This is a genomic window from Ruegeria sp. AF8, assembly GCF_056541825.1.
On the sequence record NZ_JBQFYW010000015.1, the window covers coordinates 1 to 57,671 of the forward strand.

Annotated in this window: 47 protein-coding genes, 1 tRNA gene and 1 pseudogene (1 of these 49 running past the window's edge); 23 read left to right on the top strand and 26 right to left on the bottom strand. The window is 62.2% G+C overall.

Features of this window, described 5'->3' with window-relative positions; translation table 11 throughout:
* The 3 genes from ACR0AO_RS18950 to ACR0AO_RS18960 form a co-directional block, all read right to left on the bottom strand.
* A partial coding sequence (locus tag ACR0AO_RS18950) for a 3-hydroxyacyl-CoA dehydrogenase NAD-binding domain-containing protein (RefSeq protein ID WP_480607045.1) occupies positions 1-927 on the bottom strand: 927 nt, incomplete at its 3' end.
* Positions 924-1,853: a 3-dehydrocarnitine:acetyl-CoA trimethylamine transferase BcoG gene (gene bcoG, locus ACR0AO_RS18955; protein WP_480607047.1), complete on the bottom strand. Its 930-nt coding sequence runs from the start codon at positions 1,851-1,853 to the stop codon at positions 924-926. The genes bcoG and ACR0AO_RS18950, both read right to left, overlap by 4 nt.
* A 16-nt stretch (positions 1,854-1,869) precedes the next feature.
* Entirely contained in the window at positions 1,870-3,816 is a 1,947-nt protein-coding gene (locus tag ACR0AO_RS18960) for an acetoacetate--CoA ligase (RefSeq protein ID WP_480607050.1), read from the bottom strand.
* Between the two features lie 30 nt (positions 3,817-3,846).
* Here ACR0AO_RS18960 and ACR0AO_RS18965 point away from each other — a divergent pair, with 30 nt between their 5' ends.
* A complete protein-coding gene (locus tag ACR0AO_RS18965; protein WP_480607310.1) occupies positions 3,847-4,869 on the top strand; it encodes a GlxA family transcriptional regulator in 1,023 nt (340 codons plus the stop codon).
* A 239-nt stretch (positions 4,870-5,108) separates the two neighbouring features.
* Here ACR0AO_RS18965 and ACR0AO_RS18970 read toward each other — a convergent pair whose 3' ends face one another.
* A complete protein-coding gene (locus ACR0AO_RS18970; RefSeq protein ID WP_480607053.1) occupies positions 5,109-5,402 on the bottom strand; it encodes a hypothetical protein in 294 nt (97 codons plus the stop codon).
* A 199-nt stretch (positions 5,403-5,601) separates the two neighbouring features.
* On the opposite strand from ACR0AO_RS18970, the gene ACR0AO_RS18975 reads away from it, so the two are divergent.
* The 4 genes from ACR0AO_RS18975 to ACR0AO_RS18990 all read left to right on the top strand — a co-directional run bounded on the left by ACR0AO_RS18975 (position 5,602) and on the right by ACR0AO_RS18990 (position 10,750).
* A complete protein-coding gene (locus tag ACR0AO_RS18975; RefSeq protein ID WP_480607056.1) occupies positions 5,602-7,242 on the top strand; it encodes a thiamine pyrophosphate-dependent enzyme in 1,641 nt (546 codons plus the stop codon).
* Positions 7,242-8,432 carry a pyridoxal phosphate-dependent aminotransferase gene (locus ACR0AO_RS18980; RefSeq protein ID WP_480607059.1) on the top strand — a complete coding sequence of 397 codons (1,191 nt, stop codon included), beginning with the start codon at positions 7,242-7,244 and terminating at the stop codon, positions 8,430-8,432. Before ACR0AO_RS18975 ends, ACR0AO_RS18980 begins: the two co-directional genes overlap by 1 nt.
* Complete coding sequence (locus ACR0AO_RS18985; RefSeq protein WP_480607061.1) at positions 8,432-9,775, top strand: MmgE/PrpD family protein; 1,344 nt, start codon at positions 8,432-8,434, stop codon at positions 9,773-9,775. Before ACR0AO_RS18980 ends, ACR0AO_RS18985 begins: the two co-directional genes overlap by 1 nt.
* A 69-nt stretch (positions 9,776-9,844) precedes the next feature.
* Positions 9,845-10,750 (top strand): LysR substrate-binding domain-containing protein, encoded by a 906-nt coding sequence (locus ACR0AO_RS18990; protein WP_480607064.1) that lies wholly within the window; start codon positions 9,845-9,847, stop codon positions 10,748-10,750.
* A gap of 92 nt (positions 10,751-10,842) precedes the next feature.
* Here the strand turns inward: ACR0AO_RS18990 and ACR0AO_RS18995 are convergent.
* The 5 genes and pseudogenes from ACR0AO_RS18995 to ACR0AO_RS19015 form a co-directional block, all read right to left on the bottom strand.
* A pseudogene (locus ACR0AO_RS18995) lies at positions 10,843-11,057 on the bottom strand (IS110 family transposase); the annotation flags it as partial.
* A 619-nt stretch (positions 11,058-11,676) separates the two neighbouring features.
* Positions 11,677-12,339, bottom strand: coding sequence for a L,D-transpeptidase (locus ACR0AO_RS19000; protein WP_480607066.1), 663 nt, complete (start codon positions 12,337-12,339; stop codon positions 11,677-11,679).
* 271 nt (positions 12,340-12,610) lie between these two features.
* On the bottom strand, positions 12,611-13,246 hold the full coding sequence (parA, locus tag ACR0AO_RS19005) for a ParA family partition ATPase (protein WP_480607068.1): 636 nt from the start codon (positions 13,244-13,246) through the stop codon (positions 12,611-12,613).
* 242 nt (positions 13,247-13,488) lie between these two features.
* Positions 13,489-13,565: transfer RNA gene (locus ACR0AO_RS19010), tRNA-Met, on the bottom strand.
* 306 nt (positions 13,566-13,871) lie between these two features.
* Positions 13,872-14,762 (bottom strand): LysR family transcriptional regulator, encoded by an 891-nt coding sequence (locus ACR0AO_RS19015; RefSeq protein WP_480607070.1) that lies wholly within the window; start codon positions 14,760-14,762, stop codon positions 13,872-13,874.
* Between the two features lie 101 nt (positions 14,763-14,863).
* Between ACR0AO_RS19015 and leuB the strand changes: the two genes are divergently transcribed.
* The 8 genes from leuB (at position 14,864) to ACR0AO_RS19055 (ending at position 25,220) form a co-directional block, all read left to right on the top strand.
* A complete protein-coding gene (gene leuB / locus ACR0AO_RS19020; RefSeq protein WP_480607073.1) occupies positions 14,864-15,946 on the top strand; it encodes a 3-isopropylmalate dehydrogenase in 1,083 nt (360 codons plus the stop codon).
* The gene (locus tag ACR0AO_RS19025) at positions 15,943-17,625 is read left to right on the top strand and encodes a GMC family oxidoreductase (protein ID WP_480607076.1); all 1,683 of its coding nucleotides are present in this window, start codon (positions 15,943-15,945) and stop codon (positions 17,623-17,625) included. Before leuB ends, ACR0AO_RS19025 begins: the two co-directional genes overlap by 4 nt.
* The gene (locus ACR0AO_RS19030) at positions 17,622-19,235 is read left to right on the top strand and encodes a 5-guanidino-2-oxopentanoate decarboxylase (protein WP_480607078.1); all 1,614 of its coding nucleotides are present in this window, start codon (positions 17,622-17,624) and stop codon (positions 19,233-19,235) included. The genes ACR0AO_RS19025 and ACR0AO_RS19030 overlap by 4 nt, the downstream gene beginning before the upstream one ends.
* Positions 19,223-20,704, top strand: coding sequence for an aldehyde dehydrogenase (locus ACR0AO_RS19035; protein WP_480607080.1), 1,482 nt, complete (start codon positions 19,223-19,225; stop codon positions 20,702-20,704). Before ACR0AO_RS19030 ends, ACR0AO_RS19035 begins: the two co-directional genes overlap by 13 nt.
* A 13-nt stretch (positions 20,705-20,717) precedes the next feature.
* Complete coding sequence (locus ACR0AO_RS19040; RefSeq protein ID WP_480607083.1) at positions 20,718-21,761, top strand: Ldh family oxidoreductase; 1,044 nt, start codon at positions 20,718-20,720, stop codon at positions 21,759-21,761.
* 10 nt (positions 21,762-21,771) lie between these two features.
* On the top strand, positions 21,772-23,115 hold the full coding sequence (locus ACR0AO_RS19045) for an MmgE/PrpD family protein (protein ID WP_480607086.1): 1,344 nt from the start codon (positions 21,772-21,774) through the stop codon (positions 23,113-23,115).
* The gene (locus tag ACR0AO_RS19050) at positions 23,112-24,638 is read left to right on the top strand and encodes a trimethylamine methyltransferase family protein (RefSeq protein WP_480607089.1); all 1,527 of its coding nucleotides are present in this window, start codon (positions 23,112-23,114) and stop codon (positions 24,636-24,638) included. Before ACR0AO_RS19045 ends, ACR0AO_RS19050 begins: the two co-directional genes overlap by 4 nt.
* A gap of 156 nt (positions 24,639-24,794) precedes the next feature.
* The gene (locus ACR0AO_RS19055) at positions 24,795-25,220 is read left to right on the top strand and encodes a phasin family protein (protein ID WP_480607092.1); all 426 of its coding nucleotides are present in this window, start codon (positions 24,795-24,797) and stop codon (positions 25,218-25,220) included.
* Positions 25,221-25,347: 127 nt separating this feature from the next.
* Here ACR0AO_RS19055 and ACR0AO_RS19060 read toward each other — a convergent pair whose 3' ends face one another.
* The 5 genes from ACR0AO_RS19060 to ACR0AO_RS19080 all read right to left on the bottom strand — a co-directional run bounded on the left by ACR0AO_RS19060 (position 25,348) and on the right by ACR0AO_RS19080 (position 32,529).
* Positions 25,348-25,593: a MoaD/ThiS family protein gene (locus tag ACR0AO_RS19060; protein ID WP_480607095.1), complete on the bottom strand. Its 246-nt coding sequence runs from the start codon at positions 25,591-25,593 to the stop codon at positions 25,348-25,350.
* Positions 25,586-27,844 carry a xanthine dehydrogenase family protein molybdopterin-binding subunit gene (locus ACR0AO_RS19065; RefSeq protein ID WP_480607098.1) on the bottom strand — a complete coding sequence of 753 codons (2,259 nt, stop codon included), beginning with the start codon at positions 27,842-27,844 and terminating at the stop codon, positions 25,586-25,588. Before ACR0AO_RS19065 ends, ACR0AO_RS19060 begins: the two co-directional genes overlap by 8 nt.
* Positions 27,844-28,323, bottom strand: a complete 480-nt coding sequence (locus ACR0AO_RS19070; protein ID WP_480607100.1) for a (2Fe-2S)-binding protein — start codon at positions 28,321-28,323, stop codon at positions 27,844-27,846. The genes ACR0AO_RS19065 and ACR0AO_RS19070 overlap by 1 nt, the downstream gene beginning before the upstream one ends.
* Positions 28,324-28,326: 3 nt before the next feature.
* The gene (locus ACR0AO_RS19075) at positions 28,327-29,187 is read right to left on the bottom strand and encodes an FAD binding domain-containing protein (protein ID WP_480607103.1); all 861 of its coding nucleotides are present in this window, start codon (positions 29,185-29,187) and stop codon (positions 28,327-28,329) included.
* Between the two features lie 129 nt (positions 29,188-29,316).
* Positions 29,317-32,529, bottom strand: coding sequence for a reductive dehalogenase (locus ACR0AO_RS19080; RefSeq protein ID WP_480607106.1), 3,213 nt, complete (start codon positions 32,527-32,529; stop codon positions 29,317-29,319).
* 74 nt (positions 32,530-32,603) lie between these two features.
* Between ACR0AO_RS19080 and ACR0AO_RS19085 the strand changes: the two genes are divergently transcribed.
* Positions 32,604-33,506: a LysR family transcriptional regulator gene (locus ACR0AO_RS19085; protein ID WP_480607109.1), complete on the top strand. Its 903-nt coding sequence runs from the start codon at positions 32,604-32,606 to the stop codon at positions 33,504-33,506.
* 5 nt (positions 33,507-33,511) lie between these two features.
* Here ACR0AO_RS19085 and ACR0AO_RS19090 read toward each other — a convergent pair whose 3' ends face one another.
* Genes ACR0AO_RS19090 through ACR0AO_RS19105 form a run of 4 tightly spaced genes read right to left on the bottom strand, consistent with a single transcriptional unit; the run spans position 33,512 to position 39,270 of the window.
* Entirely contained in the window at positions 33,512-34,804 is a 1,293-nt protein-coding gene (locus tag ACR0AO_RS19090; RefSeq protein ID WP_480607112.1) for an NAD(P)/FAD-dependent oxidoreductase, read from the bottom strand.
* A 45-nt stretch (positions 34,805-34,849) separates the two neighbouring features.
* Positions 34,850-35,884 carry an ACP S-malonyltransferase gene (locus tag ACR0AO_RS19095; protein WP_480607115.1) on the bottom strand — a complete coding sequence of 345 codons (1,035 nt, stop codon included), beginning with the start codon at positions 35,882-35,884 and terminating at the stop codon, positions 34,850-34,852.
* On the bottom strand, positions 35,881-38,073 hold the full coding sequence (locus ACR0AO_RS19100; RefSeq protein ID WP_480607118.1) for a dehydrogenase E1 component subunit alpha/beta: 2,193 nt from the start codon (positions 38,071-38,073) through the stop codon (positions 35,881-35,883). The genes ACR0AO_RS19095 and ACR0AO_RS19100 overlap by 4 nt, the downstream gene beginning before the upstream one ends.
* A gap of 30 nt (positions 38,074-38,103) precedes the next feature.
* On the bottom strand, positions 38,104-39,270 hold the full coding sequence (locus ACR0AO_RS19105) for a pyridoxal phosphate-dependent aminotransferase (RefSeq protein WP_480607121.1): 1,167 nt from the start codon (positions 39,268-39,270) through the stop codon (positions 38,104-38,106).
* Positions 39,271-39,370: 100 nt separating this feature from the next.
* Between ACR0AO_RS19105 and ACR0AO_RS19110 the strand changes: the two genes are divergently transcribed.
* The gene (locus ACR0AO_RS19110) at positions 39,371-40,270 is read left to right on the top strand and encodes a LysR substrate-binding domain-containing protein (protein WP_480607313.1); all 900 of its coding nucleotides are present in this window, start codon (positions 39,371-39,373) and stop codon (positions 40,268-40,270) included.
* Positions 40,271-40,423: 153 nt separating this feature from the next.
* Here ACR0AO_RS19110 and ACR0AO_RS19115 read toward each other — a convergent pair whose 3' ends face one another.
* The 6 genes from ACR0AO_RS19115 to ACR0AO_RS19140 form a co-directional block, all read right to left on the bottom strand.
* The gene (locus ACR0AO_RS19115; RefSeq protein WP_480607123.1) at positions 40,424-41,089 is read right to left on the bottom strand and encodes a cyclic nucleotide-binding domain-containing protein; all 666 of its coding nucleotides are present in this window, start codon (positions 41,087-41,089) and stop codon (positions 40,424-40,426) included.
* A gap of 346 nt (positions 41,090-41,435) precedes the next feature.
* Positions 41,436-42,593, bottom strand: a complete 1,158-nt coding sequence (locus ACR0AO_RS19120; protein WP_480607125.1) for an acyl-CoA dehydrogenase family protein — start codon at positions 42,591-42,593, stop codon at positions 41,436-41,438.
* Between the two features lie 106 nt (positions 42,594-42,699).
* Positions 42,700-43,491 (bottom strand): TIGR03084 family metal-binding protein, encoded by a 792-nt coding sequence (locus tag ACR0AO_RS19125; protein WP_480607127.1) that lies wholly within the window; start codon positions 43,489-43,491, stop codon positions 42,700-42,702.
* Positions 43,491-45,461: an acetyl/propionyl/methylcrotonyl-CoA carboxylase subunit alpha gene (locus ACR0AO_RS19130; protein ID WP_480607130.1), complete on the bottom strand. Its 1,971-nt coding sequence runs from the start codon at positions 45,459-45,461 to the stop codon at positions 43,491-43,493. Before ACR0AO_RS19130 ends, ACR0AO_RS19125 begins: the two co-directional genes overlap by 1 nt.
* 2 nt (positions 45,462-45,463) lie before the next feature.
* Entirely contained in the window at positions 45,464-47,083 is a 1,620-nt protein-coding gene (locus ACR0AO_RS19135; protein ID WP_480607132.1) for an acyl-CoA carboxylase subunit beta, read from the bottom strand.
* 308 nt (positions 47,084-47,391) lie between these two features.
* Positions 47,392-47,958, bottom strand: a complete 567-nt coding sequence (locus tag ACR0AO_RS19140) for a TetR/AcrR family transcriptional regulator (RefSeq protein ID WP_480607134.1) — start codon at positions 47,956-47,958, stop codon at positions 47,392-47,394.
* Between the two features lie 305 nt (positions 47,959-48,263).
* On the opposite strand from ACR0AO_RS19140, the gene ACR0AO_RS19145 reads away from it, so the two are divergent.
* Together ACR0AO_RS19145 and ACR0AO_RS19150 are read left to right on the top strand one after the other, a co-directional pair.
* A complete protein-coding gene (locus tag ACR0AO_RS19145; RefSeq protein ID WP_480607137.1) occupies positions 48,264-48,728 on the top strand; it encodes a nuclear transport factor 2 family protein in 465 nt (154 codons plus the stop codon).
* 11 nt (positions 48,729-48,739) lie between these two features.
* Complete coding sequence (locus ACR0AO_RS19150) at positions 48,740-49,369, top strand: pyridoxamine 5'-phosphate oxidase family protein (RefSeq protein WP_480607140.1); 630 nt, start codon at positions 48,740-48,742, stop codon at positions 49,367-49,369.
* A 24-nt stretch (positions 49,370-49,393) separates the two neighbouring features.
* Here ACR0AO_RS19150 and ACR0AO_RS19155 read toward each other — a convergent pair whose 3' ends face one another.
* Positions 49,394-50,275, bottom strand: a complete 882-nt coding sequence (locus ACR0AO_RS19155) for a LysR family transcriptional regulator (RefSeq protein WP_480607142.1) — start codon at positions 50,273-50,275, stop codon at positions 49,394-49,396.
* A 144-nt stretch (positions 50,276-50,419) separates the two neighbouring features.
* Here ACR0AO_RS19155 and ACR0AO_RS19160 point away from each other — a divergent pair, with 144 nt between their 5' ends.
* Positions 50,420-50,842 carry a GFA family protein gene (locus ACR0AO_RS19160; protein WP_480607145.1) on the top strand — a complete coding sequence of 141 codons (423 nt, stop codon included), beginning with the start codon at positions 50,420-50,422 and terminating at the stop codon, positions 50,840-50,842.
* Between the two features lie 30 nt (positions 50,843-50,872).
* A complete protein-coding gene (locus ACR0AO_RS19165; protein ID WP_480607148.1) occupies positions 50,873-51,067 on the top strand; it encodes a DUF1059 domain-containing protein in 195 nt (64 codons plus the stop codon).
* Between the two features lie 70 nt (positions 51,068-51,137).
* On the opposite strand, the gene ACR0AO_RS19170 is transcribed toward ACR0AO_RS19165, so the two are convergent.
* Positions 51,138-52,829 carry a thiamine pyrophosphate-binding protein gene (locus ACR0AO_RS19170; RefSeq protein WP_480607151.1) on the bottom strand — a complete coding sequence of 564 codons (1,692 nt, stop codon included), beginning with the start codon at positions 52,827-52,829 and terminating at the stop codon, positions 51,138-51,140.
* A 102-nt stretch (positions 52,830-52,931) separates the two neighbouring features.
* On the opposite strand from ACR0AO_RS19170, the gene ACR0AO_RS19175 reads away from it, so the two are divergent.
* The 4 genes from ACR0AO_RS19175 to ACR0AO_RS19190 all read left to right on the top strand — a co-directional run.
* Positions 52,932-53,621 carry a GntR family transcriptional regulator gene (locus ACR0AO_RS19175; RefSeq protein ID WP_480607153.1) on the top strand — a complete coding sequence of 230 codons (690 nt, stop codon included), beginning with the start codon at positions 52,932-52,934 and terminating at the stop codon, positions 53,619-53,621.
* Positions 53,622-53,628: 7 nt separating this feature from the next.
* Positions 53,629-54,369: an aspartate/glutamate racemase family protein gene (locus tag ACR0AO_RS19180; protein ID WP_480607156.1), complete on the top strand. Its 741-nt coding sequence runs from the start codon at positions 53,629-53,631 to the stop codon at positions 54,367-54,369.
* A gap of 159 nt (positions 54,370-54,528) precedes the next feature.
* Entirely contained in the window at positions 54,529-55,401 is an 873-nt protein-coding gene (locus ACR0AO_RS19185) for an NAD(P)-dependent oxidoreductase (RefSeq protein WP_480607159.1), read from the top strand.
* Positions 55,402-55,437: 36 nt separating this feature from the next.
* Positions 55,438-57,671, top strand: partial view of an aminotransferase class III-fold pyridoxal phosphate-dependent enzyme gene (locus ACR0AO_RS19190; RefSeq protein ID WP_480607162.1) — the 5' portion only. It continues 832 nt past the right edge of the window; only the first 2,234 of its 3,066 coding nucleotides appear in the window; the start codon lies at positions 55,438-55,440; its stop codon lies off the right edge, out of view.

Below are 57,671 nucleotides of genomic sequence, written 5' to 3' on the forward strand. Positions count from 1 at the left end.
ATAATCTCTTCCGGCTTCGGTCTCTTGTTTGCCATTCTTGGTCCTCCGTTTCCTAAACATAACGGTGGACCAGTTCAGTTGGGGAGGCTCAATGTGCCCGGATTGCGCATCCGACTGACCGGCAATCAGATCGACCAGCTCATCGGTGAATTCGGGAACGTCCATCAGCTTGGTCCACGGCCACTGCAACGCGGGGCCGAACTGCGCCATGAAGTGCTTCATGCCTGCCTCGCCACCGGCAACACGGTAGGTCTCGAACAGGCCCATCTGCGCCCAACGCAGACCGAAGCCCATGCGGATCGCCTCATCCAGCTCTTCGGTGGTGCAGATGCCGTCCTTGATCAGCCAAAGGCCCTCGCGCCAAACCGCTTCCAGCAGGCGGTCCGCAATGTGGGCGTCGATCTCTTTGCGCACAGTCAGCGGGTACATCCCAATCGATCGCAGAATGTCAGACGCCTTGGAGCAGGTATCTGCGTCGCCCACCAGTTCGACCAGAGGCAACAGGTAAACCGGGTTGAAAGGATGGGCCACGACAACACGACCACCATGTTCGTTCAACTCGGAAGGTTTGAAGCCGGACGTAGAGGATCCGATCACCGCATTTGCCGGTGAAAGTTCACCAATCTGCGCGTGAATCTTGTGTTTCAGGTCCAGACGCTCGGGAACGCTTTCCTGCACCCACGCAGCGCCGGCCAGCGCTTCGCCGATGTCGTCATGAAACGCCAGAGTACCTTCTGCAGGCATGGCTTTGTCGTAAAGCGCGGGAAGGGCGCGGCGCGCATTGGCCAGCACTTCACCGATCTTACGTTCGGCTTCGGGGTCCGGGTCAAAGACAGAAACGTCCCAGCCGTTAAGCAGGAACCGGGCAACCCAGCCCCCGCCGATAACACCGCCGCCAACAATGGTTGCTTTCTTGGCGGCGCTCATGCTGCGACGCCTTTTGCGACGGGTGCGCGTTTGGTCAGGCCCAGCTTTTCTCGCACGGCATCGGGGCCGATGATCCTTGCGCCCATGCCTTCGATCACGCCAACGGCGCGTTCCACCAGCTGGGCGTTGGTCGCCAGCACACCTTTGTCCAGAAACAGGTTGTCTTCCAGACCAACACGAACGTTGCCGCCCGCCAGAACCGATTGCGCGGCAAAGGGCATCTGGTCACGGCCTAAACTGAACGCCGACCACGTCCAGTCCGAAGGCACGTTGTTGACCATCGCCATAAATGTGTTGATGTCGTTTGGCGCGCCCCAAGGAACGCCCATGCACAGCTGTACCAGCGCATTGGGTTCCAGAATGCCCTCTTTCACCAGTTGTTTGGCAAACCACAAATGGCCGGTATCGAAAGCCTCGATCTCGGGCTTCACACCCAGGTCGGTCATCATCTGACCCATCGCCCGCAGCATGCCGGGGGTGTTGGTCATGACATAATCGGCCTCGGCAAAATTCATGGTGCCGCAATCCAGCGTGCAGATTTCCGGAAGGCACTCGGCAATATGGGCCATCCGCTCAGACGCGCCGATCATGTCGGTTGCGGCTTCGTTGACTGGGAAGGGGTTTTTGGTCGAACCAAAAACGATGTCACCGCCCATGCCGGCGGTCAGGTTCAGCACTACATCCACCTCGGCGTCGCGGACACGGTCGGTCAGTTCACGATACAGACCCAGATCGCGCGAAGGTGCACCGGTTTCAGGGTCGCGCACGTGGCAGTGCACCACTGCGGCGCCGGCTTTGGCCGCGTCGATCGCCGAGTTCGCGATCTGTTCGGGCGAGCGTGGAACATGCGGCGACTTGTCCTGAGTGCCACCCGAACCCGTGACGGCACAGGTGATGAAAACTTCACGATTCATTGCGAGAGGCATGATTTGTGTCCTTTGATCAGCATTTGAGGTCTGGATGGTCTGTGAACTGTGCTATCGCGCTGGGATTGGCGAGGCCGGTCAGGTCGCGTATGGGTTGGTTGTTGACTGCGTCGCGCACAGCCAGTTCGGCGGTTTTGCCGGACTTCGTCCGCGGAATTTCCGCGACTTGGATGATCTTTGCCGGGACATGCCGTGGCGAAGCGTTGGTGCGAATCTCGGACTTGATCCGAGAGACCAGATTGCCATCAAGGGTAACGTCCTTGGGTGTGGTCACGAACAGGACAACGCGCACATCGTTTTTGATATTCTGCCCGACGACGACCGAGTCCTCGATCTGTTCGATCTTGTCCAGCTGCCGATAAATCTCAGCCGTGCCGATACGGATGCCACCTGGGTTCAGCGTAGCATCCGACCGTCCCAGAACGACATATCCGCCTTGTTCGGTCTGGATCGTAAAATCACCCTGGCGCCAGATGTTTTCATAGGTTTCAAAGTAACTTGCACGATAGCGCACCTGCCCCGGATCGTTGAGAAACCGCGTCGGCATCGAGGGATGTGCATTACGGCAAACCAACTCACCGGCCACTCCTTCAACCGGGTTTCCGTCACTGTCCAGCGTGGCGATATCCAGACCCAGCATCGGAGCCTGAATCTCGCCTTTATGAACCGGCAGCGTTGGGCAGCCACCAATGAAACACCCTAGAATATCTGTGCCCCCGCAGATCGATGCCAGCTGCACATCCGACTTCCAGTCCCGGTAGACATGGGCAAAACCGTCAGGGGACAGGGGAGAACCGGTCGACAATACCACACGAAGGGAGGAGAGGGAGTGACTGTCGACCGGTCGAATGCCGCGTTTCAGCGCAGCATCAATGAATTTCGCAGAGATTCCGAAGTGGGTAACCTGCTCGGACTCGACCAGATCGAACAGACGCGAGATGCCCGGATAGGCTGGGTTGCCATCGAACAGGATGATTGCGGCCTCAGAAGCCAGCGCTGCAACCTGCCAGTTCCACATCATCCAGTTACAGGTGGTGTAATAGAACATCCGGTCGCCGGGACGCAGATCGCAATGCAACTGTTGCTCCACCAACATGCGCTGCAATGTCCCGCCGCCCGAATGCTCGATGCATTTCGGTTTTCCGGTCGTGCCGGAGGAAAACATCACATAGAGCGGATCGCGAAAGCCCATCGGGCGGCATTCCAGCGGCGGCGCTTCAGCGGGTTTGAAACTGTCATACGAAGTCATGCCTTCGGGCAGATCGGACCCGTCCTGCGCATAGGGCCAGACAATGACCTGTTCGATCGTTGGCACCCGGGCGGCGACATTGGCGATGGTCTCACGGGTGTCAAAGACCTTGCCGTTGTAGAAATAACCATCCGCCGCGAACATCAGCTTGGGCGCGATCTGACCAAAACGGTCCACGACCACGTCCGCCCCGCTTTCCGGCGCACATGACGACCAAACCGCGCCAAGCGACGCTGTGGCCAGCATGGCCGCCACGGTCTGTGGCATATTCGGAACAAACCCTACGATGTGGTCGCCCGCGACAATTCCCGCACCCTTCAGGGCAGCCGCCAGTCGCTCGACCTCGTGCTTCAACTCGGCACGACTCCACTGCAGGCGGCGATTGTCTTCGCCATAGAAGATGATGGCGTCCCGGTCGTCGGGGTTCTTCAAAAAGGTTTCGACAACATTCAGACGCGCATTCGGAAAAAACCTGACGTTCAGGGGATCATCATCTGGGATTAGTGTAGTGTCTCCGGCGTCGCCGACCAGACCGCAGAACTCCCACGCCAGACGCCAGAATTTGTCCGGCTGATCCACGGACCAACGGTGCAGATCCGCATGGGTGTGAAACACCGTGCTTGCCTGACGGCTTGCGATGTTTTGAAACGAGGCAAGCCGTGTTTGCAGAACTTGCTCGACGTGGGGCTCCCAAAGAAGTTCGGCATCCGGCATGTGGCAACAGGCTTCCGTAAAGAAGGAACTATGAGTCGACGAGCGACGAGGTGGCGCGAAGCTACTTTCAAAAATTCAACCAGTTCGATACATTTCTCGTCAGGAGGAATACATTTGTCGTCAAACTTGCATGAAAGTTTCGAGTTTTTCTTGCTCGACGGGTTTTCAAACATGGTGCTTGCCAGCGCGATGGAGCCTTTGCGCGACGTCAAAATGCGCGCGATGTTTGCAAACCTTGATTGGGAAGTCACGACCCTGAACGGCTCGACCGTCACCAGCTCCAGCAATCTGAAATTGTCACCGGACAGACGGTTTGATCCGAAGCTGACCAGGGGCATGCTTGTGATGGTGGCCGGCTATAGCGTACGCGAGCAGATCAATAAGCAATTGGTTTCGATGATCCGGCAGGCCTCCCGCAATGCCCGGCGGGTACTGGCTCTGGACATGGCATCATGGCTTCTTGCCGAAGCAGGGGTCCTGGACGGCCACAGCGCAACCATTCACTGGCAGGAACTGGATGCATTCGAAGAGGCTTTTCCAAACGTGAATACTTCGAAAGCGCGATTTGTGAGTTCGGGGCCATTTATGACATGCGGTGGTGCAAGCACCGCGTTGGAAATGATCCTCGATCTCATACAGGGCACATTTGGCCCGGCTGCCGCTTTCGATGCTTCAAGCATGTTCCTTTTTGATGCCGCGCGCCAGAAAGATCGTCGCCGAGGTGCTGCCCGGTTGCGCGACCGTGGATCGCCCAAACTGTTGAATGCGCTCAACATCATCGCAGAGAATGTCGAACGCCCTCTGACCACCTTCGAGCTGGCCGAACGCGTTTCCTTGTCGGAACGGACCCTGAACCGGGCTTTTGCGCAGGAGTTGGGGATGACCACCGGAAAGTACTACAAGCTATATCGCCTTCAGCACGCGCGATATCTGGCACAGGAAACACGCCTGAGCACCGAGCAGATCGCCTTGCGGTGCGGATTTTCCTGCGGATCGGCGCTGGGTCGTTCATTCACCAAGGTCTTCGGTAAACCGATCAGCTCGTTTCGCTGATACCCCAGTTCCGCTTCGACGGAATGGACATCTCCTGATCTCTCCTCTGGCAGATCTTCGAGGTAGAAGCCATCGGGTCATGGCTTTGTTGCACAAACTGCCCGGGGGATTCACTTGGGGAATTCAGCGTGATGGCCGGTGATCATGTGCAGTCAGGGTTGTATCGCAAGCATTGGATTTGGATTGCCGGAAAACGGGTAACCTCAGAGCGGTGCAGCTTCTGCAGGAAAACACAAAGATCAACAGCGCTGACCATGGTGTGTGTCACGCAAGAGATGGGTATTGCCAAGGCGGTGGCCGCCCGGATGGTCTTTAGGGATCAAGGCCAGATCATTGTGGGAAATGATCCCGTGAGCTTTTCGAGAACCCGCAATGCGAGCGGACCAAACTGTCCCCGAGCCAAATCCTGCAACACTGAGCCAATGCCTGACTTCGTCAAGATGCAGGGGCTTGGCAATCACTTCGTGGCGGGACTTGGCAATATCGATTGCCACCAAAACAGGTTCTGCCTGTGCAAAACTGGGTTCGGTCATAGCCGGTCTCCTCTGCAGGGTGGTTTGTCGCAAAACCACTGTAGAGACCTGAGAACCGAGATGATCGGCCCGGTGGCGCACAGTTTAAGCGGACGATACCGGTTTCCGAGTGAATTCCCCTCAACCCTGATGTGAAAAATTCAGTTTCAGTCTTTTGATCCGGCTGAAACATAAGAACTCTGACAGAGGAGAAATCGCAATGCGGACAGGCGGGCAGGTTCTGATCGACATGCTGCGGGTCAACGGCGTCGAAGCCATTTTCGGCGTCCCCGGTGAAAGTTATTTGGCGGCGCTCGATGCGATGCACGATTGCCCGAACACCATGAAATACTACACCACCCGGCAGGAAGGGGGCGCGGCGTTCATGGCGGCAGCGTACTCGGACGCCACAGGCAAGCCGGGCGTGTGTTTCGTGACACGTGGACCCGGCGTAACAAACGCCTCGATCGGGGTGCATACGGCGCAGCAGGGTTCGACCCCGCTGATCCTGCTGATCGGTCAGATTCCACGCGCCCATCGCGACAAGGAAGCCTTTCAGGAGGTCGATTACCGCCGCTTTCTGGGCCATATGGTGAAATGGGTCGCCGAAATCGACGACCCCGCCCGCATCCCGGAATATGTCAACCGCGCCTTCCGCACAGCTCTGTCCGGGCGCCCCGGCCCGGTAGCGCTGGCGCTGCCCGAGGATATGCTGGCTGAATTGACAGACACCGCCGATCTACCGCAGGTCAAACTGACGCCCCCCGCACCCACGCACAAGGATCTGGAGCGGGTGGCCGAGCTTTTGGCAGCTGCCGAGCGCCCGCTGCTGTTGCTGGGCGGCACCTGCTGGGCCGAAGACGGACAAGCCGCCGCAATCCGTTTTGCCGAAGATCACGGGCTTCCGGTTGCGGTTGGGTTCCGGCGTCAGGGGCTGTTTCCTCATGACCATCCGAATTTCATCGGCAATCTGGGTTTTGGCGGCAACCCCATGCCCAATGAATATGCAAAATCCGCCGATCTGGTGATCGCCCTGGGGGCGCGGCTGAATGACGGGACCACGCTGAAATTCAGCCTCGTTCAGTCACCGCAGCCTGCGTGCAAGCTTGTTCATATCCTGCCGGGGGCCGAGGATTTGGGACGGCTCTATCAGGCCGACCTACCGATTCTGTCCGACCCCAATGAGGCGGCGAAATCACTGGCGCTGCTGCCTGTCGCGAAACGGCATTCGCCAACCCGAGCGCGCGCGGATTACGAAGCGATGCGGGCACTGCCAGCCCAGCGTGGTCCGGTGGATATGGCCGAAGTGATGCGTGTTCTGAACACCACCCTACCGCCCGAGACCACCATGACCACCGGCGCGGGCAATGCCGCCGACTGGCCCAATATTCACTTTAACTATCGACAGTTTCTGGGGGCGTTGGCCCCCATTTCAGGGGCAATGGGCATGGGTGTTCCGGCGGCGGTGGCCGCCAAGATGGCGCGACCCCATGCACCTGCCGTCTACATCGCCGGGGATGGCGATTTCCTGATGAACGGGCAAGAGCTGGCAACGGCGGTTCAATACGGCCTCAATCCGATTTTCATCATTGTCGACAATGGCATGTACGGCACGATCCGCACCAATCAGGAACGCAAACACCCCGGTCGCATCTCGGGCACTTCGCTGACCAACCCCGATTTCGCTGTTGTCGCGAAAGGTTACGGCGCGCTTGGCGAACGGGTAGAAACCACCGCCGAGTTTGCCCCAGCGCTGGAACGTGCACTGGCATCGGGCAAAGCCGCTGTCATTCACGTTCTGGTCGGGCCGGAAAGCCTGGGCCCCAACCTGACACTGTACGATCTGGCCGAGGCTTCGTGATGCTGTCCCATCTGGTCCAAGCACTGCCGCCGTCACCGATCATCGGTGTCTTCGACAAGGCCTTTGAAATGCGACAGGCCGGGGTCGATCTGATCGACTTTTCCGTGGGCGAGCCGGATTTCGACACCCCCGCCCATATTTGCGGGGCCGGGATCGCGGCAATCCGGGCAGGTGATACCCGGTACACGCCGACCGACGGTAACGGTGCCGTCAAATCAGCCGTGATCGAAAAGTTCCGCCGCGACAACGGGCTAACTTTCACTCCGCAGGAGATCATTGTCTGCTCAGGCGCCAAACCGTTGTTGGCAACCGCCATTCAGGCAGTGTTGAACCCCGGAGATGAGATGATCCTGCCCGTGCCGCTCTGGGCGTCTCATCTTGGGATGGTGCAGGCGGTCGGCGGCTCGCCGGTGCTGGTCGATACGACCGGTGATGCCTTCAAACTGACGCCAGGCGCGCTGGAGGCAGCCATCACGCCCCGGACGCGTTTGTTGATGATCTGCTCTCCCTCCAACCCCACAGGGGCGGTATATTCCGCCGCGGAACTGGAGGCGCTTGCTGGGGTGTTGCGACAGCACCCCAAGGTCAACATAATCTCGGATGACTTGTACGAGCACATCATTTTCGATGGCGCGGAATTCGCGACGCTGGCCGCAATTGCCCCGGATTTGCAATCACGGGTTCTGACCGTCAATGGCGTGTCGAAATCTTATGCCATGACCGGATGGCGCATCGGTTATGCTGGCGGCCCGGCATGGTGGACCAGCGGTATACGCGACCTGTTCAGCCAGACCAATGGCGGGCCATGCTCGATCAGTCAGGCGGCCACCGTGGCGGCCTTGACCGGGCCGCAAGCGTTTCTGAAGGACTGGTGTGCCACCTATCAGCTCCGCCGCGACTTCGCACTGGCTGGTCTGGCCAAAATTGACGGGCTGAAAACACAAACGCCGGGCGGCGCGTTCTACCTGATGCCGGATTGCGGCGCGTTGTTGGGCCGCACCACGCCGGAAGGTAGAAAACTGACAAGCTCCACCGAACTGGCAGCTTTTTTTCTGGAACATGGCGTCGTAGTGGTTCCCGGTCCGGGATTTGCCTGCGATCCGTTTTTCCGGATGTCGGTAGCCACGTCGGAAGATAAAATCTCGGAAGGTCTGAAACGTATGAAAACCGCAGTGGAGAAGTTGCGCTGATGGCACCTCGATTTGACCAGTTCGCCGCTGATCTGACCTATGACGATCTGCCCGAAGCCGCCCTGTGGACCCTGCGCCGATCATTTGTCGATACGATGGGTGTGGCCGCTGTCGGGGCAACAACAGAATTGTCGGGAATCGCCCGCCGGGTGGCTCCGATGATTTTCGGTTCTGGCACCTCGGGATCGGCAAGGATGCTGATGGGCGGGGGCGCGGTCAGCCCCGTCGGCGCGGCTATGGCCGGGGCGTTCACCGTAGACAGTATCGACGCCCATGATGGCACGACGCCGTGCAAGGGGCATGCGGGCTCGGCCATCTTCCCGGCGATGATCGCCATGGCGCAGGCCAGCCCGGGCGAATTCGACGGCAGACGTTTTGCCGAAATCCTCGCCACCGCCTATGAAATCTCGTACCGCGCCGGGCTGGTACAGCACGCCACCTGCGCCGATTACCACACATCGGGCGCCTGGACCGCCGTGGGCGTTGCCGCCGCCGGGGCCAAATTGCTGGGCGGCAATGCCGAACAGATCCGCCAGGCCGCTGGGATCGGGGAATATCACGGCCCCCGCAGCCAGATGATGCGCTGCATCGACCACCCCACCATGGTCCGCGATGGTGTTGGCTGGGGCGCACCCTCGGGGGTTACGGCCGCCTATTTGGCGATGGAAGGGTTCACCGGCGCTCCGGCGCTGACCTGCGAATGTGAAGACGGCGCGGAATTCTGGGCGGATCTGGGAACCGGCTGGCGGCTGATAGACCACACCCATTACAAGGCTTATCCCTGCTGCCGCTGGGCGCACCCGTCGCTTGATTCTGTGCATGACATGATGCAGCAGCACGGATTCACGCACGAACAGGTGGATAGTGTCGAAATACGCACCTTCCACTATGCGACCCGGCTGGCCGGGCACGAGCCGCAAAATCAGGATGAGTTCGCTTATGCCATCGCCTTTCCCGTTGCGGCGATGATCGTGCGCGGTCAGGTCGGAGTTTCCGAGTTGACCGACGCAGCCCTGAAAGACCCGGACATCCTGCGCGTCAGCCGCGCCATCAAGCTGATTGACGACCCGGAAATGACCCGCATCAGCACAGAAAAACGCTGGGCGCAGGTGACGATCATTCTCAAGGACGGCAGGCGGATCGAGGACGCGCCCCGCACCCCGCGCGGCGACGCAGACATACCGCTGAGCGATCAGCAAATCACCGACAAGTTCCACATGCTTGCGGACCCGGTTCTGGGCAGCGCGCGCGCCCGGGACATCCACGACCTGTCGGCGCGGTTCGATCACCTGACGGTGCGGGAACTGCAACATCTTCTGACGCTGTGCACCTCAACGCCCTGACTGGAAAAGGCTGGGACGTTCAGAAGGATTACCCTATGTTCCGCTGATTAGCATTTCGTGAGTGTTCAGATGTCACGCAAAATCCCGCCTTTTGCCGCCATCCGGGCTTTTGAAGCCGTCGTTCGGCTTGGCCGCAATGTCGAAGCCGCGCAAGAGCTCAACATCACCGCGTCAGCGGTAAGCCACCAGATTCGGTCGCTTGAAGCGTTTGTTGGCACAACACTGTTGCAGCGCGGAGCCAACCAGGCGGCTGAACTGACCGAGGAAGGAAAAGCGATCTACGAACCGGTGCGTCTGGCCCTGGACTCGCTCGACGCGGCATTTGCCGAATACACGGACACCAAAAGCAACCAGTCGGTCTCGGTTCACATGTACCAGTCGCTGGCCAACATGTGGCTGATCCCGAAACTTCCGAAACTGCGCGAAGTCGCGCCCAACGTTTCGGTCAATATCGTCACCATGCCCGAAGAGATCACCCTTAGCGGCAGTGACGTCGATATGGCCATCGTGTTCTCGGACAAACCACCGCAGGAAGCACGTTGCGTCAAACTGTTCGACGAGGTGATCCAACCGGTTTGCGCGCCGGAATATCTCGAGGCCCGCGGCTCGGTTCCGCAACCAGAGGAATTGTTATCGGAACCTCTGATCCGCAGCCGCCACCACGTGAATGAGTGGAGTCGGTGGTTTTCAGCCGCCGGGCTAAGTGAAACATCCTGGAAACCGGTTGCTGTGATGGACAATCGTTCAAACGCTTTGCAGGCCGCCCAAAGCGGCTTGGGCTGGGCCATGGATCGCCGCCCCTTTGGGGAAGAAGGCCGTCGCAAAGGATATCTTGTCGCACCGCTTGATCTCAGCCTGCCAACGGGCAACGCCTATTACCTGCTGACTTCTTATCGCGCTGACGGATCCCGCGCCGTCACGCAGTTCCGCAACTGGCTTCTCCGCATCTGCACGAAGGAGTTCCATCTTGGCTGACCGCGTCCATAACGGGCTGCCCGCTATCGTGCAGACGGTTCCCGGCGGGATCAAAGGGTGGCCCGGTCAGGATATTCGCCTTGTGCGGTTCCGGGAAAGTACAGTTGCAGGTAATGCGTCAGGATACGGTGCCAAGCTCGGTCTTTGAGCACGAGACAATCTCAAGGGTCTTGGAGAGCTTCTGGATGTCCGCCGTGCCGGTGACCAGCGGGTCATGGAAGAACTGAACCGCGTCGATCTCCTGCATGTGTAAGATGACTTGGGCATCCATCGGATCGCTCTGGTCCCAGCTGTTGTGCAGGACCTCCGCGGGTCCGGGCGAATACGGTGTCGCTGCAACCTCCAATGCCACAAAAATGACTGCCCCGTGTGTTGTCAGAGCTTTGATCATGAAAAGGACCGAGGCTATTGGAATCGGAAGGCATGAACGAACATCAAGGATTTTCGCGGTCCGCAGGACAAAGGACTTGCAGCAACTAGAGCTTCAATACCAATTCGACGTTTTTTCCACGGCCCGGAGTTCTTTCGTCGAAAACGAGCTCCATTCCAACTTGCGGGCGATCAATCCGGATGCAAGGTTCTGACACTCGATTCAAAATTTAGATCGGAACAACTACATGCAAAAGCGTATTGCGATCCTCATCGCGCTGTTTTCTGTCACCGCAGGATGCTCTGCTCAATCATCCGGAGGCGGGGTCAAAGCAAATCAGATTGGCAGAGTCCCGGACTCCGTTCTGGCCTTGGCCGGCCCAGGGCAGGATTTGGCCACCGCCCGCCTTTTGCCGGAGGATAATTGTTTCTGGTATGAACACCGCGGACCTGTCGAAACGACCCTGGTACCCTTGCGCGCAACAAATGGCGCGCCGATCTGCGCCGCTCGCGAAGCTTGATCAAAGCGGCAGACCCAGTTCAACCGCCGCGAGGCGCTATGATCGGGCGGAAACGCTGTCTTCGGCTGAATATAGATATGCGGTCGAACCGATCTTAACGTGAGGGTAGAGATCGTTGATATGAGCCATGATCATTCGGACACAGCCAGAGCTTGCCCGACCACCTATGCTTCTGGATTGCGGTGTGCCGTGAATCCTCAGATAGGTATCTCGATTTCCGACGTATAAGTAGAAAGCACGGGATCCGAGCGCGTTGTTGGGGCCCGGCTCCATCCCGTTCCTGAACTCGGCATATTCGGGGTTGCGCTCGATCATCGAAGCCGTCGGCGTCCAGCTCGGCCACTCAACCTTGCGCCGGATATTGTAAGTTCCCGGCTCGTACAGGTTGCCGCGCGCGATGGCGACACCATAGCGCATAGCGGTTCCCCCGACTTCGATATGATAGAGATAGCGGGCGACGGCATCGACATGAATGTCACCCGGAACCAATCCATCGTTCGCCTCGACCCGGCGCGGAAGAAAACGCTCATGCACGCCCCATGGATTGCTTGTCGCAGGGTCATATCCGGGCGGCGTCACCCGGGCATCCCAAGCGGCCTTTTGCGAACCGGTGGGCCTTGTATTGGCCATCAGAGGGCTGGCTGTTGACGCAGAGAACAGCGCAGCGGTTGTCTGAATGAAATGGCGTCTTGTCAGCATACGTCCCATCCTAATCACGATCATGCCTTGCCGATATTGTGGCCCGGCAATCAAAGGTGAAACATAATGACACCAGCAGCAAAAGCTTCAAGAGTTTCCGGGTAACATTTGGTACATCCGGCCGATCAAGAATATTCCTGTGACCTTTTTGGCTCGGTTGTTTACTCCGTGAATTGCAACGAACGGCACATTGACAGGAACGACGCCCGCATTTCAGCCGTTTCTTGTTTACGCTTCCCGCCGGCACAAGCCTAAGGCCAGCACCCGCCATCTATTTTGACAGGACGGTAAGAATTTCCTGGGTCAAGGCGGCGACCTCAGCCGCTGCTACTCCATTTGGTGCAGCATCCTGCACACCCAGTCCACGTCCCAGCGTTTCGGCATACAATATCCTGTTTGCCAAGGTTTTATCCGCTAGCCCGGCGTCGATTTCTGCGGCCTTCTCAGCTATTTCCGCACCCAATCTTGTGCCCGAGCGGGTCCGATTCAACACCAGCATCGCTGGAGTGCTTGCTCGCCGGGCAAGATCCAGAACGCTTTCTGTTGCCCACAAGTCTACGTGGCTGGTAGCCACCGGAACCAGTACCAGCGCTGCCTTGCGCAAGGCTGGTCGTAAATCGCTGTCTGCTTTAGGCGGTGTGTCTACAAGCACAATGTCATGATCCCTGACAAGCTTACCGGCCTCGTATTCCACACCCCAGGCAGAAGACGTCGAAAACTCCATTCCAGGATCGGTCATTAAATCCCGACGAGCCATAAACCATCTGCCCAGCGTTCCTTGCGGGTCCGTGTCGATGATTGCAACTTTCCGGCCTGTTGCCGCTAGCCCAACGGCCAGGTTTGCCGTCAGTGTGGTCTTGCCACTGCCACCCTTCTGTTGGGCGATAGTGATTGTAATCCCCGTCATGCCAGCCTCCGCCTAGCAGCTACGCTGCAACGCAGCATTGCACATGCAGCGCCAAGATGCACGTGTCTAATTACCGCAGAGAAATTGCGGGAAATACCGTCGTGCCGGTTAGGGCCTGGAAATTCGAGGTTCAATGCAAAAAAACGTCGGCCAACTAGCGCGTTTTGTTCCCCATATGTCGCCCAGAATCGATAGGGACGCTCTTTGTGGTGCCTAGTGTTTCGTTAAGCCATTGAGATTATTGGTAGCGGAGGAGGGACTTGAACCCCCGACACGCGGATTATGATTCCGCTGCTCTAACCAACTGAGCTACTCCGCCACGAGTGAGAGGGCATGTAAGCGAGGGGCCGGGAAGGGTCAAGAGGAAAAAGCCCTGTTCCGGCAATGTCTCTGACAATTCCGGATTCGCCGGTCGTGTATAAAGGACGGATCGCCAGATACTCCGGTGTCCGGTCGCGGCGCATGTGCCCAACACCGGCATTTTGGGACAGCTTCTGGAATTTGCGCAGGGCGGATTCCCATGCGCGCGCCGACGGCATTGGGTGGGGTTTGACGCGTTCCGGGATGAACCGCCTTTCATTGCCGTCGCCGCTTGATATCGCACCGTTTTGCCGGCCAATCGCCTTCAGGGTGTCGACGTCCCGCACAACCAGGAAAGGAACGTCTGGGCATTTCCTTTTGCGGAGCCCCGCGGCGTCAGGGAACAATGGTACCCGCGGTCGGTCCTGCAGTGGTGATCCGAGGCCAGTACCAGCGCCTCGGAGATCAGGAATTCATCCACCAGCGGGCGCCAGCCGATACCGATGCCCAGACCGTTCTGGATCGCACGCAGATAGACCATATAGCTGTGAAACCGGTCGTATTCGGGGGGGGTCGGAGGTGTGATCCCCGAATCTGCGAAAAACCGCTCCCAGTCGCCACCATGTGCCGGCCCGCTCATCCGCAGCAGGCGTTGCGCGGCAAGATCTTCGAAACCCAGCCGGCGGTTGTCGGGAAGATAGCCGTATCGGCAGATCGCGATGGTGGTTTCGGGGGCGATAAAACCGGATAGCTGGTTCGCAAGCCCGTGCCGGTCGAAGGTGACGACGACGTCACATTGCGCGGGGTCGAAATCTGGGTTCTGGTCGCGGGTCACGATCTGAACCGGGATCTCCGGGTGCCGCGCCTGGAAATCGGCCAGACGCGGCAGAAGATAGAAACTGGTAAAGCCGATGGCGGCGTTGACGATGATTCCGAAATTCGTCGCGCGCGCGCGCAGTTCCTCGATACCGCCGCGCAACGTATCGAACCCCTGTGCAACCGAAAGGGCCAGGATTTCGCCCTCTTCCGTCAATGTCAGGCGTGGCTTGGTCCGCAGAAAAAGCTGCACGCCGAGATGGGCTTCGAGCGCTGCAACCTGGCGCCCGATGGCAGGTTGCAGAACGTTCAATTCCCGGGCGGCCCGGGTAAAACTCAGGTGCCTCAGCGCGGCCTCGAAGGCAGCGATCTGGTGGAGAGGGAGTGGTTCGCGATTCATAATTCATTCCTTGAATGAACTTTAATGGTTCACCGATTGAGCGTGTTTTCAAGGCAAATGTGAGAATATCGTTTCCCAAACCAAGCGGGAGGGGAATGATCTTGACCTACCAGATCTTGGCCTTGGGCGGGGATGGTATCGGCCCCGAGGTACTGATGGCCGGGCTGGCCGTTGCCCGCGCCACGGCCGAGGCCGAAGGTATTGATCTCGACATTCGCGAAGACCTGCTTCACGGGGCCTGCTGGGATGTGCACGGCACCTTTTGCCGCGAGGAAACGGTCAGTGCGGCAAAGCGCGCCGACGCCGTTCTGGTCGGCGCTGTCGGCGGCCCGCAATGGGACGACATCCGCGTTCCCGGCGGCCCGGAAATGCAGGACGGGCTGATGCGGCTGAGGCATGAGATGACGGCCTATGCCGGGCTCAGGCCCGCGCGGCACTGGCCCGTTCTGGCCGGGCGAACGCCTTTCGCACCGGGCCGGGCAGAGGGCAGCGACATCCTTGTGGTGCGCGAGATGTGCGGCGGGGTGATGTTCGCGCCCCCGCGCGGGCAACGGATCCGCAACGGTGAACGCTATGCCTTTGACACCGCCGGGTATGGCGAGGCCGAGATCCGGCGCCTGGCCGTGGCCGCCTTCGAACTGGCCCGGATGCGGCGCGGCCGTCTGGTCTCGGCGGATAAGGCCAACGTGATGGAAAGCTACAAACTCTGGCGCGCAGTGGTGGATGAGGTCGCGGCGGATTACCCGGAGGTCGAACTGACCCATCTGTATGCCGACAACTGCGCCTATCAGATGGCAATGAACCCCGCGCGATTCGACGTGGTGATGGGCTGCAACCTGATCGGCGATTTTCTGTCCGACCTCGCAGCCATCGTGTCGGGAGGGCTGGGCATGCTGCCGTCGGCCTCGCTGTGCGGATCTCCGAATGGCCGGGCGCGGGGCATTTACGAATCCGTGCACGGCTCGGCCCCCGATATTGCAGGAAAAGGGATCGCGAACCCGGTGGCCATGATTCTGTCGGTGGCAATGATGTTCGAACATTCCTTTGCGCGCCCTGATATCGCGCGCAATATCGAAAACGCGGTAGAGCGCGCCATCCAGGGCGGTGCCCGTACCCCGGATATCGGCGGCCAGTCGACGACGGATCAGGTGACCGAAGCGATCCTGGCCGAGCTGGCCGCATGACGCGGGAGTTTGACTATGTCATCGCGGGCGGCGGTTCGGCCGGTTGCGTTCTTGCCGCGCGTCTGGCCGGGGATGCATCCAACCGGGTCTGTCTGATCGAAGCCGGCGGCCGTGGGCGTGACCTGTTCATCCGGATGCCGGCAGGCAATGGTTTCGTCTTCGGCAATCCGCGCCTCGATTGGGGCTATACATCGGTGCCTCAGCCCGCATTGGGCGGCAGAACCATCTATTACGCGCGCGGCAAGGCGTTGGGCGGATCCTCGATCGTCAACGGCATGATCTATATGCGCGGCGTGCCGGCCGACTATGACCGCTGGCAGCAGATGGGCCTGGATGGCTGGAGCTTTGGTGAGCTGCTGCCCTATTTCCGCCGCGCCCAGGGCGCCCGCGACCGCAGCGATGTCTGGCATGGGCGGTGCGGGCCGCTCAAGACCGAGGCGTCGCGAAATTTCGGCGCGCTGGAGCGTGCCTTCATCGACGCCGCCGTCGCGGCCGGGCATGACAAGATCGACGATTTCAACGGCCCGCGCCGAACCGGGGTCGGGCGCACCGACAGCACCGTGTCGCGTGGCGTGCGTCAGTCCGCGGCCATTGCCTATCTCAAGTCGCGGCCCGGAAACCTGACCGTGCTGGCGGGACGCCATGCCGCCCGGATCGTGATCGAGGGCGGTCGCGCCGTGGGAATTCGGACAGTGACGGGCGAAACGATCCGCGCGACGCGCGAGGTTATCGTTTGCCAGGGGGCCTTCGGCACCCCCCAATTGCTGATGCTGTCCGGCATCGGCCCGGCGGATCATCTGGCGGCGCACGGGATTCGTCCCGTTATCGACCTGCCGGGCGTTGGCGCGCATCTGGCCGATCATGCCGATGTCCCGATCCGGTACGGCTCGGACCGCGAAGATCTCTGCCATGCGCGGCACCAGCGCCTCGACAAGGCGGCAGCGCTGATGGCACGCTGGCTGGTGAATGGCGGCGGACCCGGCGGCGGCGCCTTCTTTTCGACGGTGCTGTTTCACGCCTTCGACGATCCGTCCTTGCCGGAACTCGAGGTTTTCATGACGCCGATGGTGGTGGATGAGAATATCGGCAACGGCGCGCATGAACGCGCGCCACTGATGCAGCGCCTCGGACGGCGGCTTCTGGTGCGCGGATGCAAGCTGGCCCGGCCCGGCGTTCAAATCGACATCAACCAGGAACGGCCCCGCTCACTGGGAACGGTGCGTCTGGCCAGCGCCGACCCGCTGGCGCACCCGCTCATTGACCCGAACTATTTTTCCGATCGGCGCGATCTGGATGAACTTGTGCGCGGCGTGAAGGTGATGCGCGAGGTGATGGCACAGCCGCAGATCGCGCAATACCTGACCGGAGAGTTGGGTGTTTGGGCCAAAGCGCGAACAGAGGACGAGATCATTACCGCAATCCGGCAGACCGCCTATACCGGTCACCATCCCGCCTGCACCGCGCGCATGGGGCACGGCAACGATCCGATGGCGGTGCTGGACGCAGAACTGAGAGTGCGTGGTATCGACGGTCTGCGGGTCTGCGACGCCTCGGCGATGGCGACGCAGATCACCGGCAATCTCTACGCGACCGTGATCGCCATGGCCGAAAAGGCCGCCGACATGATCCTCGGGCATCCACCCCCGCCCGCCGAATATCCAGAAGAGGAAACCCCATGAGCATGACATGTGGAGAAGCCACGATGCGCCTTCTTGCGCGTTACGGAGTCACGACCGTGTTCGGAATACCCGGTGTGCACACGCTCGACCTGTGCCGGGGATTGACCGGCGGCGGCAATTCCGGCGCGATCCGGCATGTTCAGGCCCGCAACGAGCAGGGCGCGGGGTTCATGGCCGAAGGCTGGGCGCGGGCAACGGGCGAGGTCGGCGTGGCGGTGGTGATTTCCGGCCCCGGTGTGACCAATGCGTCGACGGCGCTTGGGCAATGCTATGCGGACAGCCTGCCGATGCTGCTGATCTCGGCCGAGCCCGACAGCCGCACCATCGGCAAGGGCTGGGGTGTGCTGCACGAGATCACCGAGCAAAAACGCGTGACCGAGCCGCTGACCGCGCTGTCGGTCACGGCCCAGCAGGCCACAGACGTGCCCGAACTGATGGCACAGGCCTTCTCGATCTTCGCCAGCCGCCGTCCGCGCCCGGTTCACATCTCGCTGCCGCTCGACGTTCAGGCCGAGATTGTCGAGGAAGACTGGCAGCCCGTGCCGCTGCCGCGCCGGCCACAGGCCGCGCCCGATCTGATCCGGGATGCGGCCCGCATGCTGGTATCCGCCGGCCGCCCGCTGATCATGATCGGCGGCGGGGCCACGGCGGCGGGTCGGGACCTGACCGGGATCGCGGAACGGCTGGGCGCGCCGGTGGTCTCTTCGACCGCCGGGAAGGGCATCGTGCCGGACAGCCATCCGCTACACCTGACCGGATCGACGGTACGCGGCGAGGTGCGGGATTATCTGGCGCAGGCCGATGTGATTCTTGCCGTTGGCACCGAACTGGCGGAAACCGACAGTTTCGTCGAGCGCTTGGAGCTGAACGGCGCTCTGATCCGCGTCGATATCGACCCGCACAAGATAAACGATTTCTACCCGGCCACACTGGGAATCATCGGCGACGCCGGCCCCGCGGTGGCGGCGCTGAACGCCGCGCTTGCGGGCCATGACGGCACAGAGCGGCGCGAAGTGGCCGAGGCCGAGGTCGCAGCGGTTCGCGCGGCGGTCAGGGCGGCGCTATCCCCGTCCGAAAAGCGGCATCAGAAACTTCTTGACCTGATACGCCAAACCGCCCCGCCGGAAACCGTCTTTTCCGGCGATGCCTGTCAGTTGGTCTATACCGGCGCTTTCGGGTTTGACCTGCCCGGCCCGCGCCAATGGTTCTATCCGGCAGGCTTTTGCGCCCTCGGCAATGCCCTTCCCAACGGCATCGGCGCCAGGATGGCCCGGCCCGGGACGCCTGTCGTGGTGTTGGCGGGCGATGGCGGTTTCATGTTCACGATGCCCGAACTTGTGACCGCGGCCGAGCTTGGGCTTTCGCTGCCGGTCATCATCTGGGAGAACGGCGGGCTCAAGCAAATCCAGGACGATATGGATCTGCGCGACATCGAACGCGTTGGCGTCGAGGGGATCAACCCGGATTTCGTGGCGCTGGCGAGCGCCTGCCGCTGCAACGGTGTCCATGCCGAAAGCGCCGAGGCCTTTACCAACGCCTTCACCCAGGCGCTTGCGGCGGACCGGCCGACGCTGATCGTAGTCAGGGAGAGCGATGCATGGCTGAACTGAGTACATTTCGCTATTTCGCCGGAAACGACTGGCATGATCCGGCCGGGGGCGGGTATTTCGACAGCGAGAACCCCGCAACGGGCGAGATCTGGGCCAGATTGCCCGATTGCCGCGCGGCAGATGTGGACCGTGCGGTGGCGACGGCGAAGGCCGCCTTTGATGATGGCCCCTGGCGTCGGATGATGCCCGCCGAACGCGGGCGGATCCTGCGCCGCGTCGGCGACGTGATCAGCGCCCATGCCGACCGGCTGGGTGCCGTCGAGCTGCGCGACAACGGCCGGTTGCCGAATATCGCGCCGGGATTGAAGGCGGGCGGCTGGCAGGTGGACAGCTGGCACTATTACGCGGGTCTTTGCGACAAGTTCGAAGGCCGGCTGATCCCGGCCGAAGTGCCGGACATGCACAATTATCAGACCTGGGAACCCTATGGCGTGGTGGCGGTCATCCTGCCGTGGAACTCGCCCATCGGTACGCTGATCTGGAAACTCGCCCCCTGTCTCGCGGCGGGCAACACGGTGGTGATCAAGCCATCGGAACAGGCCTCGTGTTCGGTGCTGGAACTGATGGAGGTGCTGGCCGAGGCAGAGCTGCCCCCCGGCGTCGTCAACGTGGTAACCGGCTTTGGCGAAACCACCGGAGAGCCCCTTATCGATCACCCCGACGTGCGCATGGTCAGTTTCACCGGCGGCACCCGGGGCGGGCGCGTGGTGGCCACCGCCGCCGCGCGGCAGGTCAAGCCGCTGGTCATGGAGCTGGGCGGCAAGTCGCCCCAGATCGTGCTGCCCGACGCCGATCTGGATCTGGCCGTGAACGGCATCGCTGCGGGCATATTTCCCGCGGGCGGGCAAAGCTGCATCTCGGGTTCGCGGCTTCTGGTGCATCGCAGCGTGATGGACGACTTCACCAGCCGCCTCGTGCGGGTGGTGCAAAAGGCCCGCGTCGGCCCGCCCGACGACCCGAGCGCGCAGATCGGTCCCATCGCCAACCGCCCGCATTACGAAAGCATCCTCACCCGCATCGGTGCCGCCGAGGCGGCGGGGCACAGGTTGCTGCTGGATGGGCGCACTGCCTGCCGCGAACGGGGCTATTATATCGGCCCGACGATCTTTGCCGATGTTCCGAACGGCTCGGATCTGGCGCAGAACGAGGTGTTCGGCCCGGTCGTTTCCACCGAAGCCTGGGACGACGAGGCCGAGGTGATCGCGCGGGCCAACGGCACGATCTATGGCCTTGCCGCCGGTATCTGGTCGCGCGACGTGACGCGCGCCATGCGCATGGCCAGCCGGATCGAGGCGGGCACCGTTTATATCAACAACTATTTCAACGCGGCGACGCAAAGCCCCGTCGGCGGCTGGAAGCAATCCGGATACGGCCGCGAAAACGGCTGGGAAGGCATGCGGGCCTTCCTGCAGACGAGGTCGGTGTGGCTGGCGACCGATCCCCGCCAGCCCGACCCCTTTCCGGCCTGAAAGGAGGCGAGCCATGCCGCAAATCCGCTCCAAGCTTGAACTGCGCGGTGGACGGGTCCCCGTGACCGCCGCCGAGGCCACCGCACGGGCCGCGGCCATCTTCACGGCGCTGGGCGTCACTCGGGACGTGGCGCAACAAGTGGCCGCGCATCTGGTCGACACCAGCCTGTGCGGTATGGAAAGCCACGGTCTGATGCGGACGCTGCAATATGCAGAACAGTTCCGCTCAGGCTATCTCAGGGCCGATGCGGAACCGGTCTGCCGTGTCACCCCGACAGGCGCACATGAGGTGGACGGGCAAGGCGGAATCGGCATTCCGGCGATGCAACTGGCCTTTGACGAAGGCTGTCGGCTGGCCCGCGACAACGGCATATCGGCCCTGGTGGTGCGCAACGCGGGCCACACGGGGCGACACGGCGCATTTGCCGAGGCGGCAGCGGACAAGGGCTTTCTGTCCGTCGTCATGGGCGGTGGGAACCGGCGGAAATGGCGGCAGGTCGCCCCCCATGGCGGCGCGCGCGCGATGTTGCCGACCAATCCCTGGTGCGTCGGGATTCCGGGCGGCGAAAAAGGCCCGGTCGTGCTCGACTTCGCGACGTCGAAAATCGCGGGCGGCTGGATCTATGCCGCGCGTTCCGCCGGGGCCCTACTGCCCGCGGGTTGCGTGATCGACCGGGACGGCAAGCCGACGCGCGATCCCGAAGACTATTTCGGCGGCGGCGCCATCCTGCCATTCGGTGAACACAAGGGCTATGGGCTGGCGCTGATGGCGGAACTGATCGCCGAAGCAATGCTGGGTCCGGTGACAACCGAATGCAACTGGTTGCTGATCTGCATCGATACGACCCGCCACCAATCCGCCGGCCGCTTGACGGCGGTCGCCGAAGATATCCTGTCCGAGATGCGGGCCTGCCCGCCGGCCCCGGGTTTCGACCGCGTCGAAATCCCCGGCGAGCGGGAACGCGAACACAGGGCGGCGGCCAGCGGTGTAATCGCCGTTCCCGAGGAAACCTGGGCCCAGATCGGGGCGCTGGCGGCCTCTCTCGGGGTTGAATGAGGTCGGTACGATGGAGCTTTGCGATTTTCTGGGCCAATGGATTGCCGGAACAGAGGTTCCGGCCGACGGTGAACTCGACCGGATCACGGCGGGCGCGATAGCCGACTGTTTTGGCTGCATACTGGCCGGGTCAGACAGCGACGTTGCCGAACGTGTTCGGCAGGCGCTGGTGCCGCTTGGCCCGGGCCAGATACCCGTGCCGGGAACCGAAACGCGCCTGCCTGCGCCCTATGCCGCGCTGGCGATGTCGGTGGCCGGACATGCATGGGATCTCGACGACTGGGAAGAACCCGGAAACACCCACCCGACAGTGGTTCTTTTGCCGACGCTTTTGGCGGCCGCCCACATGCGCCGCGCCTCGGGCCGCGCATTGAACACGGCCTATGTCATCGGAGCCGAGATCATCCTGCGACTGGGCGAGGCGGTTGGCCTTGGTCACTATGCCCGCGGGTTTCATTCGACCGCAACCCTTGGCACGATCGGCGCTGCCGCGGCGGCGTCCCGGTTCTTGGGCCTGACGGGTGATCAGGCCTCCCATGCGCTCGCCCTCGCGACCAGCCAGGCCGTGGGCTATACGGTGCAGTTCGGGTCGAACGCCAAGCCGTTGCAGGCGGGTTTCGCGGCCCGCGCCGGTCTTGAAGCCGCGCTCCTGGCCCAAAGCGAAGCCACCGGGCAACCATCGGTATTGGACGGCCCGCGCGGTTTCGCCGGCCTCATGGGCGAGCATTCCTCCGAACGTCTGGCCCGTCTCAAAACGCGGCTGGGCGATCCCTTTGCGCTTGCCGAATATGGCCTGATCCTGAAACCCTGGCCTTCCTGCGGCTATACCCACCGGCTGATGACCGCCGCGCTGGAGCTGCGCCCGCTTATCGGGGGCAGGCCGGACCGGATTACCGCCATTCACACCGAGATGCCCGATTTCCACAAGGCGATCCTGCCCTTCGACCGGCCCGTGTCCCGGAACGAGGCATTGTTTTCGGCCCCCGCCTGCGTCGCGCAAAGTATCGTTGCCGGAACGCTTACACTGGCCGACAGCGCCGCGCGCTTCTGGCTCAGGCCCGACGTCGCCCGTCTGGTCGGCCTATGTACGATTGCCTCTGTTCCAGCCCGCAACCCCCGGCTGAACAATGACCCGGATCAGCCGGATTTGCTGAGCGTCACCATGGCGGATGGCGAGGTTTTGCAGGCCAGCTGCGCCTATCCCCTGGGGGCGCCGCAGAACCCGATGAGCAACGATCATCTGGCGGAAAAATACCGCGACATCACCGGGCGCTCCCGGCGCGATTTCCAGCGCCTTCTTGGCTGGCGAGACGCCACCGATGCAGCGCAGTTCTTCATGGAGGCTTCACGATGACCAGACGCACACGCGGCGGGCGGGCCGCCTTGATGCAAGAGCGCGCGGGCGGGGCCGGATCGGGTCCGACCAAGGCGATCTGGCCGGGTATTGAAGGCGGGCGCTATCTGCCCCTGACCGCGCGCGAAGTCGGGATGATCGACGAGGTCGCGATGCGCATCCTGGAAGAGATCGGCGTGAAAGGCGCAACGGCGCGCTGTGTCGAAACCATCTGCGCGGCGGGCGGCAAGCTGACCGGGGATGGCAGGCTGCTCATGCCCGAACCGATGGTGCGCCGGGTGCTTGCGACCGCCGGGCGGGGTTTCAAACTCTACGGCCAGAAGCCCGAGCATGACATCGATCCGTCCGGGACGCGGACATATTTCGGAACTTCGGGCGCAGCCGTTCACATCATCGACAGCGAAACCGGCCAGATCAGGGACAGCACCCTGCGCGATCTTTTTGACATGGCGCGGCTGGCCGATGCCCTGCCCAACATCCACATGTTCCAGCGCACGGTTGTCGCGCGCGACCTGAACGACCCGCGCGAGATGGATCTCAACACCGCCTATGCCTGTCTGAAAGGCACCGCCAAGCCGACCGGAACGTCCTTCGGTTCGGCGGAGGTGATGGAAGAGGCCGTCGGCATGTTCGCAATGATCGCAGGCGGCCCCGACGCCCTGCGCCAGCGCCCGCCGGTTTGTGTTTCGACCTGTTTCATCGTGCCGCCGCTGACCTTCGCCGAAGAGGCGCTCGGGGTCATCGAATGCGCCGCGCGCCATGGCATTCCGCTCAAGCTCGTTTCCGCCGGTCAGGCCGGTGCGACAAGCCCCGCGCCGCTGGCAGGGGCCGTCGCGCAGCAGACAGCCGAAGTTCTGGCGGGTATCGTCTATGTCAACCTGCTCAACCCCGGTCACCCGGCCACTTTCGGCGCGTTGCCTTTCGTGTCCGACCTCAGGACCGGTGCCATGTCGGGCGGCAGCGCCGAACAGGGCCTTCTGATGGCCGCCTGTGCCCAGATGGCGCAGTTCTACGACATTCCCTGTGCGGTCAGCGCCGGCATGACCGACAGCAAGATGCCGGATTTCCAGGCCGGATACGAAAAGGGTTATACCGAGGTGCTGGCGTCATTGGCAGGGGCGAACCTGATCTATGAGGCGGCGGGCATGTACGGCTCGTTGCTGGGGTGCTCGCTCGAAAGCTTCGTTCTGGACAATGACCTGATCGGATCGGTCATGCGGGCCACGCGTGGTTTCGAGGTTACCCGCGAGACCCTGTCGCTGGAGACGATCCGCGACGTCTGCGTCGGCGGGGCCGGACACTTCCTCGGCCACGACCAGACCCTGAGCCGGATGCAGGACGACTATTTCTATCCCGCGCTCGCAGACCGCCGTACGCCCCAGGCCTGGGCAGCCGCGCCGGACAAGGATCTGCTTGAACGCGCCCGGTCGCGGACCCGCGAGCTGCTGTCGGCCCCCTGCCCGGACCATATCCCGGCGCGGATCGACCAGGAAATCCGCGCGCGTTTTCCCATCCGGCTGTGACATGTGCGACTATTCACGTAACCGCGAGGCATCTTCCCAAAGCTCAAACTTGTAGAAGGCGATGTGATTTATAGCCGAACACCAGCGGGCAGTCATGGCAGCGACAATCATGGTCGGGAACGATCCAGATCAAGGACTGGCGAGCGGAAACAGGCTATGAACAATCATCAGGTTTCGCGCGCCACGATGAAACAGGGCAATATCGCGCCCGGTACAGGAGCAAGGGTCATGGGAAATCCGAAGAAGACAGACGCCAACTTGAAACCAGCCACGCCTGCGATGAATTACGGCGTGATGGGTGTCAATCAGGCCGCCGCCAAAGCTTGGCTGCAAGTCCTGTCCGAAAGCACACGGTTCGTGACGGACCGCCTGCAACAGGACTTTGAAACGCAAATGGCGTTGCTGGAGTGCAAGACGCCGGTCGAACTGATGAAAGTTCAGTCGGAATTTCTCAAAACCGCCATGGAGCAGTACGCCGACGAGGCGGCGCGCCTCTACACGATGATGTCCAGGGCCACGGAAGAATCCATCAGTGATGCACCGTTCCGTCAATCGCGCGGCTATGACGACGTCCCGCTCTGAGTGCAGACGGATATCCTGAGCTGTGGCGAGATGACCGGCGGCGGCGGACCGTCAAACAACATGCGCCCGTTGCGATCCGTATGCAGGCAGGGGTGGTTCCGCATTTATTTCGTGCGTTAGTTACCTGTTATCCACCCCGAAGCCGCTGCATCAGGTAAACTTCCGCCCCGTCGGGAATCGGTTCGGTCAACCCGCCGGCGATGATCCGTCCATTGATCGCCACGGACACACCGGCATCGATGGGGCCTCGCAGCGCGGGATAGGCCCGGACCAGTTCGCGCAGCAGCTCACCGGTATCGGCGGCCTCGACCTCGACCACCTGCCGGCCCCCGGTCAAAGACCGGAGGCCAGACCAGAGGTTGACCTCAACCATGGTCCTTGAGCGCCGCCAGAATGCGCGGCGGCGACATCGGCAGCCGGCGCATCCGCACGCCCGCCGCGTTCGACACCGCATTGGCGATGGCCGCCAGTGGCGGCACGATGCCCGTCTCGCCGACGCCTCGCACACCGAACGGATGACCCGGATTGGGCACTTCGACGATGACCGTGTCGATCATCGGCAGGTCGGACGCGACCGGAATACGATAGTCGAGAAAGATCGAGTTCTGCAGCCGCCCGTCCTCGCCATAGATATATTCCTCGTTCAACGCCCAGCCGATGCCCTGTGCGGCGCCGCCCTGATACTGGCCTTCGACATAGGTGGGGTGGATCGCCTTGCCCGCGTCCTGAATGACGGTGTAACGGGTGACGCTGGTCCTGCCGGTCTCGGGATCGACCTCGGCATCGACGATATGGGTGCCGAACGACACACCCGCGCCCTCGGGTGTGGCTTCGAAATGGCCCGAGATCGGCCCTCCCGTCGCGCCCATGTCGGCGGTGATCTCGGCCAGCGGCAGCGGATCGAAATCGCCCGCGTTGGGACCCGAAGGCACCGCACAGCCGTCTTCCCATTTCACCGCATCGGTCGGAATGCCCCATTTGGCCGCCGCGCGTTCGCACAGCTTCGCAACCGCGTTGCGTGCCGCCTTGATGGTGGCCAGCCCCGACGCATAGGTCACGCGGCTGCCGTGGCTGACATCGTTATAGCCCAGCGTCGCGGTGTCGGCGACGGTGACCCGGATGTTCTCGTAAGGAATGCCCAGCACTTCGGCCGCCATTAGCGCCATCGAGGCGCGCGAGCCGCCGATATCGGGCGTACCCACCATCACCTGGGCCGAACCATCCTCGGACAGCGCCAGTGACACGCTGGTCTCGCCGCCATGGTTGAACCAGAAGCCACAAGCGATCCCGCGCCCCTGCCCCGGCTTCAGCGGCGCCGAATAATGCGGATGCGCCTTGGCGGCCTCCAGCGTTTCCACCAGTCCGATCCGTTCATAGCGCGGGCCGAAATTCGCCTTCGTCCCTTCGTGCGATGCGTTTTTCAGGCGGACGTCGACCGGATCAAGGCCCAGTTGATTGCACATCTCGTCAATGACCGATTCCACCGCAAACGCGCCCATCGGCGCGCCCGGCGCGCGATAGGCCGCCTGTTTCGGGCGGTTGGCCATCACGTCATACCCGACCTGCCTGACGTTTTTCAGGTTGTATGGGGCAAAGGCGCACATCGCGGAAAACTCCGCCGGTGCGCCGGGAAAAGCGCCACCCTGCAGGCGGAAGATGCCTTGCGCCGCAGTAATGGTGCCATCCTTTTTCATGCCGATCTTGATGTCCATCGACGCCGACGAGGTCGGCCCGGTGGCCCGGAACACCTCGGACCGGGCCATCACCAGCTTGACCGGGCGATTGGCCTTGCGGCTCAGCGCCAGCGCCACCGGCTCGATGAACACGGTGGTCTTGCCGCCGAACCCGCCGCCGATCTCGGAGGCGGTGACCCGCAGCTGAGCCGTCTCGATCCCCAGCAGGGCCGCGCAATGTTTCTGTACGTACCAGTGGCCCTGCGTGCAGCACCACAGCTCGCCCTTGCCGTCGGCACCCAGCGACGCCAGACAGGCATGCGGTTCGATATAGCCCTGATGGGTGGCCTCTGTTTCGAAATGATCTTCCACCACCAGATCGGCCTCGGCAAAGCCCGCCTCGACATCGCCATGGCCGCTTTCGTGACAGCGCACCACGTTCGGGTGCATGCCCGCAGGCACGGAATAATCCGCAGCACCTTCGCGGATCACCGGGGCGTCGGGGGCCATCGCCTTGTCGACATCCGTTACGTGGGGCAACACCTCGTACTCGACCTCGATCAGCTTGAGCGCATCGCGCGCCGCCAGCGCCGAGGTCGCGGCCACTGCCGCCACCGCGTGCCCGTCATAGAGTGCCTTGTCGCCTGCCATGACGTTTTCCAGCACGTTCCAGAATTCGCCTTCCAGACCGGGCTTGAATTCCAGCTTGTCCGAGAAATCGGCGCGCGTCACCACCGCCTTGACGTCCTTCAGCGCCTCGGCCTTCGACGTGTCGATCTTCACGATCCGCGCATGCGCGTGGGGCGAGCGCAGGATGGCCCCGTGCAGCATCCCCGGCGCATGTGCATCGGCACCGAACTTGGCCCGGCCCGTCACCTTGTCCAGCCCGTCGGGGCGATCGGGACGGGTGCCAACGAAATTAAACTCGGATTTGCGATCGTCCAGTGCCATTATGACGCCTCCCGCATCTCAGCCGCCGTATCCATCACGGCGCGAATGATCTTGTCATACCCGGTGCAGCGACACAGGTTGCCCGCCAGCCAGTACCGGGTTTCCTCCTCAGACGGGTCGGGGTTCTTTTCCAGCAGTGATTTGGCCGCGACCAGGATACCTGGCGTGCAGACACCGCATTGCAGGGCCGCGTATTCGATGAACTTCTTCTGCAACGGGTGCAGCACGTCGCCATCGGCGATGCCCTCGACGGTTTCGATCTGTTTTCCCTCGGCTTCGACCCCCAGCATCAGGCAGGAGCAGACCAGACGGCCATCAACGGTCACCGAGCAGGCGCCGCAATCGCCGGTCCCGCAGCCCTCTTTGGCGCCGGTCAGGTTCAGCTTGTCGCGCAGACAATCCAGCAGGGTTTCGCGCGGATCGCACAGAAACTCGACCTCATCCCCGTTCACGGTTGTGGATATATGGAACTTGCTCATGGCTCATTCTCCCTTGGCGCGGGCATAGGCGATTTTCGCCGCACGTTTGGCCAGAACGCCGGCGACTTCGGTGCGGAATTCGATGGTGCCACGCTTGTCGTCGATCGGATTGCAGGCTGCGGATGCAGCCGCTGCCAGCGCATCCAGCGCCGCATCGTCCAGCGTGCTTCCGATCAGCGCGCGGGCCGCATCTTCGACCAGCACAACGGTCGGGGCAACAGCCCCCAGCGACACACGGGCCTCGGTGATCACGTCGCCGTCCAGACGCAGGTTCACACCAACGCCGACCACGGCGATATCCATCTCGGTGCGCGGGATAAACCGCAGATAAGCGTCGCCGCCGTTTTCGCCGCGCGCCGGGATGTTGACCGCCGAGATCAGTTCGCCTTTCGCCAGCGAGGTTCTGCCGGGGCCGGTCGGAATATCCTCGACCGCGACCTCGCGCGTGCCGTTCGGGCCGGTGACGGCAACCGTGACACCTGCCGCAACCATCGCAGGCACGGAATCGGCCGCGGGCGAGCCGTTGCACAGATTGCCCGTCGGCGTCGCGCGCCCCTGCACCTGGGTCGAGCCGATCAGGTCCATCGCCTCGACCACGCCGGGCCAGTCGCGGCCCAGTTCGGGATGCTCGCTCATCTCGGCACCGGTGGCGGCGACGCCCAGCGTCCAGCTGCCGTCGGCATTGCGGGTGATGTCGCGCACACCGTCGATCTTCTTGATGTCGATCAGCGTATCCGGCGTCACCAGATCCGAGCGCAACTGCACCAGCACATCGGTGCCGCCCGCCAGAAACCGTGTGATGCCCGTCGCGTTCGCAGCCAGAGCCGAGGCCTCGGCAAAGCTGGCGGGGCTGTGATAGTCCATAAAGTTACCTCGCACCTGTGGATCAGGATTCACTGGGGATTTGCACGGACGTTAGTGCAGTGCCCCAGAGACGTCCATGGTCGGAGCGACCAATTTTTTCGTTATCCCATGTCGTTTTTCGATCTCGTGTCAGAGGTCGATCTCGATCACGCCGTCCGGTTGCGCTGCCCGGCTTTGGCACAGGATGAGAGCGCTCTCGCGCTGCTTGTTGGACAGGACAAAGTCGCGATGTTCGATTTCGCCCGAAATCACCCCGCATTTACAGACGCCGCAGATGCCGTCGGCGCATTTCACATCGACGTGAATACCGGCCTCGTTCAGCACCTGCGCCGCGTCCTTGTCCGCGGGCACGGTCAGGTCCCGGCCCGACCTTGCCAGACGCAGCGTGAACGGATGGTTTTCATATTCCGGCTGTTCGGGGACCGAGAAATACTCCAGATGCCGCGCCTCTTCGGGAAAGTCCTGCCGTTCGGCCGCCTGCATGACACCATCCATGAACCGGTCCGGCCCGCAGGTATAGACGTGCCAACCCTTCTGATATCCCGACAGGATCGCATCCAGATCGGCGCGGGTGCCTTCGTCCGAGAAATGAAAATGCACCTGGTCCGCCCAGGGCGCCGCCGCCAGATCGTCCAGATACCCCGCCGCGCTGCGGGTGCTGGCGGAATAGTGCAACTCAAACGGCCTGCCCAGCGCGTGCAGGCGATGGGCAAAAGCAATCATCGGCGTGATGCCGATGCCTCCGCCCATCAGAAAAGTCTTGGCCGCGGCCTCATCCAGTTCGAAATGGTTGATCGGTTTCGAGACGAACACCTTGCGGCCCTCGCTGAAAATCCGGTGCAACAGAGCCGAGCCGCCACGCCCCGCATCCTCGCGCAGAACACCGATCTGATAGGTGGCGCGGTCGGACGGGTCGCCGGACATCGAATACTGCCGTAGGAACTCGGGCGCGACCAGCACGTCCAGATGTGCGCCAGCGGTCCAGTCCGGCAGCGGCGCGCCATCCAGCGCCGAGAATTCATACTTGGTGACATCCGCCGTCATCCTGTCGACTTTGGTCAGTTCGACCCGCATCACCGGCGCGTCCCCCGCGATCCGGTAGCGGTGGATCACCGACAAGTCCCCGGCGGCCTTGCGGGCCTTGTATTCCTCGGCCGTCACCAACGCCTCATAGGCGGCGATCCCGGCCTCGCGGTCCATCGCAAAGGGATAGGGCCACGGATGCGGGGCCAGATAGGCCGGATAAACCGCCAGCGTCTGATCCTCGTATTTCAGATCCAGATCCGTCTGCAGATCGCGCCGGTTCAGCGGGTGGACCGAGGGGCGATAGGCCCCGTCCGCCTGCAACTCGATATCCCACCACCATTTCTTGGTGTCGTTCAGCCCGCCATTGCCCATGGCGTCATCCAGTTTCGCCAGCGCAGCGGCCGCCTGCGGGATATTCATCGCAGTCCAGCGGAACGGGCGTTCCTTGAATATCCCCTCAAGGTTCCACGGGCAGGTCTTCATACACCGCCCGCACATCGCCCCGCCGGGCGTGGTGATCCGGTAGGTTGCGCATTTCTGGCTGTCGGATTTCCAGATCTCATAGCCGTTGAACATCAGCTTGGGCCCGGCGGTGATCGCGCCCGAGGGACATTCGCGCGCGCATTTGTTGCAAGCCTCGCAAAAGGTCTGCAGGCCGAAATCAATGGGCCTGTCATGCACCATCGGCATGTCGGTGGTCACCACGCCCGATTTCAGACGCGGGCCGAGATAGGGGTTCAGGATCACCTCTCCGATCCGGCTGACCTCGCCCAACCCGCTCAACAGCAACAACGGTGGTTGCAGCACTTCGCCATCCATCACCGTATGCGCCTTGGCCTTGTAGCCCAGATTGCGGATCTGCTGCGCAATCACCCCGCCCAGCAGCGAGAACCGCAGATAGGCGCGCATGGACTGGGCGACGCTGATCCAGTCATCGCCGCTGGCGCCCTCCATCGTCTCATAGCCCTGGTCGATGATCATGCTGACGGCCTGATCGTGGGGTGGTTTGATTTCCTCGCCGGTGGCGTCGTGGGAATACCAGGCCCAATCGGGGCAGCGGCTGAGGCCGACCGCGTCGATGCCAAGAAAGTAACTCGCCGCCTTGAGGTTGGCGGCATTGCGTTCGGCGTCCGCAGGTTTGTACGTTTCGGCGCTTTCACCGTCCTGAAGCAGTACAAAAGCGCCAAGTGCGCGGCGCTGCGCGCAACTGGGCGCGGATTTGCGCGCATAGTGCCCGCCCTTGGCCCCGTCCTGAACCGCCTTGCCCATGTCCCCGAACTGCGCCCGCGCGAACATGTCCGCCCGTTTCGGAACACGCGCCACATTGGCCTCGTCAATATAGGTGGTGGGCTCATCCACACGTCTGAGCCTTTCAAAAGGCTGCGCCCCGTCCACATAGCGGCGACCGGCGTAAGGATCTTTATTCAAAGCGTTTTTTGCAAAACCCTTGCCCAGCCACCACACCGGGCCCCGGGTACGGAACCAGGGTTGTCCAGACATTGACCGCAACGGACGGTCATGGGCGATCTCCATCTCGGTGGTCACCGCCGCCAACCCGAACCGCGCACCCAGCCACGGGGCAACCAACGCACCGTTTTCCGTCACCACCAGACCGGCGGCCACAGCCAGCTTGCCCAGATCGACATCCGTGGAAGTCACCGAGTGCGCCCGCGCATCAAAGCCCAGAAGGCGGATGTAGTTCGCAATTACCACAGCATTTTCAGTGGCTAACAGGCAGGCGCGATGGTCTTGCGCATCCATGATCCAGTCCGCGCCGCGCTCGTCAGGCTCGGGATCTCGGTTGTGCTCGTACAGGAACACGATGGCGTGGCGGTGGCTGTCGATGGAGGTCGGCTGCGCCTCCATGCTTTCCTTGAGATCCGCCATGATGACATCGATGCCCGAGGCCAGCGTCTTGGTCTGCCGCGTCTTCAAGGCATGGGCCAGCCGGTCGATATCCGGGTTCCGGCGCGGCTCGCTCAGACGGGCTAGCCCCGGCAACGGGCCACAGCCCATCATCGAAGCGTCGTTGAAATACCCGAATGCTTTGAGATGGTTGGCGCGTTCCTGCGGGTGCGGGGGAATCTCTGCCGTGGCCGGGTTCACAAGCCCGTCCCGGATCGCGTCCAGCATCGCCTGGAACTCGCCCATCGCGTTGACGATGCTCTCCGGCGTTTCCCGACGGTGGAAACTCAGATCCGCCATCGCCGGCACTTGGGACAGGTCCGGCGCCTCAGCCGCCCGTTCCAGCCGTTCAAGCGGGTATTGCCCCATATGCACCGGCCGGTTCTTATCCGAGAAAAAGCGGATTCCCATCGTGTTCTCCTGTTCCTCCCGATCCTCTACCCGGAATTGGACAGCAAAACCATTCATGGTTAGTCATATGCGGCATGAGCAAATTCGATTTCACCGACCTCGACGGCAAAGTCCTGCGCACCTTTCTGACCATTCTCGAAGAGAATTCCGTCTCCAGGGCCGCCGACCGGCTGGGCGTGACGCAATCGGCGGTCAGCCACACATTGTCCAAATTGCGCGCGGTGCTGGGCGATCCTCTCTTCGTGCGCTCGGGCCAAGGGTTGGTGCCGACCGAGCGCGCCACCGCTCTGCAGGAACCGGTGCTGCGGGTTCTCGACGGGATGCGCGCCCTGACCGAAGGCCGTCCGTTCGATCCGCTGTCCGAGGATATGGATTTTCGGATCGCCGCAAACGACCTGCAGCGGGATCTGATCTTTCCCCGGCTATTGCATGCCGCGCGTACTGACAATATCAGGCTGCGGCTGCATTTCGTTCCCTCCGGCGTTCCCGACGCGACCATCCTGCGCAACGACCGCTGTCAGTTGATGCTGACGCCAGTTCCACCGGATGGGCCGGATATCTTTCAGAAGCGGCTGCTGACCAGCCCGCTGATGATCTATTACGACGCCAGCCGGCGTGAACCGCCCAAAAGCTGGCAAGACTATTGCGCCGCGGAACATGTCGAGGTGCGCTTTGCCGATGGTCGCAGCGCCAAGGTTGTCATGCGCGGTGTCGATCAAAGCCAAATCCGCCCGCCCACGGTCACCCTGCCCCATTTCAACGCCATCCCGCCGTTTTTGCTTGGAAGCGACCTGATTTCGACCGACACGGCGCTGATGAAGAAAGGCCCGCTTGCGGCGCTGGACTGCGCCCCGTTGCCATTCGAATGCGAGCCGGTGCGGATCTACATGGTCTGGCACGAACGCTCGACCGGTGACCCGGCCCATCGCTGGCTGCGTGAACGGATCGAACGGATCGCGGCACAGTTGCAGCCGTGATTGTCTTAAGGTTTTCCTGACCGATCCAACCGCGCTTTGATCAGATGCGTCAAAACCGCCCCCGTTTCGAAATAGGCGCGGCGCAGACCAGCCCAGCTTTCCCGGTGCTCCGAAACCGCTGGAACCGGCAACAGGGACGGATCGGCCGCCAGCAGGCTCTGCGCCGCCAAAGCTCCGAACACGGTTCCGGGGCCGATGCCCCGGCCGGAAAAGCCATGGATTGCCAGCGCGTCGGGGCCGATGCGGATGATTTTCGGGATATGATCCGAAGTCATGGCGATACGCCCGTGCCAGCCAAGGGTCAGCGGCTGATCGGCCAGTTGCGGGTAAATCTGTGCCAGTTTGCGCGCGATCCAGTTGCGATGCACGAAACTGCCCGGATGCCCCAGATCGCCCATCGCCCCGATCACCATCCGCCCGGCCCGATCCATCCGGAAAGATGTCATGATCAATCCGGTGTCCCAGCACCCTTCACTGCCGGGCAGGATATCCGCGCGCAGCTTCTCGGGCAGCGGAGCGGTTGCGTATTGAAAATAATAGACCGGTACATAAGCGGGCGCAGTACCGGTCAGGCCCTGGTGATAGGCATTGGTCGCCTGTATGACCGCCCTGGCGCGCACGGCCCCGGCCGGCGTCTTCAGATGCCACATATCTCCGTCGCGCTGCAGTGAATGCACCGGGCTTTGCGTGAACACCCGCGCACCCGAGGCCATGGCTGCGCGCGCCAGCCCCCGTACATAGGCCAGCGGCTGGATCGTGCCGGCCCGAGGGTCGAACAAAGCACCCTGAAACGCATCACTGCCGGTTCTTCGGTGAGTCTCTGCCTCTGACAGCATTTCTACCGGAGCGCCAGAGGCACGCAATTGCGCATGGCGCCTGGTCAATTCCCGAGAACCGGACGGGGAATGCGCGCAATGCAGGGTTCCGTTTCTGACCGGCTCACAATCGATACCATGCGCCTCGATCAGTCGAAATACCTGCGCTGGCGCATCGGCCAGAAGGCCGATCAGCCTGTTTCCGGCATCGTCCCCCAGATGCGCGCAAATGTCGTCCGGCGGCAGCCAGAGACCGGCGTTGGCCAGCCCGACATTTCGTCCCGAACCGCCATAGCCGATTTCCCGCGCTTCCAGCAGACAGACCGAGGCCCCCGCCCGTGCCGCGTGAAGCGCCGCGGAACAACCCGTATAGCCGCCGCCGATTACCGCCAGATCGACGGTGAGCGACCCGCTCAGCGCCTGCGCATCGACGTTTTCGCGGCAGGTTTCCCGCCAAAGGCTGTTCTCTGTATCTGTGGGCACATCCATCCCTTTTCGGAGATCGCAACCGGGACCATTCCCCAGCGGTCAGCCGGTGACAAGGGCTCTTTGATCCTCGCGCCCCATGGAAATCAGCATGGGGTTCTCGTCCTGGCGTGCCTGGAATCCGGATTTGTCCGCCATGCCGCGCCAGTTCGCCAGTACCAGCGACTGCGCCACCGCTCCGCCCAGCGTCGCGCCGGGACCGGTGACGATGAACAGATCCGGCGCGAATTCGCGGGCGGCGGTCTGCACAGCGCGGGTGAAGTCATAAGGTTCGGTCACCTGATGGCCCAGCGTGTAGTCCCAAAGAGCATCGGTATCGGTCGCCCCCGGCCACCAGATCTTGCCCCGCCCGTCGATCAGCGGACGGTCGGGCTGGCCAAACATCTCTGCGGACAAACGCGCCCGCCCTTCGGCCGCAACCGGCGCCTGCAAGCGAGTATGAAAGGCCGCGTGATTGGCCAACCGCATCGGAAACCGCTCCTGCGCGACAGGCTGCGAGGTTTCAAAGGCCTTGAGCCCCTCTTCATTGCCCGCCAGCACCAGCATCCCGCCCAGATCGATCGACAGCGCCAGATCGTGCCCGTCCAGCGCGTCGATGCGGGCAGCATGGGCCAGCAACTCCGCCTTGCGCGCCGGATCACCGGCCCAGTCCTTGCCGGTGAAGGGATAGACCAACTGCCCGCCGATCAAACGCTCCTGCATCAGCGTGCCCATGGTGTTGACCACCCGGAACCCGTTTTCCGCGCTCAGCGCCCCGGCAGCGGCCAGTGCAATGTACCAGCCCATTGAGTTGCCGGTGACCGCGACCACATCGATATCGTCAGCCAGGACGCGCGCATCGGCCAGCGAGGCCGCGTAGATCAATGGCGAGGCCACATCGCCGCGTGAATATTTCGAAACGGAAAACCGTGCAGCGCCATCCAGCGCCGTCACCGCCTCCTGCCCGGTCTCGGCACGGATGCCATCGAATGCGTGGAACAGTTCCATCCGGGCTCCGTGATGGCGGTGCAGATAGCCCAGTTCCGGCTTGTTATAGGTGCCCCGTCCGGGACAGATCACGACGGCGGTCCGGGTCATGTCTTTGCTCCAGTCAGAGAAAGCGCGGCGGCGACGATACCCGCCGTGGAGGGCAGAGGAGCGGCATAGGCGGGGCCAGTGGCAATGAAGCAATCCTCAGCAACGACACGAGCGGTCGAGGCGGCGCCACTTTCTTCGCAGAAGAAAGTCATCAGCGCCTCGGACTGGCTGCCGGTGCGGCGGCATTCATCGACAATCAGGATATTCTTGCAGTCCTTGGTGGCCTCGCGCAGCGCCTCGACTGGCAACGGCGCCAGCCAGCGCATGTCGATGATGCGGGTTTTGAGGCCCGCCGCCTCCAACTTGGGCAGCGCCTGTTTCGACAAGTAGTGCCCGTTGCCGTACGTCACAATGGCCAGATCGGTCCCGTCGCCATGCATGCCGATCTCGCCCAGCGCGATCCGCTGATCGGGCGAAGGATAGGTCGTCATCCATTCCCCATCCTGAGGCGCGTGCAAGTCGCGCATGGGATAGAGCGCGATGGGTTCCAGAAACACCACCACCCGCTGCTCTTCCCGCGCCAACCGCACGCATTCGCGCAACATCCGCGCCGCATCCGCACCGGTCGATGGACAGGCAATGATCACCCCCGGAATATCGCGCAGAACAGCCAGCGAGTTGTCATTGTGGAAATGTCCGCCAAAGCCCTTCTGGTACCCCAGCCCCGCAATCCGCAGCACCATCGGATTGGTGAACTGCCCGTTCGAGAAGAACGGCAGCGTCGCCGCCTCGCCCCTGATCTGGTCCTCGGCATTATGCAGATAGGCGAGGAACTGGATCTCGGGAACCGGCACAAAGCCGTTATGCCCCATACCGATGGCCAGTCCCAGAATCGACTGCTCGTCCAGCAACGTGTCGATCACCCGGTCGGGGCCAAAACGCGTCTGCAGCTTTTGCGTCACGCCATAGACCCCGCCCTTGCGTCCCACATCCTCGCCCATGCAGACGATCTCGGCATGGTCCAACATCAGATCGGTCAGGGTCCAGTTGATCAGGCGGCTCATCGGCTGCGGGTCATCCATTGCCCGCATGTCACCACCAAAGGCTTCGGCCCGCGCCTCGGCGGTGGGGCCGTTGGTGGGCTTGCAGGGGCGTTTCGGCGGGATCAGACTGGCCACCACTTCGGCGGCATCACCCAGATGCGGGCGCATTACCGCCTCGGCCGCGATGCGATCGGTGCGGGCGCAGGTATCCTCATAGATCTTCAGTGCTTCATCGGGTGCAAGCGCGCCCTCTTCGGCCAGCAGCCGAACGGTGTGGAGCAGAGGATCGTTACCCTCATCCGCCTCGACCTCGGATTTGCTGAGATAGGTCGTCGGCACATCCGCCCCTGCATGGCCGTAGAGGCGCACGGTTTTCAGATGCAGGAATGCAGGCTTGCGGCGGGTACGGACGTATTCCGCCGCCTCTCGCGCCACCGCATGGGTTTCATAGATGTCCAATCCATTGGCCCGGAAATACTTGATCCCCGGCCGGTGCTCCATCGACATCTCAATCCAGCCCTTGGGCGTCTTGGTCGAAATACCGATCCCGTTATCCTCACACACGAACAGCAGCGGCAGAGGCGTGGACTGCACCGAGGTCCAACCGGCAGTATTGATCGCCCCCTGCGCTGTCGAGTGGTTGGCCGAGGCATCGCCAAAGGAACACATCGCGATCCCGTCGGCGGGCAGTTCCCGATGCTCAGGGTCATGCCTGCGCGCCGCGCCCAATGAATACGCCGCCCCCACCGCCTTGGGCAGGTGGCTGGCGATGGTCGAGGTCTGTGGCGGGATCATCAGTGACTTGGACCCCAGCACCTTGTGCCGCCCGCCTGAGGTCGGATCCTCTTTCGAGCACGCAAAACTCAGCAGCATGTCCCAGGCGATCTGCTGCCCCGGCACCTGATCGGAGCGGGCAATCTGGAACGCCGCGTCGCGGTAGTGCAGAAACGCGATATCCGTGGGCCGCAGCGCATGCGCCACCGCCGCCATCCCCTCATGCCCCGAAGATCCGATGGTATAAAACCCCTGCCCCGCCTTCTGCATCGCCCGGCTGGTGCGATCCAGCGCCCGGCTCAGCACCTGCGCGCGATAGAGCGACACCGCCTCGGTCGCGCTCAGCCCCGGAGCAGGGGGTGCACCGGCAGGCAGGTCTTGCGCGGCAACACGGGTCAGGAAATTCTCGTGAACGATCTGGGCGCGGTCCATGGCTCGGCCTTTTCGGGTTTTGGTGTCGTGTTACAGCGCTTCAACGGCGCGGGCGATGCGGGCAAGCCCTTCGGTCAGGCTATCCGTGGCATAGGCAAAAGACAGACGCAAATGCCCTGGCATCCCAAAGGCGCGCCCTGGCACCAGCGCAACGCCCGCCTCGTCCAGCAGATAACGGCAGAATTCGTGATCGACCGGCATTTTCGCGGGCGTTCTGGGGAAGACATAGAACGCCCCGTCGGGCAAGGCGCAGTCCAGACCGGCATCGTTCAGCCCCGCGACAACAAGATCGCGGCGTGCCTGCATCTCGGCTCGGCGCTCGGCCAGCAGGTCCTGCGGCCCGGCAATCGCGGCCAAAGCTGCCGCCTGCGCGATAGAACAGGCCCCCGACGTGATCTGCCCTTGCACCGCCACCATCGCCTTGATCAGCGGCGCCGGGCCGATCCCCCAGCCGATCCGCCAGCCGGTCATGGAATACGCCTTGGACACCCCGTTCACGGTCAGCGCCCGCCTCGCCAGCGCAGGCACCGTCTGCACGAAAGGCGTGAACGGAACGTATGAGAGATGCTGATAGATCTCGTCCGAAATTACCCAGACCTGGGGATGCTTCTCCAACACCGCCCCCAGCGCCTGCAACTCCGCCTGCGTATAAACCGCCCCGGTCGGGTTGGAGGGTGTGTTCAGCAGCAGCCAGCGGGTGCGCGGCGTGATCGCGACCTCCAACTGTTCGGGCGTCAGCTTGAACCCCTGCTCGCGCGGGCAGTCCAGCACCACCGGCACCCCACCCGCCAGCTTCACCATGTCCGCATAGCTGGTCCAGAACGGCGCCGTGGTGATCACCTCATCCCCGGGGTTCAGCGTTGCCATGAACGCCCCCGCCAGCACCTGCTTGGCCCCGGTCGAGACGATCACATTCGCAGGCTCCACCCCGGCCTGCCCGGCAATCGCCGCCCGCAAGGCGGGCGTCCCGGCGGTGGCCGGATACCGGGTCTGGCCGTCCAGCGCGGCCCGGTGCGCGGCCTCGACCACATGGGCCGGGGTGGGGAAATCCGGCTCGCCGGTGCTCAGCGCAATCACATCCACGCCCTGCGCCCTGAGTTGCGCGGCCCGTTCCGAGATTTGTACGATCTCCGACAGCTCGATCCCGTCAAGCCGCCCGGCCCTTTGGAACTCTCCCGGATTGTTCTGAAGTGTCATGGCATCCTCACTGCTGGGCCTGCGCTTTGCCGCCCTTCATCGCGCCGAAGCCGAGAAAAAACCAGTGACATTCCCTTTAAAAGCCATGAGTATAACTCATATGATTGCACCTCGCCGTTTCCTACCCTCGATCTCGTCCCTGCTCGCGCTCGAAGCCGTCGACCGGCTCGGCAGCGCGTCGGCGGCGGCCGAAGAGCTGTCCCTGACCCAAAGCGCCATCAGCCGTCAGTTGAAGGTGATGGAGGAGCAACTCGGCGTCGCCCTGATCCAGCGCACCCAGATGCGGTTGCAACTGACGCCCGCCGCCCGCGAATATGTCGCCACCGCCCGCACGGCGTTACATCAGCTGGCGCGGGCCTCGCTCAAGCTCAAGGCCAACCCGACCGGCGGGTCGCTAAACCTCTCGATCCTGCCCGCCTTCGGGATGCACTGGCTGGCCCCGCGTCTGCAGGATTTCGCGCGGCGCCATCCGGAGGTGACGGTGAACCTCAGCACCCGGCTGAAACCCTTCGACTTCGCCGCCGACCCCTTCGACGCGGCGATCCATTTTGGTCAGAGGGACTGGGCGGGCGTCGCCTATCTGCCGATCATGCGCGAAGAGGTGCTGCCGGTCTGCGCTCCCGCGCTGATGCCGCCGAATGGCAATCATCCCGACTGGCTGCTGACCGCCCCACTGCTGCATCTCGACACGCGCCCGGACGCATGGGAACGCTGGTTCGCCGCGCGGGGTATGGAGGCGAACGGCCTCAGAGGCACGTTGTTCGACCAGTTTTCAACCATGATCCAGGCGACGATCCACGGGCTGGGCGTGGCGCTGTTGCCCAGCTATCTGGTGGCCCAGGACCTTGAGACCGGGCGGCTAGCGCTGGCCTGCGACGACCCGCCGGTCAGTCTGGGGGATTACTTTCTGGTCTGGCCGCAAAACCGCACCGACTCCGCGCCGCTGAGATCGTTTCGGAGTTGGTTGGAGGGGCAGGTGACACGGCAATCCGCTGAATGACCTTCACGTCAGTTGAATTTGGCGGCTGTCTGCAGTGAGAGCTTGGCGGCCACTCGGCATTCTTCGAAAGGTGCCGGGATGAATTGCAGGCATGCCTGCATCGCGATTGCATGGCGTTGGGCCTCAATTTCTGCTTTGACTGAAGCGCGTTGACTATAGCAGATGCGATCTCGCGCTTTGCAGAAAGCGCGAGACCTCAAGCCCAAGACTCGCCTCGATCGCAATCTGAAGATCCGTGTCCTTTTTGAATTCCGCCTCCAGTTCTGAGAATTTCCAGACAAGAATACGCGACGGCTTGACGGCAGTCACTGTAACCGGTGCGGTGAAACGCACGTCATTGTTCAAAAAGGCTGTGCCACCGAGAAAACGTCCCGCGCCGAGCGTGTCCACGTGTTTAGCGTCCATTTCGACGCCAACCTCTCCGCCGATGATGAGCGAAAGGTTCTCTACCCGCTCACCCTGCTTGAGCAGCGTGGCCCCCGCGGGAACAGATGTGGCGGAACCCATTCGAAGAAGCTTGAAAGCTTCCCGTTCGCCAAAGTTGCGAAGGGCGATTTCATACAAGTGTCGTTCTTCATCGCTGAAGGGCACGGGCCGGCGCTCCAGCAACAACCGTGTGATCCAGTAGATATTGATCGCTATGAAAAACAGGTTCCAGCCGATCGGTGCCCAAAGGGGGGCGCTCTGAAAATAGTAATACGGCAACAACAGAATTCCGCCGCCGACCGACAGAACCCGCAACCAGAAAATGTCCCTTACGGAGTAAGAAACAAGATAGAAGATGTTCGCGGCGTTGACCAAAAGATCCAGCCCCAGCATGTCGTCACCTCATCCATGGTATGCGGACAACGATCACCGTAGCTCAGGGTCAGAAAGGGGCAAAGTGCGATTGTGAAGGCTATCTTTGGGGTCAAAACTTCTTGGTATGGACGCCTGAAATTGTCTCGCTGAGGCGACATCGGCTGCAAACGCACTTCTCAAACGCGCAACGAATTTCGCAAACATTTTTGCAGTTCAGCACAGGCTCGTGCACCGATACTTCGAATAACAAACCGAACACCGCAGCGCACGAGCATCGCTCGTGCGCTGCCGGGTCCAACGGGAGGAGACGTTTTTGCAGAAAACGTCGACGACCGGCGGGAGCACTTCCGCCCCCGTCGCCCGGTCACACATCGAGCGATCGGGCAATGAGCTCCTTCATCACCTCGTTGGTGCCGCCATAGATCATCTGCACCCGCGCATCCGCATAAAGCCGTGCAATCGGATATTCCATCATGAAGCCATAGCCGCCGAAAAGCTGCAGGCACTCATGCATGACCTCGTTCTGCACCTCGGACCCCCAGTATTTGACCATTGAGGCGGTGGCCGCATCCAATTCGCCCCGCTCCAGTCTGGCGATGCAGTCGTTGACGAAACTGCGCAGCACCTCGGCCTTGGTCTTGCACTCGGCCAGTTTGAAGCGGGTGTTCTGAAAATCCATCACCCGCTGCCCGAACGCCTTGCGCTCCTGCACGTATTTCACTGTCTCGGCAAGGGCGAAATCGATGGCGCCCAGCGCCATGATACCGATGGTCAGGCGTTCCCACGGCAATTGTTTCATCAACTGATAAAAGCCCTGCCCCTCTTCCGGGCCGATGAGATTGGTCATCGGCACCTTGACGTCCTCAAAGAACAACTCCGCCGTGTCGTTGGCCTTCATCCCCAGCTTCCTGAGGTTGCGCCCGCGCCGAAAGCCCTCGGCTCCTTCGGTCTCGACCGCAATCAGCGATACACCGCGCGCGCCCTGCGCCTTGTCCGTCTTGGCCACCACAATCACTAGATCGGCGCTCTGGCCATTCGTGATGAAAATCTTGGAGCCGTTGATCCGGTAGGAATTTCCGTCTTTTTCCGCCGTCGTACGCACGGCCTGCAGGTCGGACCCGGTGCCCGGTTCAGTCATGGCAATTGCGCCGACCATTTCACCCGAGGCGAGCCCGGGCAGCCATTTCGCCTTTTGATCCTCGCTGCCATATGCGGTGATGTAATGGGTCACGATGGATTGGATGCCATAGCCCCAGCCTGCATCCCCGCGCGAGGTCTGCTCATAGATGGTGACCGCATCGAACCCCATCCCTCCACCGACGCCGCCGTATTTCTCGGGGATCGACCCGGCCATCAGGCCGGTGTCGCCGGCCTTGCGCCAGAAGTCGCGGTCGACCACGCCATTGTCGACCCAGGCTTCGATATTGGGGACAAGTTTGTCATCCAGAAACCGCCCCGCCATTTCGGCGAACATGCGATGTTCGTCGGTGACCCAGGCCGCAGTGTCGGTAAAAAGAGACATTCCAGTTCCTCCGATTCAGGCTTGGCAACAAGCTAGACAAATGCCCGTCCGCCGCCAATCTCGGTGACGCCGCGTTTCTTTCCGCGCAACGCCGCGTCGTTTGCGGTCATGCGGTGACACGATGGCGCGCGCCCGGTGCCGGGGGCGTCTCGGGTCCGCCTGCAAAACACTGGGCGATGGACATCCATTCGCGCGCGACCGCCCCCTCAACGATCAGGGATGTGTCGGCGATATTGCGGGTTTGGGCCACAACCCGCGCGAACTCGACCGCCGGGCCGGTGATGCGGTCGTCGCCCGAATCCCCGAACATCCAGAGCGCACCGGAAGGTGCAGTCAGCTCAAGCCGTGGCATGACGGCCGGCGCTTCGCGGCCACGCAGTTTGTAGGACCATCCAAAGGTATTGACCCCGAGGATCACGATGTTTTTGATCCTGTCCGTGTCCTGCCGCTCACGACCCAGAATATCGAACACCTCCTGCCCATGCGCCCATGTTTCCATCTGCCGGGCGGTGATGGAGGAACGGACGGACATGTCCGGCCCGACCCATTTCACCCGCTGCTTGGGGTCCAGCCCGGCCCAGCGCGTGCCCATGTCGCGACAAAGCCTGCGCCATGCCGCGCGCAGTTCTTCCCCCCTTTCGGGGATCATCGCGTTCTCGGTGGCGCGAAAACCGGCGGTTTGGATGCCTTTCAGAGTGTCTGCAAGCCGGTCCTGAAACGCATCCGGGTCGCGAAGAGAGAGATCGGCCATGCCATTCCAGAAATGCAGATGGACCAGTACGTCGTTCAGCGTCCAGCCCTTGAACTGAGTGACCGTCTGCCAACGGATGCCCGAGACATCGGCCAGGGCCTCGTCAAGCGCCATGCTCTCTTCCAGAAAGTCCCCTGCCTGCTCCATTACGCCTCCTCTTCGATCTCGAACATCGCGTCACCGGCCGCCAGTTGCTGACCCTCCGAGACGTGCACCCGCACGACGCGTCCATCTCTGGTGGCGGCGATCTGATGTTGCATCTTCATCGCCTCAAGTACCGCCAACGTCTGCCCCTTGCGTACCGTCGCCCCTTCCACCACATCCAACGCCTGCACCAACCCCGGCATCGGAGCGGTGATACAGCCGCTACCCGGCCCGGCATCCCCTGCGCGGCCTGCCCGCAACAGGCGCAGCGAGATCCGGTCGGACCCCACCGCCAGCATCACCTCGTCCTCCGAGACATGGGCTGCCGCTCGAATCCGTTCACCGTTGATACGGGCCTCGACATCCGGTGCGTGCCGCTCTGGCATCACATCGAAAGGCTGGCCGCCGATCACGATCTTCCAGCCGCCGGGAATGGCCGCTGCCGCAAGCTCCAGCCGCGATCCGGCAACGAGAACCGACAAACCGCGCGACGGCATCTGGGTATTTGACCAACCCAGCTGATCCGGCGCCACAAAGCCCGCACAGGCCAGCGCCTGGCTACGCGAGGCTTCGAGGAGAAGCGCCGCAGCCAAAGCAACCTGGCGGAAATCGGCGGGCGTGGAGGCCTTGGTTGCGACACCGCCGTCCAGAAACCCGGTCGTGGCCGTGCCCTGGGCGAAATCCGGATGTGACAGGATATCGGCCAGAAAACCGGCATTGGTCACTGTGCCCAGCAACACCGTATCCTGAACGGCCCGGATCAGGCGCATACGCGCCACTTCCCGCGTCGGGCCGTGGGCGATGATCTTGGCCAGCATCGGATCATAATGCGGCGAGATCGCCTGACCCTGAGCAATCCCTGCATCCACCCGCACCCCCGGTCCGGTGGCCGGTTTCCAAAGGTGGACCGGACCGGTTGCCGGAAGAAAGCCGTTGCCGGGATCTTCGGCATAGAGCCGCGCCTCGATCGCGTGCCCGCTCAGCGCCACCTCGTCCTGCCGTATCGGCAAAGGCTCGCCCTGCGCCACGGCAATCTGCAAGGCCACCAGATCGAGACCGGTAATCATTTCTGTCACCGGATGCTCGACCTGCAGCCGCGTGTTCATTTCGAGGAAATAGAACTCACCCCTGTCGTCGAGCAGAAACTCCACCGTTCCGGCACCCCGGTAATCGACGGCGCGCGCCGCCGCAATTGCAGCGGCCCCCATTCGGCCCCTCAATTCCGAGGTCATGATCGGGCAGGGGGCCTCTTCGATGACCTTCTGATGCCGGCGTTGGATTGAACAGTCGCGCTCACCCAGGTGAATGATGTTGCCGTGGGTATCGGCACAGATCTGAAACTCGACATGGCGCGGCGCGACGATAGCTTTTTCCAGGATCAGCTCACCCGAGCCAAAGGCATTGGCGGCCTCCGAACGCGCCCGCGCCAATGCGTTTTGCAGATCTCCGGGCGTGCCAACCAGCCGCAGGCCGCGCCCGCCGCCGCCCGCCGCCGCCTTGACCATCAGCGGATATCCAATCTGGTGCGCGGCCCCGATCAACGCAGCATCGGATTGATCCTCGTCATCATATCCGGGCACGCAGGGCACGCCGGTCGCGGCCATCAGGCGTCTGGCGCTGGCCTTGTTGCCCATTGTCCGGATGGCGTCCGGACCCGGGCCAATGAAAACCTGACCGGCCCGGGCAGCGGCTAGGGCAAACTCGGCGTTTTCAGACAGAAACCCGTATCCCGGATGGATGGCCCCGGCATCTGCCCGCCTCGCCGCCTCCAAAATCCGCCCGGCATTCAGATAGCTCTCGCCAACCGGCCCCTCACCGATCCAGACGGCATCATCGGCCAGTTTCACGTGGGGCGCAGCGGCATCGGCACTTGTGTACACTGCGACGGTCCGCAACCCCATGTCGCGCGCCGTGCGGATCACGCGCGCGGCAATCTCGCCCCGATTGGCGACAAGTATGCTGTCGAACGCCATACTCAGAACCTCGCCACGCCGTAAGCACCGGGTTTGACCTTGCGCGCCCGGCCTTCCAGACAGGTTTCCAGGCAGAACCCCAGAACACGACGGGTATCGCGCGGGTCGATGACCCCGTGATCGAGGCATCGCCCGGAGGTATAGAACGCTCCGGCCTGCCGGTCGAAATGCGCCGCGATCCGCGCGCTTTGTTTGGCGAGCCGATCTTCGTCCACGTCCTCGCCTTTGCGTACTGCCGCCGCTCGGGCCACCATCGCCATGGTGCCGGCGGCCTGCTCTCCGCCCATGACACCCGTTGTCGCGTTGGGCCAGGCGAACAGGAAATCCGGCTCATAGGCAAAGCCCGACATACCATAATTTCCCGCCCCGAAACTCGCCCCGATATACAGGGTGACGCGCGGTACATCGACCGATGTCACCGCCTGTATCATCTTGGCCCCGTGCTTGATCATCCCCGCCTGTTCGTATTCGGAACCGACCATATAGCCGGTGGTATTGTTCAAAAAGATCAGCGGAGTATCGGCCTGACCGCACAGCTGAATGAACTGCGCCGCCTTGGTTGCCCCCGCCGGGTCGATCGGCCCGTTATTGCCGACGATCCCCACCGCGATACCATTGATTGCCGCCTGCAGGCAGATGGTTGAAACACCATAGCCCGGCTTGAAATCCCGAAAATCCGAGCCGTCGACCACGCGCGCCACCACCTCGCGCACATCGTAGGGAACGCGATAGTCGACCGGGACCAGTCCGGCGATATCCTCTATGTCATATTCCGGCTGCGCGAACTTGCCCACCTGCCGCACGGGAAGGGATTTGTTCCAGTTCAGCCGGGCGATCACATCGCGGGCGATCTCGACCCCATGCGCGTCATCTTCGGCCAGGTATTCGACCAGCCCGCTGGTTTGCGCATGCATCTCGGAACCGCCGAGATCGCGGTCATTGGCTTTCTCACCGGTTGCGGCATGCACAAGGGCCGCCCCGGCCAGCGCTGCCATGCCGTTCTTTTTGACGCCGATCACATAATCCGCCAGCCCCGGCATATAGGCCCCGCCTGCGGTCGAAGGCCCATGTAGCACCGCCACGTTCGGCAAACCGGCCGCCGAAAGCCGCGCCAGATTGCGAAACAGCTTGCCGCCATTGGCCCACAGCTCGACCCGGTATTCCATCAGATTCGCCCCGGCGCTTTCCACCAGATGCACAAAGGGCAGTTTCTGCTTCAGTGCGATCTCCTGTGCCGACAGAAAGGTTGCCGCCGTCATCTCGACCATCGCACCGGCCTTGATGCCGCTGTCGTCGACGACAACCATGCAGCGCACCCCCGAGACAAAGCCGATCCCGGCAATGATCGACGCTCCGGGCACGGATGTGGTGGGTTCGTCCGTGTCCACAAGATAACCGGCCAGACTGTGCAGCTGCAAAAACGGCATGCCGGGGTCCAGCAACCCCGCCAGCCTGTCACGCGGGGTCAATTGCCCGCGCTCGGCCATCCGTGCGCGCCGTTGTTCGGACAGGGTCACCGCACGCGCTTCCAGAGCGCGCAACTCGCCCGCCAGCTTCAGCATACCCGCACGATTTCGAGCAAAGGCGTCATTGTCGCGGTCAAGCTGGCTGACAAATTTCATGGCGCCCTCCGTTGATACTGTCCGACCGACCCGGGGTTGCACGACCTTGTTTGGTTTCGTTCCAGGGCGCGCTTTCCGGATCACCCTTATTGGTTTCAGGTTGCCGCCATGCACCTTAACGGTCAACGGTCAGCAATCGCAGGCGACGTCACGGAACAAGTCCGCGCCCGGAGCGGAAACAGGCAAGACCCGGCCGTGCAAGACGCCCGCGTGAGGCCCGCCGGGCCGAATCTGCGCGACGTTTCCGGGAGATTTTCGACTCGCCCGCCGCGCGACAGACGGGACCAGCAAAGCAATTGCGACCGACGTTAGGCGGCCAGTTCAGCATCCAGCAGAACCTGTGCCGCCGCCCTGGCATCTTCGGCGGGCCGGCAATTGCCGAGAAGAACCGCAGTCACGATTGCACCTTCGGTGAGCAACAAAATCTGACGTCCCAGCCTTTCCGGGTCGCGCGCGCCCGCCTTGCGGGTCAGTCGCATGAAATGTTCCAGCAGCAGCCGCTTGTGTTCCGCCGCCTGAACGTGGATCGGGTGATTTTTTTCCTGAAACTCGGCCCCGGCCTTAATGAACAAGCAGCCGCGAAAACCGTCCTGCTCCAGCCATTCGCCCAACACGTCGAAACCGGCAAGCAACTGGTCGGCCGGACCGTCCGCCAACTCATCGACACGGCGCAGATACCAGTTGCGGAAATTTTCGTCGCGCAAACGCAGTGCCGCCAGGATCAAATCTTCCTTGGTCCGGAAATGCTTGTACATCGACGTTTTCGAGACACCGGTTTCGACCACCAGCTTATCCATTCCGGTGGCGTGAAATCCGTCGCGGTAAAAGACCTCCAGCGCTTTTCTGACCAGCTCATCCCGCTTGTTCGGACGCATGATTCGGCTCCATAGTGTACCGATCTGTACATATTATCTGTGACGCTGGAATGCAAATTTTTCTATTATTTTAATATAAAACAACGATTTGCAAATGTCGTCATTCGAACGTGAAAAATGTTGCAACATCATCGCTTGAAATAGTTTACCGATCAGTACACCCTAAATTACACAGAACGCCAACCACTACACCACAGGAGATGATCGATGCGACGCCATGCCAGCCTGTTTCCTTCCCAACATCTGCCCCTTCTGCTGGCCCTGGCCATTTTCGCGGCCATGATCGTATGACGGTAGTCGCCCAAATGAACCGCCCGCCCCTGCCGCCCTTCTCGCGGGAAAGCGCCGTTCAAAAGGTGCGCATGGCTGAAAACGCATGGAACAGCCGCGACCCCAATATCGTGACACCCGCCTATACCGAAGACAGCCAGTGGCGGAACCGCGCCGAGTTTCTGACCGGGCACGGCCAGATCCACGCCTTTCTGACCCGCAAATGGCACCGCGAACTGGACTATCGTCTGATCAAGGAACTGTGGGCCTTTGCCGAAAACCGCATCGCCGTTCGTTATGCCTATGAATGGCGGGATGACAGCGGACATTGGTTCCGCTCATATGGAAACGAGAACTGGGAATTTGCCAATGACGGCCGCATGGCCCGGCGTCACGCATCGCTGAACGATCTGACGATCACCGTATCGGAACGTCTGTTTCACTGGCCCCTTGGCCCCCGTCCCGACGACCATCCCGGTCTGTCCGATCTGGGTCTTTGAAAGGAACCGAAATGCCCCGTGCCTTTTCCGAACTGACCTTTACCCCCTCTGTACGCGCCCATCAGGAACGGATGGGTTCGGCCGCAACCTATGCGAAATTCATCGACGCAGGCCCGCAACAGGGGCATCAGATCGGTCCGGCCGAAAAAGCCTTTATCGAAAGCCGTGACGGATTCTACCAGGCGACCGTGTCCGAGACCGGCTGGCCCTATGTCCAGTATCGCGGCGGCCCCGCCGGATTTCTGCGCGTTCTTGGCCCGCAAACCATCGGATACGCGGATTTTTCAGGCAACAAGCAGTATATCTCGCGCGGCAATCTGGACGGCAATGACCGGGTCGCGATGATCCTGATGGACTATGCCAACCAGCGGCGGCTAAAAATCCTCGGCCGGGTCGAGTTCACCGAAGGTGAAGCCGCAGCCGCCAGCCTGTTCCCCGCAGGTGCCGATGCGACGGCAGAACGGGCGGTGATCATCCGCGTCGAAGGTCTGGACTGGAACTGCCCGCGCCACATCACACGCCGCATGACGGAAGAGGAGTTCGGCCCTTATCTTCACGCATTCGGCGTAAAGCTCGGCAAGCTCGAGGCCGAGAACAAGCTTCTGAAAGAAGAGCTGGCCAAAGTCCGGAACGACGCCTAGGCGGCGTTGCAGACAAACCCCTGACTATACCGTCACAGTTTCGGCCTGCGACCTGAGCCAGCTTACAAAGCTCTTGACCGCAGGCCGCAATACACCCTGCCGTGTTTCGATATAATAGACCCCGAACAGCTTTTCCGAAAACAGTTCGACCACGCGCCCTGTCTCGATGTCCTCCTGGAAAAAGGCGCGGCTGGTGAAGGTGACACCATCCCCTCGCCGCACTGCCTTCATGATCAGGTTTCCTGGCATCTGATGAACAATGAGAGGGCGGTCGGGCACCACACCGTGAAAGGTCAGCCATTCCGCGGCCTCATTGGTTCCAAGCTCTTGTAGCCAGGGCAGATCCATCAAAGAGGCCGGATGGGACAGGTCACGCCCGGCGACCAGTTCCGGGGCACCGATCATGACCATGTCCGACAGCAACAGCGTATCTACGTCGCTGACCGGGCGGCGCTTGTCCCGGTAGCGGATGGCCACGTCGATACCTCCTGGCTTCAATTCGACCACTTCGGCGGTCGGGTTCAGCATCAGCGTGATGTCCGGATTGACCTGCTGAAAAGCCGCCATGCGTGGCAGCAGCCATTCCACTGCGAATGCGGGGGACATAGTGATCTGTACCGGCCTGCTGGCGACACTTTCGGTCAGACGTTCGACGCCGCGCCCGATAGTGGCAAACCCAAGCTCAAGATCACGCGCCAGCGCCGTGCCCTCACCGGTCAGGTCCACTCCGCGGCCTGATTTTTTCACCAGCGGTATACCCAATCGGTCCTCCAGCAACCTGACCTGCTGACTGACAGCGGCGTGGGTGACATTCAATTGTTCGGCGGCGCGCGTGAAGCTGCCTGCCTCGGCCAGAACCGTAAAGGCGCGCAGTCCATTGAGCGGTGGAAGCTTCTGCCAGTCCATTTGATAGTTTTTCTAACAATAATAGATTTTTTCTTTGTTGCATGCGCTCCAATTATATTCAAGCTTTAGGGTATCATTGGCGAAACCCGTCAACCAGACATGAAAGTCATTCTTCGCGGTCGCTACCGCAGAGAGAGGTTACAAATGACCGACCAGGTTACCCGACACGAGGGCGGATGCTATTGCGGTGCCGTCAGATACCGGATCGACCGAACGCCCGAATTTTCTGCCCATTGCCATTGCCGCTCGTGCCAGATGGCAATGGGCGCGGCCTTCGCGACCTGGGCCAAGGTTTCGGCCACCGAGTTTTCCGTCACCAAGGGTGCGATCAAATATTGCGAAAAGACGCCCGGCATCCGGCGCGGTTTCTGTGGGGATTGCGGAACCACGCTGACCTATGCCGCAGGCCACGAGGTCGAAGGACAGGACTGGAGCCGGGACGCCTGGTTTGCCGCCGTAACGCTGGACGACCCGTCCATCGTCGCGCCACAGAACCACGTCTTTGTCTCGCACAAACAGCCCTGGATCACTTTGCCCGAGGGCGCCCCCGCCTTCGACACGTTCTGAACCACTTCAAACCCGCGAAAGGAGCAAGCGATGACACAGTCGTTTTCATATGCCTGCAAGGATTATCCCGGCATGGAAGCCTGCCCCGGCAAGGTTGTGGCCGCCACCGAGGATGAAGTCTGGAAACTGATGGAACTGCACGCCGTCGTCGCCCATGGCGAAGACCCCTCGGCCTGGAGCGACGCAGACCGCGCCGAACTGGCGAAACTGATCAAAACGGGGTGATTGGTCAATCGCAGGGGCTCCGCCCGTTCGGCGCTGAAATCGGTCCACCGGGCCGATTTCCGGGCACGCCTCACCCCATCCAGCGCCGGACCGGCGCGTTGCTTTCCTCCAGCGGCTGGCACACCACATCAACCAGTGTCGGCCCGTCATGCGCCACCGCCTCGGCCAGCACCTTCTCCAGATCATCCGGGTTTTCCACCCGCCAGCTCTTGACGCCAAAGGCCGCCGCCACCTTTGCCTGATCGGTATGGCTGAAATCCACGTTGTAATAGCGCGCATCCTTGTCGGCGAACTGGCTGGCTTTGATCCAGCCGAAATTCGAGTTCGAGAACACCACATAGGTGACCGGCGCCCCCGCCCGGCAGACCGTCTCCAGCTCACCGCAGGTGAAGCCGAAGGACCCATCCCCCATCAACGCCACGGTCTTGGACGCAGGTCGCCCGAACCAAGCCCCCAGCGCGGCGGACAGAGAATAACCCAGCGCCCCATGCGCCCGGTTGGTGATGAAATGGCGGCCCGGTTTCGGAAGCTGGTAATAAGCCGAGAAATAAGGACAGCTGGTGCCGGGGTCGGACACCACGGTGGCATCCTCGGGCAGCACCTTCATCAGGGCCGAGATCACCCGCTCGGGCCGGATCGGTGCCTGAGACGATTGTGCCAGCTTTTCGAACACCTCGAACTTGCGCTTCTTCTTCTCGGCCACCGCCGCCGCACCACCAAAGGTCTCGCCCCCCTGATCGCGCCCGTCCAGCACCGCGTTCACCTCGGCCAGCGCCAGGCGCAGGTCGCCCACAACGGCCACTTCGGTCCGGTAATTGGCGTTCATCACCAACGGGTCATTGTCGAAATGCACCACCCGCGTGCCGGGCTTGGGCGCCTCCCATCGCGCGGTGGTGGTCGAGCCGGCGCGGCAGCCCATGAACACCACCAGATCGGCGGCCTCCATCATCTCCCACGTCTCATCGGTCCCGCCATTCGAACCGACAACGCCCAGACAGTTCGGATGGGTCTCGGCCAGCGAGCCCTGCCCCGAGATCGAGGTCGCGACAGGTATGTCAAGACGCGTTGCCAGACGGTCCAGCTCCTCCCAGGCCTGCGCGATCACCACGCCGCCGCCGCAAACAATCAGCGGGTTTCTGGCCGACAAAATCGCCTCGACCGCCGCCTGAGCCGCACCCGGCGCGGGGGCCTGCGGATAGGCCGGGTAGCTTGCTGTCGCGGTGTCGGCCCAGATATCCGAGGCATCGACGGCATCGTACTGCACGTCATAAGGCAGCCCGATATGCGCCGCGCCCGATCGCCCCGTGGTCATCGCCCGGAACGCCGCCCGAATCATGCGCGGGATATGATCGGAGCGCTTGATCACCGTGTTCCACTTGGTCAGCGGCGCCATCAGAGCCTCCTGATTCACCTCGGTCAGCGGGTATTTTCCATATGACGCGACCGAAATGTCCGTGGTGATCCCCAGAACGGCATAGGAACTTTCCGACGCTTCAATCAGTCCCGGCAGGATATAGGTCGCGCCGCCGCCCGACGGCCCCTCGGCCACGCCCACACGCCCGGTCACGCGGGAATAGCCGTCGGCCATGTAGGTCGCGCAGCGCTCGTCCCGGGTCAGCACATGAGTGATGTTGTGATCCAGCCGCAGCATAGCGTCATAGAACGGCAGCGTAGTGTCGCCGCACAGGCCAAATATGTGCTGCACACCCTGCGCCTCAAGCATCCGCACCATCGCCTCGGCGCCGTTCATCTGATTGCTCATGCCATTTCCCCGCGTAATCGTGTTCAAAATTGTATACAGTTTTGCATTATACCTTGCACGCATGTCAATCCCATTCTAATGTGACCGTGAAAAGGAGCGGACATGGCGAAAGCGGAAAGCAATGTGGACCGGCTGTACGAGGCGCTGCGGCGCATGGCGTCGGATTTCGCCTTCAAGCCCGACGCGCGCATCAACGAAAGCGCGCTGGCGACCGAGTTGCACGCCTCGCGCACCCCGATCCGCGAGGCGTTGAACCGGCTTGTGGCCGAGGGTTTCCTGACCTTTAAGTCCGGGCGCGGCTTTTTCTGCCGCTCGCTCTCGCCGGAACTGGTGATGGACCTTTACGAGGCCCGCGTCGCGGTAGAAGTCGAAGCCGTGCGGCTGGCCTGCAAACGCGGCACCGACCCGGCCATCGCCGCGCTGAGGCTGGAACTTGACGAAATCGCGCCGGATTATACTCCCGACGCCGATCCCGAACAGCTTTTGGCGATGGACGAACGGTTTCACAGCCAGTTGTGCCAGCTTTCCGGCAATGCAGAACTGTGCCGGATGCTGACCAATCTGAATGACCGCATCCGCTATCTGCGGGTGATCGACTTGCGCCGCCTGCGCGAGACCGCGCCCGACGGGCAATCCATGGTCTCGGCTCATCGCCGCATTCTGGACGCCATCGCCGCCCGCGACGCGGACGAGGCCGCAGCCCGGATGCGCGCTCATATCGAACGCCGCCGCGAAGGTGCGACACAGGCAGTGCGCGAAGCGTATGCCCAACTCTACGTTCCTGATCTCTGAGGCCCCCATGTCTGTTCAGTCCGGTGGAAAAACCGTCTTTGGCGCCGCAGTCGGCATCCTGATGCTGGAAACCCGCTTTCCCCGCATCCACGGCGACATGGGCAACGCCGCGACCTGGCCCTTTCCGGTGCATTACCGGGTGGTGCGCGGCGCCTCGCCCGACAAGGTGGTGCGCGGCAACCCGAAGGAACTGCTGGATACATTCATCGAGGCGGGGCGCGATCTGGTGGCCACCGGCGCCGACGGCATCACCACCAATTGCGGCTTTCTGGCGCTGGTGCAGGACGAACTGCGCGAGGCCCTGGGCGTGCCGGTCGCAACCTCCTCGCTGATGCAGGTACCGATGGTACAGGCAATGCTGCCGCCGGGCAGGAAAGCCGTGATCCTCACCATCTCCAAGGCCACGTTGACCGGCGCCCATCTGAAAGCGGCAGGCGTACCGCTGGACACGCCAATTTACGGCACCGACGGAGGCCGCGTCTTTACCCGGGACATTCTGGGTGACGCTCCGCATATCGACTTCGAAGCATGTCGGCTGGATCTGCTGGATGCCGCATCAGAAATCACCGCAAAAGAGCCGGACGCCGGCGCGATCGTGCTGGAATGCACCAACATGGTCCCCTATGCCGCAGATATCCGCAAGCGCACGGGCCTGCCCGTCTATTCGATCTATTCGATGATCGAATGGTTTCAGGCCGGCCTCATGCCGCGAAAATTCGCGCTGGAACTGGACGACCCGCGCCACTGAGGCACATTCCGCCGATGGCATTTCCACAGAAAAAGTGATTGTCACAGCCATCCGGACATCGGACGGGGTTGCCCTTTGGGCCGGGCTTTGCTTTGTCTCGGCAGAACATCCCGGCCACCATAAGACAAGGTCCGGCCGGGCAATCGGGAGGATCATCTGATGGCAAAAGTTGCGTTCCTTGGCCTCGGCGTCATGGGTTATCCCATGGCCGGGCATATTCAGGCCGCGGGCCATGACGTCACCGTCTACAACCGAACCGCCGCCAAGGCCGAAGCCTGGGTTGCGGAACATGGCGGCGCGATGGCCGCGACGCCGGAGACAGCCGCGCAGGGGGCCGAGTTCGTGATGGCCTGCGTCGGAAACGACGACGATCTGCGCATGGTCTGCACCGGCGAAGGCGGGGCATTTCGCGGCATGGCCGAAGGCGCGGTGTTCGTCGATCACACCACCGTATCAGACAAGGTAACGCACGAGCTTTACGAGGCGGGCCACGCCAAGGGCATCGCCTTTGTCGACGCCCCGATCTCGGGCGGTCAGGCAGGGGCCGAAAACGGGGTCCTGTCGATCATGTGCGGCGGCGACCAATCTGCCTATGACCGGACCGAGCCGGTGATGCAGATCTATAGCAAGATTTGCCGCCGTATCGGTGACAGCGGTGCCGGGCAAAAGACCAAGATGTGCAACCAGATCGCCATCGCCGGATTGGTTCAGGGCCTGAGCGAGGCACTGCATTTCGCTGAAAAGGCGGGGCTGGACGGGCGGGCGGTGGTCGAGGTGATCAGCCAGGGTGCAGCCGGAAGCTGGCAGATGTCGAACCGCTACGAGACGATGCTGGACGACCATTTCGAACATGGTTTCGCGGTGGACTGGATGCGCAAGGATCTGGGCATATGCCTGGACACGGCCAACGAAACCGGGGCATCGCTGCCGGTCACCGCCCTGGTCGACCAGTTCTACAAGGATGTCCAAAAGCTGGGCGGCGGGCGTTGGGATACGTCGTCGCTGATCAAGCGCCTGCGCGCGCTGGATTGACACAGCTGGTATCGAGATGAAAGGACACCGGAACCGATGAGCGGCGACACGGCATTCTGGGCCGAGGCCCTGCACAGGCATTGGGGCATTCAGGCCAGGCTGACACGGCTGGATGGCGAATATGACCTGAACTTTCTGGCCGAGGGCGCGAATGGACAGGATCATGTCCTGAAGGTGATGCGCGCTGGTTGCAATGCCGGTCTGGTGGACCTGCAGATCAAGGCGCTGGAGCATATCGCCTGTGAGGCACCCGGCCTGCCCTTTCCGGGCGTGATACCGGCCCTGGACGGCAGCCGGCTTCCCGAACTCACGGACGCAAACGGTGAGCGCAGGCTTGTCTGGCTGCTCGAAAAACTGCCGGGGCGCTGCTATGCGAAATCCGCGCCCAAGACCGAAGACCTGATTATGAAACTGGGCCGGGTGCTGGGCGCGACCGACCGGGTGTTGGAAAGTTTCGATCACACTGGGCTGCATCGCGACGGCTTTAAATGGGATCTCATGCAGGCCGGTTGGATCGCCAGTCATCTCGACGCTATCGAAACGCCGTCCCGCCGCGCGATCATTCAAGAGATTTCCGACGCTTATAAGGCGGTGTCCGGCAAGCTCGAGGGTTTGCCAAAACAGGCCATCCACAATGACGCCAACGACTATAACATTCTCGTCGAAGGCGAATTGGACGAGCGACGGGCGGTCTCGGGGCTGATTGATCTGGGCGATATGTGCGCCGCGCCCCGTGTCTGTGAGGTGGCGATTGCCGGAGCCTACGTCATACTCGATCACCCGCACCCCGAAAGGGCGCTGGTCGCGCTGGTTCGCGGCTTTCACGCTGCAAACCGCCTGAGCCGCCAAGAGGTCGATCTGATTTGGCCCCTGCTCAGAATGCGGCTGGCGGTTTCGGTGGTGAATTCCACGCTGATGGCGATTGAAAATCCCGGCGATCCGTATGTGACGATCAGTCAGGCCCCGGCCTGGCGGTTTCTGGAAAATGCCACCGTCAACGGCGGTTTGATGCCCGCGCGGCTGCGTGTGGCCTGCGGGCTGTCGGTAACGGACGGGGCGGAACGTATCCACGCCTATCTGAACGATCACCGAGGCGATTTCGCCGAACTTTTCGGGCAGGACCTGTCGGATATACCGATGGGGTCCCTGTCCGTCGAAAACTCGCTTTGGCCGCAGAACCCGTTTCACATGCCACCGGAGGAAGCAGCCCGGGTCGGCGAGGAATTCGGAGAGGGCTTCTGGCTGGGCTACTACAACGAACCCCGGCTGATCTATGCCGAACCGGCATTCCGCCGGGGGCCGTGGAAAGCCAGCGACCGGCGCACCGTGCATCTGGCGGTGGATGTGTTTGCTCCGGCTGGAACCATCCTCTACGCGCCGATGAGCGGGCGGGTCGAAGCGGTCGAGAACCGGGCCGAGCATCTGGACTATGGCGGGGTGGTGATCCTGCACCACGAAACGCCCGAAGGCGATGCCTTCTTTACCCTCTATGGCCACCTCGACCCCGAGATTTGTGAGCGGTTGAAACCGGGCGATCCGGTGGCACAGGGTTCGGCATTCGCCAGACTGGGCGATGTCAGCCGGAACGGCGGCTGGGCGCCGCATGTGCATTTCCAGCTGGCGCTGACCACGGCAGGCATGGGAAACGACTGGCCCGGTGTTGGTGACCCCGACGAGATGGACCTGTGGCATGCGGTCTGCCCGAACCCGGCCGCGATGCTGAACCTGCCGGACGACAAGGTGTTCTATCGCCCGACCGACAAGGCGAAAGTCCTGGCCGAGCGACAGGCGCGTTTTGGCGGCAACCTGTCACTGACCTATGACGATCCTGTGATGCTGGTGCGCGGCTGGAAGCACCATCTGTTCGACGAATGGGGGCGGCCCTATCTGGACGCCTACAACAACGTTCCCCATGTGGGTCATGCGCATCCCCGCATTCAGGCGGTAGCGGCGGATCAGCTGCGCCGGATGAACTCGAACACCCGTTATCTGCACCCTGCACAGACCGCGTTTGCAGACAAGGTGCTATCGAAAATGCCCGATCATCTTGAGGTCTGTTTCTTCGTCAATTCCGGCACCGAGGCCAACGAACTGGCCCTGCGCCTGGCGCGCGCGCATACCGGCGCCAGGGGGATGGTGACGCCGGATCACGGCTATCACGGCAATACGACCGGCGCGATCGACGTCTCGGCCTACAAGTTCAACAAGCCCGGCGGAGTGGGCCAGGCCGACTGGGTGGAGCTGGTCGAGGTCGCCGACGACTATCGCGG

Bases quoted from the DNA above. Each gene is read 5' to 3' on its own strand.
- bcoG (WP_480607047.1), bottom strand. From the start codon at position 1,853: ATGCCTCTCGCAATGAATCGTGAAGTTTTCATCACCTGTGCCGTCACG.
- ACR0AO_RS18960 (WP_480607050.1), bottom strand. From the start codon at position 3,816: ATGCCGGATGCCGAACTTCTTTGGGAGCCCCACGTCGAGCAAGTTCTG.
- ACR0AO_RS18965 (WP_480607310.1), top strand. From the start codon at position 3,847: ATGAGTCGACGAGCGACGAGGTGGCGCGAAGCTACTTTCAAAAATTCA.
- ACR0AO_RS18970 (WP_480607053.1), bottom strand. From the start codon at position 5,402: ATGACCGAACCCAGTTTTGCACAGGCAGAACCTGTTTTGGTGGCAATC.
- ACR0AO_RS18975 (WP_480607056.1), top strand. From the start codon at position 5,602: ATGCGGACAGGCGGGCAGGTTCTGATCGACATGCTGCGGGTCAACGGC.
- ACR0AO_RS18980 (WP_480607059.1), top strand. From the start codon at position 7,242: ATGCTGTCCCATCTGGTCCAAGCACTGCCGCCGTCACCGATCATCGGT.
- ACR0AO_RS18985 (WP_480607061.1), top strand. From the start codon at position 8,432: ATGGCACCTCGATTTGACCAGTTCGCCGCTGATCTGACCTATGACGAT.
- ACR0AO_RS18990 (WP_480607064.1), top strand. From the start codon at position 9,845: ATGTCACGCAAAATCCCGCCTTTTGCCGCCATCCGGGCTTTTGAAGCC.
- ACR0AO_RS19000 (WP_480607066.1), bottom strand. From the start codon at position 12,339: ATGCTGACAAGACGCCATTTCATTCAGACAACCGCTGCGCTGTTCTCT.
- parA (WP_480607068.1), bottom strand. From the start codon at position 13,246: ATGACGGGGATTACAATCACTATCGCCCAACAGAAGGGTGGCAGTGGC.
- ACR0AO_RS19015 (WP_480607070.1), bottom strand. From the start codon at position 14,762: ATGAATCGCGAACCACTCCCTCTCCACCAGATCGCTGCCTTCGAGGCC.
- ACR0AO_RS19025 (WP_480607076.1), top strand. From the start codon at position 15,943: ATGACGCGGGAGTTTGACTATGTCATCGCGGGCGGCGGTTCGGCCGGT.
- ACR0AO_RS19030 (WP_480607078.1), top strand. From the start codon at position 17,622: ATGAGCATGACATGTGGAGAAGCCACGATGCGCCTTCTTGCGCGTTAC.
- ACR0AO_RS19035 (WP_480607080.1), top strand. From the start codon at position 19,223: ATGGCTGAACTGAGTACATTTCGCTATTTCGCCGGAAACGACTGGCAT.
- ACR0AO_RS19040 (WP_480607083.1), top strand. From the start codon at position 20,718: ATGCCGCAAATCCGCTCCAAGCTTGAACTGCGCGGTGGACGGGTCCCC.
- ACR0AO_RS19045 (WP_480607086.1), top strand. From the start codon at position 21,772: ATGGAGCTTTGCGATTTTCTGGGCCAATGGATTGCCGGAACAGAGGTT.
- ACR0AO_RS19050 (WP_480607089.1), top strand. From the start codon at position 23,112: ATGACCAGACGCACACGCGGCGGGCGGGCCGCCTTGATGCAAGAGCGC.
- ACR0AO_RS19055 (WP_480607092.1), top strand. From the start codon at position 24,795: ATGAACAATCATCAGGTTTCGCGCGCCACGATGAAACAGGGCAATATC.
- ACR0AO_RS19060 (WP_480607095.1), bottom strand. From the start codon at position 25,593: ATGGTTGAGGTCAACCTCTGGTCTGGCCTCCGGTCTTTGACCGGGGGC.
- ACR0AO_RS19065 (WP_480607098.1), bottom strand. From the start codon at position 27,844: ATGGCACTGGACGATCGCAAATCCGAGTTTAATTTCGTTGGCACCCGT.
- ACR0AO_RS19070 (WP_480607100.1), bottom strand. From the start codon at position 28,323: ATGAGCAAGTTCCATATATCCACAACCGTGAACGGGGATGAGGTCGAG.
- ACR0AO_RS19075 (WP_480607103.1), bottom strand. From the start codon at position 29,187: ATGGACTATCACAGCCCCGCCAGCTTTGCCGAGGCCTCGGCTCTGGCT.
- ACR0AO_RS19080 (WP_480607106.1), bottom strand. From the start codon at position 32,529: ATGGGAATCCGCTTTTTCTCGGATAAGAACCGGCCGGTGCATATGGGG.
- ACR0AO_RS19085 (WP_480607109.1), top strand. From the start codon at position 32,604: ATGAGCAAATTCGATTTCACCGACCTCGACGGCAAAGTCCTGCGCACC.
- ACR0AO_RS19095 (WP_480607115.1), bottom strand. From the start codon at position 35,884: ATGACCCGGACCGCCGTCGTGATCTGTCCCGGACGGGGCACCTATAAC.
- ACR0AO_RS19100 (WP_480607118.1), bottom strand. From the start codon at position 38,073: ATGGACCGCGCCCAGATCGTTCACGAGAATTTCCTGACCCGTGTTGCC.
- ACR0AO_RS19105 (WP_480607121.1), bottom strand. From the start codon at position 39,270: ATGACACTTCAGAACAATCCGGGAGAGTTCCAAAGGGCCGGGCGGCTT.
- ACR0AO_RS19110 (WP_480607313.1), top strand. From the start codon at position 39,371: ATGATTGCACCTCGCCGTTTCCTACCCTCGATCTCGTCCCTGCTCGCG.
- ACR0AO_RS19115 (WP_480607123.1), bottom strand. From the start codon at position 41,089: ATGCTGGGGCTGGATCTTTTGGTCAACGCCGCGAACATCTTCTATCTT.
- ACR0AO_RS19120 (WP_480607125.1), bottom strand. From the start codon at position 42,593: ATGTCTCTTTTTACCGACACTGCGGCCTGGGTCACCGACGAACATCGC.
- ACR0AO_RS19125 (WP_480607127.1), bottom strand. From the start codon at position 43,491: ATGGAGCAGGCAGGGGACTTTCTGGAAGAGAGCATGGCGCTTGACGAG.
- ACR0AO_RS19130 (WP_480607130.1), bottom strand. From the start codon at position 45,461: ATGGCGTTCGACAGCATACTTGTCGCCAATCGGGGCGAGATTGCCGCG.
- ACR0AO_RS19135 (WP_480607132.1), bottom strand. From the start codon at position 47,083: ATGAAATTTGTCAGCCAGCTTGACCGCGACAATGACGCCTTTGCTCGA.
- ACR0AO_RS19140 (WP_480607134.1), bottom strand. From the start codon at position 47,958: ATGCGTCCGAACAAGCGGGATGAGCTGGTCAGAAAAGCGCTGGAGGTC.
- ACR0AO_RS19145 (WP_480607137.1), top strand. From the start codon at position 48,264: ATGAACCGCCCGCCCCTGCCGCCCTTCTCGCGGGAAAGCGCCGTTCAA.
- ACR0AO_RS19150 (WP_480607140.1), top strand. From the start codon at position 48,740: ATGCCCCGTGCCTTTTCCGAACTGACCTTTACCCCCTCTGTACGCGCC.
- ACR0AO_RS19155 (WP_480607142.1), bottom strand. From the start codon at position 50,275: ATGGACTGGCAGAAGCTTCCACCGCTCAATGGACTGCGCGCCTTTACG.
- ACR0AO_RS19160 (WP_480607145.1), top strand. From the start codon at position 50,420: ATGACCGACCAGGTTACCCGACACGAGGGCGGATGCTATTGCGGTGCC.
- ACR0AO_RS19165 (WP_480607148.1), top strand. From the start codon at position 50,873: ATGACACAGTCGTTTTCATATGCCTGCAAGGATTATCCCGGCATGGAA.
- ACR0AO_RS19170 (WP_480607151.1), bottom strand. From the start codon at position 52,829: ATGAGCAATCAGATGAACGGCGCCGAGGCGATGGTGCGGATGCTTGAG.
- ACR0AO_RS19175 (WP_480607153.1), top strand. From the start codon at position 52,932: ATGGCGAAAGCGGAAAGCAATGTGGACCGGCTGTACGAGGCGCTGCGG.
- ACR0AO_RS19180 (WP_480607156.1), top strand. From the start codon at position 53,629: ATGTCTGTTCAGTCCGGTGGAAAAACCGTCTTTGGCGCCGCAGTCGGC.
- ACR0AO_RS19185 (WP_480607159.1), top strand. From the start codon at position 54,529: ATGGCAAAAGTTGCGTTCCTTGGCCTCGGCGTCATGGGTTATCCCATG.